This window comes from Psychrobacter luti (assembly GCF_014192115.1).
Lineage (GTDB): Bacteria > Pseudomonadota > Gammaproteobacteria > Pseudomonadales > Moraxellaceae > Psychrobacter > Psychrobacter luti.
The window spans coordinates 1-57671 of the sequence record NZ_JACHXL010000004.1 but is presented as its reverse complement, the minus strand read 5'-3'; the positions used below and the strand labels follow the sequence as shown (position 1 = coordinate 57671).

At 42.1% G+C, this 57671-nt stretch carries 50 protein-coding genes, 2 tRNA genes and 1 pseudogene (1 of these 53 running past the window's edge); 28 read left to right on the top strand and 25 right to left on the bottom strand.

The genetic code is table 11. From position 1 onward, the window contains the following. Positions 1 to 215, top strand: the end of a protein-coding gene (locus FHS24_RS09330; RefSeq protein ID WP_183620884.1) for a DUF2357 domain-containing protein. The gene continues 2185 nt to the left of window position 1, outside the view; the window shows 215 of its 2400 coding nt (coding positions 2186-2400); its start codon lies beyond the left edge, outside the window; its stop codon occupies positions 213 to 215. 237 nt (positions 216 to 452) lie between these two features. On the opposite strand, the gene FHS24_RS12350 is transcribed toward FHS24_RS09330, so the two are convergent. Continuing rightward, a complete protein-coding gene (locus FHS24_RS12350; RefSeq protein WP_233449116.1) occupies positions 453 to 842 on the bottom strand; it encodes an IS630 family transposase in 390 nt (129 codons plus the stop codon). Further along, a complete protein-coding gene (locus tag FHS24_RS12345) occupies positions 785 to 1180 on the bottom strand; it encodes an IS630 transposase-related protein (RefSeq protein ID WP_320158074.1) in 396 nt (131 codons plus the stop codon). The genes FHS24_RS12350 and FHS24_RS12345 overlap by 58 nt, the downstream gene beginning before the upstream one ends. Before the next feature lie 180 nt (positions 1181 to 1360). On the opposite strand from FHS24_RS12345, the gene FHS24_RS09320 reads away from it, so the two are divergent. Then, positions 1361 to 2320, top strand: coding sequence for a hypothetical protein (locus tag FHS24_RS09320; RefSeq protein ID WP_183620883.1), 960 nt, complete (start codon positions 1361 to 1363; stop codon positions 2318 to 2320). 103 nt (positions 2321 to 2423) lie between these two features. Then, positions 2424 to 3638 (top strand): annotated as a pseudogene (locus FHS24_RS09315) (IS256 family transposase). Between the two features lie 228 nt (positions 3639 to 3866). Here FHS24_RS09315 and FHS24_RS09310 read toward each other — a convergent pair. The 10 genes from FHS24_RS09310 to FHS24_RS09270 form a co-directional block, all read right to left on the bottom strand. Continuing rightward, positions 3867 to 4130, bottom strand: coding sequence for a DUF7249 family protein (locus FHS24_RS09310; RefSeq protein ID WP_183620882.1), 264 nt, complete (start codon positions 4128 to 4130; stop codon positions 3867 to 3869). A 233-nt stretch (positions 4131 to 4363) separates the two neighbouring features. Continuing rightward, entirely contained in the window at positions 4364 to 5722 is a 1359-nt protein-coding gene (locus FHS24_RS09305) for a tyrosine-type recombinase/integrase (RefSeq protein WP_183620881.1), read from the bottom strand. 163 nt (positions 5723 to 5885) lie between these two features. After that, a tRNA-Leu gene (locus FHS24_RS09300) sits at positions 5886 to 5972 on the bottom strand. Between the two features lie 123 nt (positions 5973 to 6095). Continuing rightward, positions 6096 to 6169, bottom strand: a tRNA-Cys gene (locus FHS24_RS09295). A gap of 194 nt (positions 6170 to 6363) precedes the next feature. After that, positions 6364 to 6498 carry a putative transporter small subunit gene (locus FHS24_RS12340; protein WP_221185053.1) on the bottom strand — a complete coding sequence of 45 codons (135 nt, stop codon included), beginning with the start codon at positions 6496 to 6498 and terminating at the stop codon, positions 6364 to 6366. Between the two features lie 107 nt (positions 6499 to 6605). Continuing rightward, on the bottom strand, positions 6606 to 8252 hold the full coding sequence (locus tag FHS24_RS09290) for a sodium:solute symporter family protein (RefSeq protein ID WP_201599036.1): 1647 nt from the start codon (positions 8250 to 8252) through the stop codon (positions 6606 to 6608). Positions 8253 to 9127: 875 nt separating this feature from the next. Then, positions 9128 to 10171 (bottom strand): formate dehydrogenase accessory sulfurtransferase FdhD, encoded by a 1044-nt coding sequence (locus FHS24_RS09285; protein WP_183620880.1) that lies wholly within the window; start codon positions 10169 to 10171, stop codon positions 9128 to 9130. A gap of 5 nt (positions 10172 to 10176) precedes the next feature. Beyond that, complete coding sequence (locus tag FHS24_RS09280) at positions 10177 to 12534, bottom strand: FdhF/YdeP family oxidoreductase (protein ID WP_183620879.1); 2358 nt, start codon at positions 12532 to 12534, stop codon at positions 10177 to 10179. A 215-nt stretch (positions 12535 to 12749) separates the two neighbouring features. Continuing rightward, positions 12750 to 13718 (bottom strand): c-type cytochrome, encoded by a 969-nt coding sequence (locus FHS24_RS09275; protein ID WP_233449112.1) that lies wholly within the window; start codon positions 13716 to 13718, stop codon positions 12750 to 12752. Next, positions 13718 to 15094 carry a cytochrome c gene (locus tag FHS24_RS09270; protein WP_183620878.1) on the bottom strand — a complete coding sequence of 459 codons (1377 nt, stop codon included), beginning with the start codon at positions 15092 to 15094 and terminating at the stop codon, positions 13718 to 13720. The genes FHS24_RS09275 and FHS24_RS09270 overlap by 1 nt, the downstream gene beginning before the upstream one ends. 316 nt (positions 15095 to 15410) lie before the next feature. Here FHS24_RS09270 and FHS24_RS09265 point away from each other — a divergent pair, with 316 nt between their 5' ends. Continuing rightward, positions 15411 to 17543, top strand: coding sequence for a sensor histidine kinase (locus tag FHS24_RS09265; protein ID WP_183620877.1), 2133 nt, complete (start codon positions 15411 to 15413; stop codon positions 17541 to 17543). An 89-nt stretch (positions 17544 to 17632) separates the two neighbouring features. After that, the gene (locus FHS24_RS09260) at positions 17633 to 18298 is read left to right on the top strand and encodes a response regulator transcription factor (protein ID WP_183620876.1); all 666 of its coding nucleotides are present in this window, start codon (positions 17633 to 17635) and stop codon (positions 18296 to 18298) included. Positions 18299 to 18387: 89 nt separating this feature from the next. On the opposite strand, the gene FHS24_RS09255 is transcribed toward FHS24_RS09260, so the two are convergent. From FHS24_RS09255 to FHS24_RS09230, 6 genes are all read right to left on the bottom strand, one after another. Next, a complete protein-coding gene (locus FHS24_RS09255) occupies positions 18388 to 19182 on the bottom strand; it encodes an ABC transporter ATP-binding protein (RefSeq protein ID WP_183620875.1) in 795 nt (264 codons plus the stop codon). A 31-nt stretch (positions 19183 to 19213) separates the two neighbouring features. Further along, positions 19214 to 20113: an ABC transporter permease gene (locus FHS24_RS09250; protein WP_183620874.1), complete on the bottom strand. Its 900-nt coding sequence runs from the start codon at positions 20111 to 20113 to the stop codon at positions 19214 to 19216. Positions 20114 to 20466: 353 nt separating this feature from the next. Next, on the bottom strand, positions 20467 to 21495 hold the full coding sequence (locus FHS24_RS09245) for an ABC transporter substrate-binding protein (RefSeq protein ID WP_183620873.1): 1029 nt from the start codon (positions 21493 to 21495) through the stop codon (positions 20467 to 20469). A 121-nt stretch (positions 21496 to 21616) separates the two neighbouring features. Further along, on the bottom strand, positions 21617 to 22666 hold the full coding sequence (locus FHS24_RS09240) for an ABC transporter substrate-binding protein (protein ID WP_183620967.1): 1050 nt from the start codon (positions 22664 to 22666) through the stop codon (positions 21617 to 21619). Between the two features lie 310 nt (positions 22667 to 22976). Continuing rightward, a complete protein-coding gene (gene metG / locus FHS24_RS09235) occupies positions 22977 to 25100 on the bottom strand; it encodes a methionine--tRNA ligase (protein WP_183620872.1) in 2124 nt (707 codons plus the stop codon). 390 nt (positions 25101 to 25490) lie between these two features. Next, a complete protein-coding gene (locus FHS24_RS09230; protein WP_183620871.1) occupies positions 25491 to 26906 on the bottom strand; it encodes a GntP family permease in 1416 nt (471 codons plus the stop codon). Positions 26907 to 27219: 313 nt separating this feature from the next. On the opposite strand from FHS24_RS09230, the gene FHS24_RS09225 reads away from it, so the two are divergent. The 8 genes from FHS24_RS09225 to dcd all read left to right on the top strand — a co-directional run bounded on the left by FHS24_RS09225 (position 27220) and on the right by dcd (position 34929). Next, entirely contained in the window at positions 27220 to 27933 is a 714-nt protein-coding gene (locus FHS24_RS09225) for a CoA transferase subunit A (protein ID WP_183620870.1), read from the top strand. Positions 27934 to 28007: 74 nt separating this feature from the next. Continuing rightward, a complete protein-coding gene (locus FHS24_RS09220; protein ID WP_183620869.1) occupies positions 28008 to 28637 on the top strand; it encodes a CoA transferase subunit B in 630 nt (209 codons plus the stop codon). Positions 28638 to 28706: 69 nt separating this feature from the next. Then, on the top strand, positions 28707 to 29507 hold the full coding sequence (locus FHS24_RS09215) for a 3-hydroxybutyrate dehydrogenase (RefSeq protein WP_183620868.1): 801 nt from the start codon (positions 28707 to 28709) through the stop codon (positions 29505 to 29507). Between the two features lie 172 nt (positions 29508 to 29679). Next, complete coding sequence (mgtE, locus tag FHS24_RS09210) at positions 29680 to 31029, top strand: magnesium transporter (protein ID WP_183620867.1); 1350 nt, start codon at positions 29680 to 29682, stop codon at positions 31027 to 31029. 273 nt (positions 31030 to 31302) lie between these two features. Beyond that, complete coding sequence (gene apbC, locus FHS24_RS09205) at positions 31303 to 32526, top strand: iron-sulfur cluster carrier protein ApbC (RefSeq protein ID WP_183620866.1); 1224 nt, start codon at positions 31303 to 31305, stop codon at positions 32524 to 32526. Between the two features lie 71 nt (positions 32527 to 32597). After that, positions 32598 to 33023 (top strand): hypothetical protein, encoded by a 426-nt coding sequence (locus FHS24_RS09200; RefSeq protein WP_183620865.1) that lies wholly within the window; start codon positions 32598 to 32600, stop codon positions 33021 to 33023. Between the two features lie 23 nt (positions 33024 to 33046). Continuing rightward, entirely contained in the window at positions 33047 to 34177 is a 1131-nt protein-coding gene (locus FHS24_RS09195) for a DUF2804 domain-containing protein (protein ID WP_183620864.1), read from the top strand. Between the two features lie 176 nt (positions 34178 to 34353). After that, complete coding sequence (gene dcd / locus FHS24_RS09190; protein ID WP_149489812.1) at positions 34354 to 34929, top strand: dCTP deaminase; 576 nt, start codon at positions 34354 to 34356, stop codon at positions 34927 to 34929. A gap of 151 nt (positions 34930 to 35080) precedes the next feature. On the opposite strand, the gene FHS24_RS09185 is transcribed toward dcd, so the two are convergent. Beyond that, positions 35081 to 35524, bottom strand: coding sequence for a ClpXP protease specificity-enhancing factor (locus FHS24_RS09185; RefSeq protein ID WP_183620863.1), 444 nt, complete (start codon positions 35522 to 35524; stop codon positions 35081 to 35083). Positions 35525 to 35652: 128 nt separating this feature from the next. Continuing rightward, the gene (locus tag FHS24_RS09180) at positions 35653 to 36267 is read right to left on the bottom strand and encodes a glutathione S-transferase N-terminal domain-containing protein (RefSeq protein ID WP_183620862.1); all 615 of its coding nucleotides are present in this window, start codon (positions 36265 to 36267) and stop codon (positions 35653 to 35655) included. A 303-nt stretch (positions 36268 to 36570) separates the two neighbouring features. Between FHS24_RS09180 and FHS24_RS09175 the strand changes: the two genes are divergently transcribed. From FHS24_RS09175 to FHS24_RS09130, 10 genes are all read left to right on the top strand, one after another. Next, positions 36571 to 37938 carry a tyrosine-type recombinase/integrase gene (locus FHS24_RS09175; RefSeq protein WP_183620861.1) on the top strand — a complete coding sequence of 456 codons (1368 nt, stop codon included), beginning with the start codon at positions 36571 to 36573 and terminating at the stop codon, positions 37936 to 37938. 124 nt (positions 37939 to 38062) lie between these two features. Further along, positions 38063 to 38842 (top strand): hypothetical protein, encoded by a 780-nt coding sequence (locus tag FHS24_RS09170; protein WP_183620860.1) that lies wholly within the window; start codon positions 38063 to 38065, stop codon positions 38840 to 38842. A 106-nt stretch (positions 38843 to 38948) separates the two neighbouring features. After that, entirely contained in the window at positions 38949 to 39197 is a 249-nt protein-coding gene (locus FHS24_RS09165; RefSeq protein ID WP_183620859.1) for a helix-turn-helix domain-containing protein, read from the top strand. After that, positions 39190 to 39435 (top strand): helix-turn-helix domain-containing protein, encoded by a 246-nt coding sequence (locus FHS24_RS09160; RefSeq protein WP_183620858.1) that lies wholly within the window; start codon positions 39190 to 39192, stop codon positions 39433 to 39435. The genes FHS24_RS09165 and FHS24_RS09160 overlap by 8 nt, the downstream gene beginning before the upstream one ends. Next, positions 39432 to 39674: a hypothetical protein gene (locus FHS24_RS09155; protein WP_183620857.1), complete on the top strand. Its 243-nt coding sequence runs from the start codon at positions 39432 to 39434 to the stop codon at positions 39672 to 39674. Before FHS24_RS09160 ends, FHS24_RS09155 begins: the two co-directional genes overlap by 4 nt. Positions 39675 to 39835: 161 nt before the next feature. Continuing rightward, positions 39836 to 41836, top strand: a complete 2001-nt coding sequence (locus FHS24_RS09150) for a DUF3987 domain-containing protein (RefSeq protein ID WP_183620856.1) — start codon at positions 39836 to 39838, stop codon at positions 41834 to 41836. A gap of 535 nt (positions 41837 to 42371) precedes the next feature. Next, positions 42372 to 44168, top strand: a complete 1797-nt coding sequence (locus FHS24_RS09145; protein WP_183620855.1) for an acyltransferase family protein — start codon at positions 42372 to 42374, stop codon at positions 44166 to 44168. A gap of 242 nt (positions 44169 to 44410) precedes the next feature. Further along, on the top strand, positions 44411 to 44899 hold the full coding sequence (locus FHS24_RS09140; protein ID WP_183620854.1) for a hypothetical protein: 489 nt from the start codon (positions 44411 to 44413) through the stop codon (positions 44897 to 44899). 9 nt (positions 44900 to 44908) lie between these two features. Then, complete coding sequence (locus FHS24_RS09135) at positions 44909 to 45160, top strand: hypothetical protein (protein ID WP_183620853.1); 252 nt, start codon at positions 44909 to 44911, stop codon at positions 45158 to 45160. Next, the gene (locus FHS24_RS09130) at positions 45141 to 45356 is read left to right on the top strand and encodes a hypothetical protein (protein WP_183620852.1); all 216 of its coding nucleotides are present in this window, start codon (positions 45141 to 45143) and stop codon (positions 45354 to 45356) included. The genes FHS24_RS09135 and FHS24_RS09130 overlap by 20 nt, the downstream gene beginning before the upstream one ends. A gap of 259 nt (positions 45357 to 45615) precedes the next feature. On the opposite strand, the gene FHS24_RS09125 is transcribed toward FHS24_RS09130, so the two are convergent. From FHS24_RS09125 to FHS24_RS09110, 4 genes are all read right to left on the bottom strand, one after another. Beyond that, complete coding sequence (locus FHS24_RS09125; protein WP_183620851.1) at positions 45616 to 46332, bottom strand: cytochrome c1; 717 nt, start codon at positions 46330 to 46332, stop codon at positions 45616 to 45618. Continuing rightward, on the bottom strand, positions 46332 to 47537 hold the full coding sequence (locus tag FHS24_RS09120; RefSeq protein WP_183620966.1) for a cytochrome b: 1206 nt from the start codon (positions 47535 to 47537) through the stop codon (positions 46332 to 46334). The genes FHS24_RS09125 and FHS24_RS09120 overlap by 1 nt, the downstream gene beginning before the upstream one ends. A gap of 22 nt (positions 47538 to 47559) precedes the next feature. Beyond that, positions 47560 to 48144: a ubiquinol-cytochrome c reductase iron-sulfur subunit gene (gene petA, locus FHS24_RS09115; protein ID WP_183620850.1), complete on the bottom strand. Its 585-nt coding sequence runs from the start codon at positions 48142 to 48144 to the stop codon at positions 47560 to 47562. 539 nt (positions 48145 to 48683) lie between these two features. Next, positions 48684 to 50633: an ATP-binding cassette domain-containing protein gene (locus FHS24_RS09110; protein WP_183620849.1), complete on the bottom strand. Its 1950-nt coding sequence runs from the start codon at positions 50631 to 50633 to the stop codon at positions 48684 to 48686. Positions 50634 to 50822: 189 nt separating this feature from the next. Here FHS24_RS09110 and FHS24_RS09105 point away from each other — a divergent pair, with 189 nt between their 5' ends. From FHS24_RS09105 to FHS24_RS09090, 4 genes are all read left to right on the top strand, one after another. Continuing rightward, positions 50823 to 51104, top strand: coding sequence for a SlyX family protein (locus FHS24_RS09105; protein ID WP_183620848.1), 282 nt, complete (start codon positions 50823 to 50825; stop codon positions 51102 to 51104). Between the two features lie 235 nt (positions 51105 to 51339). Continuing rightward, entirely contained in the window at positions 51340 to 52554 is a 1215-nt protein-coding gene (locus FHS24_RS09100) for an OmpP1/FadL family transporter (protein WP_183620847.1), read from the top strand. Between the two features lie 396 nt (positions 52555 to 52950). Then, entirely contained in the window at positions 52951 to 54465 is a 1515-nt protein-coding gene (locus FHS24_RS09095) for an outer membrane protein transport protein (RefSeq protein ID WP_183620846.1), read from the top strand. Between the two features lie 481 nt (positions 54466 to 54946). After that, positions 54947 to 56350 (top strand): hypothetical protein, encoded by a 1404-nt coding sequence (locus FHS24_RS09090; protein WP_183620965.1) that lies wholly within the window; start codon positions 54947 to 54949, stop codon positions 56348 to 56350. A 413-nt stretch (positions 56351 to 56763) separates the two neighbouring features. On the opposite strand, the gene FHS24_RS09085 is transcribed toward FHS24_RS09090, so the two are convergent. Next, positions 56764 to 57342 (bottom strand): hypothetical protein, encoded by a 579-nt coding sequence (locus FHS24_RS09085; RefSeq protein WP_183620845.1) that lies wholly within the window; start codon positions 57340 to 57342, stop codon positions 56764 to 56766. 16 nt (positions 57343 to 57358) lie between these two features. Between FHS24_RS09085 and FHS24_RS09080 the strand changes: the two genes are divergently transcribed. Beyond that, positions 57359 to 57671 (top strand): hypothetical protein (locus tag FHS24_RS09080; protein WP_183620844.1); only part of this gene is annotated, 313 nt, incomplete at its 3' end.

The window sequence follows — 57671 nt, the reverse complement described above, 5'->3', positions numbered from 1 at the left end:
GGCAGGGACGATTCTTTGTGAGTAATATTGGGCTGCAGTTGGCATTAGAACATAATAATGCAGATCTACTTTTTATTAATGCTTGGGAAAAATATAAAGAGTGGAAAACTCTATCCACACAGAGCTCAAAAGTTAGTATTAAGCGTAAGACTCAAAGTAGTAACGTTGGGAAAGATATCAGCGAATTAGAATTCATACCAGAAAGTAGTGAATAGCCGTTTAAATTACTATTTTTTCTTATAAACAAATTTTTAATTTACTTTTCCGTGATTAAGCCTAAGACCATACTTCGACTTCATATGGTCTTTCTCGATATTGTACATGTAAAGAAATCGGTAATTATCTTAACTATAAGATAATAATTAAATATTGTTATTATATACTCAGTTCAAAATAAAACTGTTATGGCTAGGGTAAATATCATAAAATAATTTAGATAAGTCATTCTCCATCTAGCCTTGACGTAGAAACTTCACCTGAGCCCATTTTTTCTCGATAGGGTTCAAGTCTGGGCTGTACGGTGGCAACCATAAAATACGATGACCATGTCTATTCGGTAGCTTTTGAATACGCTTATTCTTATGAAATCGAGCATTATCCATGACAATTACACATTTGGTCTTGAGGCTTGGGATTAGCTTAAGCTTGCACCAGTGATAGAATATCTCACCATTGATATTCTGTTCAAAGCAATCAAGCGCAAACAGCATCTTGTTATAAAGAGCACCGATGACGTTAGTTCTTTTTTTTGCTTGCCAGTTGTAGCGATCAGTACAAGGTTTGCCTATCGGCGCATAGCCATAAGGACGTATGGTTTCAGCCTCAAAGCCACTTTCGTCCATATACACAATGGGATAGCCTTGCTGAATAAAACGATCAAGCTTATCTCTGATAAGCTGCTCTTTTTATTGGAGATGCTTTTGGATGTTCCAAGGTCTTTTTTTTGACTGATACCAAGGCGTTTTAAGGCATGATAAATACCTGTTTTACTACAGCTTAAACGACGTGCTCGCTCATATTGGTAATCATCAGGATATTCTTTGACATCATTAAGTAGCACGTCATCTGGTATTTTATAGGGCTTGGTTTGCCTGGTTGTTTTGCTATGAACACGTCTCTTCCAGTTTTGTATGGTGGTTGGGCTGAGACTATAAAATTCAGCTGCTTGAACATAGGTCATACCGTCATCTATACTTTTGAGAACTTGTCTACGAAAATCTAGTGAGTAAGTCATGGTCTTTATAATAACAATTAGATTTGATAATTAGTTTATAACACTTTTAAATAGACTCAACTATAAGTCAAAAGCTTTTTAGCTAATAAAACAATATTAAGTATTACCTTTTATGAGTGTTAAGAAATGGCCAGTAGAATATATTACGCAGTTATAAGAAATAGAGATAACTTGAAAGTAGATAACGTCGGAGATGTACTTCGCTTTTGCGGTGACGATATACATTTATTTAACCCCATATTTAAAGAAACACTTTCGATCAAAGAGAATACAGCATACGAGAAAGGTGATGATATTGAATATGATGGTTGGATAGCCACATTTTTTAAAGACAGTCAATACGCACAAACTCTAGAGTTAAAGGTAGTCAATAATAATATAGATAATCATCAACCAAATGAATATAGAAAGCATCTTGCACGAGTTGTAATTGTTACCAATATGGATGAGTCTGAGGAAGGAAAAATAACTTTTGCAGAAGGCAAGAGTTCCTATTGTGAAGATGCTTCACTGTTTATTCGGCGCTCTAAGTCTTTAAAGGCTGACAGTCCAATTGAGGTGTCTAGTGGATGGAGGCATGTTGATGGACAAGGGTTGTTATTAATTAACAATTATACATGCGTTAAACAACCGAGAAGGATAACATTATTGCTAATGCTTGCAATAGCATATTTTAAAGCCTTTCAAAAAATTAATGAAGAACTCGCAGAAGCGCTAAAATCGATAGATGACATCGATAAAATAGAAAAGATATTCTCCGTAGCATCAAAGTTTAATGCCCGCTATTACTTTTTTAACCCAGTTCAGGTATCTAGTTATCATACTTATAAGTGCTGGGAAAATATTCGTGATGCTTTCGATCTTCAATCTAAATATCAGGAGACAAACGAGCAAATCCAACAAGTCCACCAAATCTTAAGCCACATAAACCAAAAAAAGCAAGAAGATGAAAAGTATGAGCATCAAAAAAAGAATGATAAATGGAATAAGAACATAACTATACTAGCTGTGTTCCTATCAATCGTAGGTCTAGTCGAGGCTATTAAAGCTATATATGAATTGCTTGTGAGTTGGAATATCATATAGCTAGGTGAAGCCTCTTTGGTAAACTCTCTTCATCAGAGGAGTTACACGAGCCTTTCCCAAACTTTGTGTAACTGCTTATAATCCACTAACTGGAGAATAAGCAATGACTACTCAATCTGACATCAAGAAACTAGCCGAGCAAATGGCTGGTAGCATAAACAGCTTTGATGACATCAAAGACTTTCAAAAGCAGCTCATGCAATCCTTTATCGACACTGCTCTAGAAGCTGAGATGGAATACCATCTTGGCTACCCTAAGCATGAAAAAGCTGATAAGCCAAACAAGCGCAACGGGCACACTAAAAAGACCGTCCGCAGTGACACAGGGGATCTTGAGATCTCCACTCCAAGAGACCGTGACGGCGCTTTTGAGCCCACCTTAGTGCGTAAGCATCAAACCCGTATCTCAGGGCTTGATGATAAAATCATCTTTTTTTATGTTAAAGGCCAAACGACCACCGAGATTGTCGAGACCATCAAAGAGCTCTATGATGTCGATATCTCAAGTAGCTTGGTTTCAAGAGTCACTGACAATATCTTAGAGGACATCACTGCCTGGCAGAACAGACCGCTGAGCAGTGTTTATCCTATCGTCTATTGAGACTGAATTGTCGTTAAAGTACGCCAAGATAAGCAGATTATCAACAAGGCTATTTATCTGGCGCTAGGCGTAGGACTTAACGGTAAAAAAGAGCTGCTTGGTATGTGGTTATCAGAGAATGAGGGCGCTAAGTTCTGGCTAGGCGTTCTCACTGAATTGCAAAACCGAGGGGTACAAGACATACTCATTGCCTGTGTCGATGGTTTAAAGGGCTCTCCTGATGCCATCAATACCGTTTACCCCAATGCTCAGGTTCAGCTGTGTATCGTGCACATGGTGCGCTATTCAATAAAGTTTGTGCCGTGGACGGATAAAAAGGCAGTAGCGGCTGATTTAAAGGCAATTTATGGTGCTGATACTATAGAGATAGCGGAGCCCAATCTTGAGCACTTTGATGAAGTGTGGGGCGATAAGTATCCGCATGTCATCAAGTCTTGGCGCAATAACTGGGAAGGCTTAACGGTGTTCTTTGGTTACCCTAAAGACATCAGAAAAGTCATATATACCACCAATGCTATTGAGTCATTAAACAGTGTGATTCGTACGGCAGTGAATAAGCGTAAGGTGTTCCCGTCTGATCAGGCAGCGTTTAAGGTAGTCTATCTAGCAACCCAGCAGGCGTCTAAAAAGTGGTCGATGCCGATTCGTAACTGGACGTCTGCCCTTAATCGCTTTATGATTATGTTTGATGATCGTATTAGTAGGCATTTAATCTAAAGAGCAGTTACACAGAATCTGGGATGGTCTCAGTTACGACTATATTGTTAAAATCTATAGAACTATCATGTATCGTGGCATAAAAGGTACTTTCATATACTGCTATGACCAAGATCTAAGAGATTACTTTAGTCAATATATTCTTGTCTACTAGAAATATCTCTAATGAGGATAAACGAACAAATCATCCTATTCAGTTTGCTTATCCCTTAGATATTAATGATGTGATTAAGCGCTAGCTCCTTCAATTAGACTCTTAGCTATATCGTGCCAGTTAACTGAGCCTAACACATGTTGTAAAAGGTCACTATAAGTGCTCGAGTCTAATTCTGGCATCGCTTCCTTATGCTCATCTTCGAGTGCTACAGCGAGTTCATTCACTTCTGAGTCACGTGCTCTTTCCATCCAGTAGTTATAACTGCTTTCGTCGTTCGTAAGCCATAAGTTAACATTCCACGTAGCATAGTTAGTCCAGCCATTGTATTCTTTCATTCTTTATTTGACCCTATTTGTAAATTGAAAATATTGCTCACAAAGGAGCTAGTGTGTTATTCAGTATACTATAATAGCTTTACGATTCTTAATACTTCCGATCTTATAATATCTAGTATCATAAATGCTGAGTAATTCAGTGCAACAAAGTGTAACTCACAGAAATAATGGTAATGTAGCTAAAAATGTATTTTTAGCTAATATTATACCTTTAAAATATTTTAATAATGCTATTAAGATTTAGCCTGTAATAATTCTAAAACCTTATCCTCTCCAAGCTGATCAATCAATGCTTGGAGTTGGGCAGTAGGATTAGCTCGCGTTTGCGCATCTGCTCTAAAATCTGCTGTATCTTTGCCATCCCTTAAAGCGTCTAAATAGTCCGCCCATTTCTGCATCATATCACTACGATCATCAATGTACTCAAATCGTCCATACGCTGTTCCATTAGGATCTTTCGTTGTATGACCTAGTGCCATCTCTACAAGCACGAGAGGATACTTCAACTGCTCTTGCAGTATGGTCTTAGCTGTCGCTCTAAAGCCATGTGCACAATGTATGTCTTTATAGCCTAGATCCTTTAGACGCTTATTAGCAGTAGCGTCAGATATGATCTGATGCTTTTTTGCCGTTTGGCTAAAAAATACGTATTCAGTATGACCGTTAATTTTATGCTGCTCACATAATATGTTCACAGCTTGACGAGGTAGGGGAACCACCATGTCCTTGACCATATTTACCTTGCCTTGACCCTTCAATGGCTTTAACTGCCACCTGCCAGCCCCTAGATCTAGATCTGCCCAGCGCATACGTCTTAAGTCACCATTACGAACAAAGAGCAATGCTAATAGCCTAAGGGAGTTGATAGTGTTTGGATCACCTTCTATTGTTTCAATATCTCTAAGCAATTTGGCTAGGTCTTTAGGCTTAGTAACTGCAGGACGATGACCGTAACTAGATTTAGCTAATTGGCTTTTAATAAGTGCCGCAGGATTGCTACTACAAAACCCGCGAGCACCAGCGTAAACAAATACATCACTGGCGATACCTGCACAGCGTTCCGCTTTGTCCGTCGGCTTACCGTCTTTATTTAAAGACTTGGCTTGGATGTCTAAAAGCACTTCAAGCATTCTAGGTGAGTCAATCTCGCTAATAGGCTCATTACCTATATAAGAGCATATAAGCTCTAAGCGACCTTTCTTACGAATGAGCGTATTACCTTTTTGAGTTTGCTCAAGCGTAGCGAAGTATTCCCAAGCAAAGTGGTTAAAAGAGTTTTTAGTTTTACTAATAAAAAGTTTCTTCGTATCTTCACGGTGTATTTTAGGATCAATGCTTTTGCTTAAAAGATCCTCATACTCACGCCAAACTTCACAGGCACGAGCATACGAGATACTTGGATATATACCGATAGAAATAATGCTTTGTTTGGGATTGGAAGGCGGGTAATAGCGATACATCCATGACTTGGTTTCAGTAGGACGTACCATTAAGAAAAGTTTAGGATGGTTTTTAACAGCAACGAAGTACTTCTTATCTTCAGGCTTATGGCTGCTGATGCTTCGATCTGAACTGATCGCTTTTCTTTCCATATCCTAGATCTCCATAAGTACACTCAAACTCAGTATACTTGACAGTATACTCAAAGTGCATGGATTAGGATAGATTCATAGGACAGTATGGAACGCCAGATACAACAAAGCCCCTGATATCAGGGGCTTTAGCTGTTCTATAAGATAGTATAGGACTATGTAATGGTACCCGGAGCCGGACTTGAACCGGCACGCTATTACTAGCGAGGGATTTTAAATCCCTTGTGTCTACCAATTTCACCACCCGGGCAAAACTTGTATTATCTAAAAGTAAGCTTTCTACTTGTTAGATAGTGGTCGCTATTATAAGCATTTATGTTAATAAAGCAAGCTAAAATTAACCTAATACTTATAAATTTTTAACCTAAATAATTGGAGGCTGAGGTCGGAATCGAACCGGCGTTAACGGAGTTGCAGTCCGCTGCATGACCACTCTGCCACCCAGCCAATCAAGGATGCCTATATTAGCAAAAATAATTTAAATTACAAGTCATTTTTTAGTTAAATGTCACTTATCTGCTCACTTGTCGTTATTTGAGCATAAATTAACGGTTATTCGAAGTATTAATAGACTAAATGAAGCCATCACTAAGCCATTGCTAAATGATAGCTTTGTAAAATACAGCATCTAATACAATATGCTAAACGATATCTTTATTATTATATTGCGCTTTTTTAATGTCGCGATAGGTTGCGGTACAAATTAATACCAGTACACCCAGCGTAATCGCTGGCCAAATGAGGATATATAATCCATAGATAAAGACGTTGTCCATGATATCTCCTTATATTTAGTATTTGTTGATTCTTACTTTACTTTGATGGCTTCTAATAATGGCTAGCCAGTTAATGACCGACCATTATTTGATAAGAATAATTTTACTTAAGATTTTGCTAGTGGTTGTACAGGCGGCTTTCTATCATAGTCGCCAACCCGCTGTTTAATGAGGTCAAAGTCAAAATGCTCGTCACCCATTAGGCTGACAATCACGCATACGATGGTACTTGCGCCGTAAGCGGTCAGTGAGGCGAGTAAGACCATGTACTGGCGTAGGAAGCCAGTGGCGAAGATTAACATCAGCACCAGCGTGATAGCGGCGGCGGCCATGCCGATTTTGCGACCTAGAAAGCCAAAGACCATAAGTCCAATAACCACTGCGGCACCGACACTGGCCAATATCTCAAAAAATAGGGCGGTGAAGCCATTAATTGGTATCAGCTCAAAGCGGGCAACGCAGAACAATAACAGCCCAACGATGACCGCTGAGGTAAAGGCGACATTGGTGACGCGATTCCAGAACACACTGGCAATCACTGGGAAAACAATGGCACCCCATAATGCACCAACGAAGACCAGCATCACCAAAATATCAAGCTTAAAGCTGGCAAAAATTAATCCTGCTGCCGTGGCTACAATCATGGTGCCGCGACCGACAAGCATCATGGTTTTTGGTTTAACGCGCCCTTTAGCAAGGTTTTTACCATAGACATCCGCCATCATAATCGTTGATAGCGCTGATAAGTCTGAGTCAGCGGTTGAGGACAGCGAACCTATCACTAAGATAAAGAATAATGCGATAAAGACCGGATGCAAATAAGTACTGACCATCTGCGGGATTAAGTTATTCATGTTGCCGTCAAGCGGCTCGATACCAATAGTTAATGCCATTAAGCCAATCATACCAAGCCCAATGACGATACCGGCATAACCGACCGTGGCAGTGATAAAAGTGGCTTTGATTTTGGTTTTATCAATGGCAAATAGGCGCTGGGTAATGGTTTGGTTACCAATGGCATAAGCCAATACCGCGACAAAATACGGCGCACCTTGCTGAAAGAAGGCTTCAGATGAAAAGAAGTCCTGCTGCTCAAAGGTTAAATTTGACAGTCCGCTGACCATGACCGCCGGACCGCCCATGGAAAATAATACTGCTGGGATGATGATAACTCCAATGGCCATCAATGCGACCAGTTGGGCAAAGTCGGTAAAGACAGAGGCGCGGAATCCCGAGGTTAACGTATAGCTGAGCACCCCAACGCCTGCGATGATAACGCCCGTCTGAAACGATAATGGTGACAGTACGGAGACCAAGGCACCAGCAGCGGTGAAGTTGACCATCAAGCTAATTAAGCTCCCCATAATATTGGATATGGCTAAAATTAATTGGCTTGATGAGCCGTGGCGGGCGTGGATGAGTTCACCCAAGGTATGACCATTTGGGGCAAGTTCACGAAAGCGCATACCAAAAGGGTAAATGAATAAAATCATCAAGGCGCCCCAAAAACCGTAATGTATCGGTCCTGATACGCCGTATTTATAACCGGAAGTAGCGGCTGCATAAAACGACGCCGCCCAAATCCAAGTGGCGGTCATACTGGCGGCGCCCATCCCAAAGCCAACACCGTGACTGGCGACCATAAATCCTGAAGTCGTCTCTTTATCTTTTTTGATTAATAAAGACAGTAAATACGTGCCACCATAAAATGCCAGCAATAATAAAAGAATGGTTAACGATGAAAATTGGAACAATGACTCAGTTTTCAAATTCATACCTCGCAATTGTTTTAATAGAATAATAGTTCGCTTTAAAGTAAAACTTACAAACTGGCGAAAATATAAAAACGCGCGTTAAGCTTATTTGCCACGCGAATGCAATTTTGCCCGCTCGTACAATTAGTAACGAGCAATACGCAGTAAAATAAATGGCTATAAAAACCAAATGCTAACGTCAGAGGGTGTATTAATTTTTCATTGGTCAAAGGCGATTAAAATATTTAATAAAAAATATTGACTAAAAGCTTGTATGAAAAATAACAGCGGCAACTTTTAATTGGCGTCTGCTAATGGATAAACCATTACACGGTCAAATACGGCATTATCGATAGTAGCGATAAGCTACACGAGGCTTACATGGTAAGCTTCCATAGCAAAATTACGGATAAGCACTAAGCCAAAACTGTATGACTTGTGCTAAATGTAGACAGTTTATATCAGCTGTGATAAGCAATAATTAGAGTAACGTTTTACTCATTTATTGCGTGTGAGCTATCATCCGTTGTCGTGATGATAAGTAAAATATTATTGGGATTGTGGTGCTCATTTACTTATCATTGATAAATAAAACTACAGCTATGTTAAATGTTAGTAACATATTTGTGTGGTAAGGGTAACCTATTATCTCTCTAACCTCAAATTTTCCCTCAAAATTCTGAGTCAGCGATGGTTAAGGTAAACTAATAGATGGCTTTATAAGCTAAGCATAATCAGGGTTAGAGCGGGATGGAGTTAAAAAAGCTTAATCGAATGTATAAGTGAAAAATTGCACAGGAAGGGTAATAGGAGTGCATAGTAACTGAGTGAGACATGGCATGTTTAGTTATAGAGATATAACAGCAGAATCCGCTCTAGATTGGTGTTTTAAGCGTATGGACAGTTGGTGTAGTGTTGTTGGTATAGTAAGTGACTCGGTCATCGCGTAAAAAGCCTGCTAGCCCCAAGCCATAGCGCTCAGCAACCCGTACCGCAGTGCTGGTCGGTGCAGACATGCCGATGAGCCAAGGTATGTGACTACGGATAGATTTTTGCACCAGCTCAATAGACAGCCGCGATGTCATGACCACGCATGTTAGCTCTGTTTTATGGCGTAATTGCCAACCGATAAGTTTATCGAGGGCATTATGGCGTCCAACGTCCTCGAATAAATGTAATTCAGCGCCTTGCATGGTGGCAGCGGCATGTACCGCACCGGTTAATTGATGCGTGTGTTGTGCTGCGTTAATGTTTTGCCGTACTTGTAATAAATAATTCAGAGTAGGGATAGTTGATGCTAGCGGTTTTTTGTCTGATTCTAAGTTTGCCGCTGAATAACTGCTCAAATCGGGAAGGGCTTGCGTCAGTCCTGTGATGCCGCACATTCCGCAGCCTGTACGTCCTGCTAGCTGTCGCTTTTGCGCTTGAATACGCTGATGACAGCGCTGATTTAATACCAGTTCTACTATATACACGTCATAGTCTTGCAGCTGCGCTGAAAACTGCTCAAAAGTAGTAGTGGCAGTAGCCGAATCATCCGTTAAATCATTGGTAAATTTCTGATAACTTGCGATATCGGTCAGTTGGGTCACTTCCCAATCTAATAATTCATGACTATGATGAATAAGCCCTTCACTATATAAAAAACCAATGGCAAGATATTCAAGCTGATAGGGGCTTGCCATCAATATCGCATAATGGATACCATTAATAACAATCGCAACGGCTGCCTCTACTGCTAGCATTGCTGATTTGTCATCAACCTCTATTTCTTGGGCTACATCAGTGGAATTTTCAGTAGATAAATAACGATGTTTTTGTGCTAAATGCAGCCGCGATAGTGGCACTTTTTGCTTTAACTCCTCAGCAACATCTGTTGCCAAAGTATCTACTGTCGCTAAGTTATTTTTATTGACCATTATTTTTAACCATTATTGTAGGACATCAATTGCCCACCTTCATTAACGCGCTGTAAAACAACGGTAATCGACTTATAAGCAGGCGTCCTCGAGTCGGGCGCATGACTGTCCAAGTCAATCAGGTCGTTACATTCAGGATAATAGGTAGCCACCGCGTTGGCGGCGATATCCATCTCAGTAAGTATTAAAGGGCCTAAGGTGCGCCGTTCATCTTGACTGTCTTGCCGCGATACCATGACACTATCGCCTTTTTGCCAACCTAAACGCTTGATTTCATCGGGATGCATAAATAACACATCGCGGCGGTTGGTTTGACGATAGCGGTCTTGATGGCCAAAAATCATGGTATTAAATTGATCATGACTACGGACGCTAGTCAATTGCCATACTCTTTGCTCAGTACTTTTTTCGATATTTTTATCTTTAAAATTGTCGCTCGTGCCATTGCTATGATAGTCCGCGCTAGTTTCTACCATTTGCGCGGCGACATAAGTAATCGGATATTGCGGTACTTCAAATTGGGCTTTGCCACTATCGGTATTCCAAACACGATGACGTGCTGGATGGTATAAATGAAAACCGCGCTCGCTTTCACGGATACGCTCATTAAAGTTCTCAAAGCCGTCAATAGCGCGGGCAATATAATTACGGATGATATCGAAGTCGCTACCCATGGTCTGCCATGGAATCGACGAATCAGGGCCAAGCACATAGGTTGCCATATCGGCCACAATTTGCGCTTCAGATTTTAAATCATCACTAATCGGTTTTAGACGTCCTTGTGTCGGTACGATTTGACACATAGAATCTTCAATCGTCGCAAACTGCTCGCCTTTTGCCGTTATCACGCGTTCAGTGCGTCCTATACAAGGCAGGATAAGATTGTTTGCACCCGGATATAGCATGGTTTCATTAAGTTTTGTAGCGACAAAAACATTAAGCTGGGTAGTGGTTAAGGCGGTTTGAATCGCACTCTTATCGGGGGCAGCAACGGCATAGTTACCGCCCATACTGATAAAGGCTTTAAGTTTACCTTGCATCAATGCTTTAGCTCCAGCAATGACATCAAGCCCATTTTCTTGCGGCATAGGACGCTTAAACACGCGCTCAAGGCTATCCAATAAGCTTTGTTTAGGGCGCTCATGGATACCCATAGTGCGATCGCCTTGCACATTGGAGTGACCACGAACGGGCGAGGCGCCTGCACCATTGATACCAATCATACCCATCAGTAGCAGCAGGTTGGTAATCATGGCGACATTATCTTCGCCCTGTACATGTTGGGTAATGCCCATGCCCCACGTACAGATAGTGGCAGGACTGTCTGCCACGAGCTTGGCAAGGTTGATGATGTCTGCTTGTGTAATACCAGAGCCAAGCTCGATATCTTGCCAAGATTGGGCGACCAGCCATTGTTTTAAATCATCAAATCCTGAGGTATGAGTGGTGATGAAATTACTATCAATCTTATCATTTTCGACCAGCCATTTAGCCAAACCAGTCAATAAAGCGACATCACCACCGATTTGAATTTGAATGACCTCATCGACCATCTCATCGCTTTGTCCTGCGGCCATATGGGTTGGTTTTTGCGGGTTTCTAAACTTGCTTAAACCCTGCTCACGCATCGGATTGATAGAGATAATACGGCAGCCTTTTTTATGAGCGTGTGCTAGCATCTCAAGCATACGCGGATGATTGGTCGCAGGATTTTGCCCAAACAACATAATAAGCTTTGCTTGCTCAAAATCTTCCAAAACTACCGTGGCTTTACCGACGCCTAATTGTTTGCCAAGCATCACTGACGTTGGCTCGTGGCACATATTGGAGCAATCTGGCAAATTATTGGTGCCAAAACAGCGCACAAACAGCTGAAACATAAAAGCTGGCTCGTTGGTCACGCGCCCTGAGGTATAAAATAAGGCTTCATCTGGCGAATCGAGATTTTTTAAGACATCAGCGATGCGCTCATAGGCTGCTTGCCAAGAAATAGCTACGTAACGATCTTGCGCTGCATCATAATATAAGGGTTCTGATAAACGCCCGCTATGCTCAAGCTCGTAGCCTGACCAGCTTTGTAGTTCGGTCACACTATGTCTGGCAAAAAACGCTGCATCTGCACGTTGGTTCATCGTTTCACTGGCAATGACTTTGATACCGTTTTCACAGACATCGATAGCTTTATGGGTCTTATGGTCAGGCCACGCACAGCCTGGACAGTCAAAGCCGCCCTTAGGCTGATTGCTATGTAAGACGCTGACACTACCGCGCATAAACGCCTTATAATCCATTAGCTTACGAGTCGATGAGATCAGCGCTGGCCAACCAGCAGCAGGATGGGTATAAACAGGAATTTTGCGCATGACAGACCTCATAGGCGAATGGCGATAAGTAAGGGCTACTATAATAAAAATGACTATATTAAGTGTTGCTATATTAAGTGCTACTATATAATGGCTGATAAGAAATATTGACTATCATTACCTATAGATAACAAAAAACCTCAAAGCAAATGATGCGTTTGAGGTTTTTTTATTTCATAAATCAGCATGACTGATATGTTGCCAGGCCAGCGCATTTAATAACGGGCATCTTTAGGTTTGTTACCATTTGGCCAGTCATTTACTTTACCAGCAAAGTCGGGACGCGGTTGATGGGTGAAAAATTCAGCGACATCGATCGCGTCTTGATCACTCAGCACGTTACCATGACCCCATAAGCCTTTGGTTTGAATGCCCATTGGCATATTGTATTTGACAAAAGCCGCGGCTTTATAAGTACGCGCCAACCCAGCACCAATGTTAAAGGATTCATCGCCCCATAATGGCGGGAAGACAATATCGCCGCGACTGTCTTTCATGCCTTCGCCGTTATCACCATGACAGGTGGCGCATTGTACTTGGTAGATTTTCTCACCGCGCACAGGATTACCAACCAAAGATTCATCCACTTTACCAGCGTTTTGGATATCGACCTTTTGCTCTTTCGGCGTATTTTGGGATAGCCATTTCATATAGGCCAACATTGCCAGCATTTCAGGAGATTCAGGCTGTAATGGTTTGCCATTCATCGAACGCTGGAAACAGCCATTGATGCGTTTGGTTAAGTCGACTTCTTTACCAGAACGTGGCATTACGCGCGGGTAAAAGTTATAACTGTTGATATAGGGGTCGCCAAGTGGGATTTTACCCTGCGAGATATGACAGCTATTACAGTTCATTTGCGCGCCAACGTGCTCGGGCAATAAACGCTTGGTTTCGTTTAATAAGCGCTTACCATAAAAGATTTCATCAGCATTCGGCTCATCTAAAATAGAGGTATCTTGCGGCAACACATAAGTGCCAATGTCTTCGTTGGCATCATCAGCGGTGACTAAGCCATATTGAGGCGCGTTTTGCTCAACTGGATCGGGTTGTGAGCAGCCACTACTGATAGCAGCGATACTAAGCGCTGAAGCAGTCAGGATAGTGGTGGTGAAATTACCCATTGTTATTTTTTCAGAGATAACGCGAGCAATAGTAGGCAAGTTGAGTGGAGAGTTTTTCATTATTTTGCTCCTTTTGTTTGCGTATCAATACTTAAGTCTGGGGCAATATCGGTACTGGTTTTTGGTTTTTTGGCGAGGAAAGCGCGCATTTTTACCACATCATCAACACCAATTTCAGGCGCTTGGTTGGTCCAGCTATTACGTACATAGTTGACCACTTCTGCCACATCTGTATCACTCAGGTTGATAAATTCAGGCATGGTAAAGGCCATGCGATCGTGCGGAGTTTCGGGCATGCGGCCACCGCTCAAGGTGATTTGTAGTACCGAGTCAGCATTTTTAGCATATACCGCACTATTGCCATCAAGGGCAGGGAAAATACGCGCCACACCTTTACCATCAGCACGGTGACAAACTTGGCAATACTCGGCATACAGAATTGAGCCACGCGAATCATAGTTGCCATCAAGCAGTTTTTGCGTAGTAACTTCTTTTTTCGCAGGCAAGGTTTTTTCTTTGTTTGGTGCAGGAGATAGTATTTTTAGATAAGATGACATGGCGTTGATATCATAGTCTGTCATATATTGCGTGCTGTGCTCGACCACTTCGGCCATCGCACCAAAGGCAGCTGTGGTATCAGTACGACCGGTTTTAAAGAAATCATTTAATTCTGCGACGGTCCACGTAGCCAAACCGCGATGCTCACCGCGGATACTTTTGGCGCGCCAGCCATCGATGACCGCACCGCTCAAATATTCTTCTGAGTCGGCATTATTTAAAGCGATTTCTTGGAAACCGATACCGCGCCCAGTATGACAAGAGCCGCAGTGACCAGGACCTTCAACTAAGTATTGTCCACGAGCCAACACTGCATCATCACTTTCAGCGACAAAATTACGTTTTGGATCAAATATTGCTTGCCAGTAAGCTAGAGGCCAGCGCCAGTTTGTCACCGGTGGTAACTCGCTTTTTAGATTGGCTTGCTTGACAGGTTTGACGTCAGACATAAAAAAGGCGTACATCGCGGCCAAATCTTCATCTGGCATGAGCTGATAAGACGGGTAGGGCATCGCAGGGTAAAGGGCTTTATTATCACGACGCACGCCATGCTTGACGGCATTTTTAAAGTCAGTAAACGTATACTGACCAATACCGGTTTCTTTATCAGGGGTAATATTGGTTGAATAAATGGCACCCAGTGGCGTCAGCATAGGCAGACCGCCTGCATAAGTTTCACCGTCAAGCGTCGTATGGCAGGCAACACAATCAGCGGTACGCGCGACGTATTCCCCTTGTTTAATAAGGGCAGGGTCAGTGATATTAACTTCAATGTCACTGCTAGTCGTGCGCATATTAGGCAGTATTTGCCCAATGATAAACGCTAAAATCAGCCCGACAATGGCTGCCATCATAATGATTAATGGCCACTTTTTCATAAGCCCGCCCTCCATAAAAATAGTCTATAAAAATATTACTGCGCTTACTGTCGCTATCTATGTTGTAAGGCTTATTGGTAATGCCTGATTTTTATATTCGATAGCAATCATTAAGCTCAGCCAATTAAAAGATACAATCTTGCTATGTAGTATAGAATATGGCGTAATATGCTGATATTGTGGAAAACCACATTAATTATATGGTTTTAATAAAGCTTACAAACTTGGACGTCTTAAGTCGCAGATAATGCCTATAAATACCGTTTATTTTTTATCGAAAATTGCGCTTAGAACCATAACTTTGAGGGCGTTGAAAGTGTGGAAAGCGTTGCAAGCGTTGATAGCCTTTATGGCTCTGATGGCATTACATGCTTGCTTGGTTATGTCGATGGCGAACGCCCAGACGTATTATTTAGGCGTGCTGGCGCCGCAAGGCGAAACGGTTGCACAAGAACGCTGGCAACCTTGGCTCAATCAGCTTAACAAGCAGCTACAAGATGACACAGTGGTCTTGGTGCCGCTGGCGTTAGAGAATTGGCAGCAGGGAATTGAGGCGCAGCAGTTTGCCTTGGTGCTTGGACCACAAGTACAGCTGATTAAAATGAATACTACCCATTGGCGCTGGCTTGCGACCTTACAAGCTGAGACTGCGACGCCTGCTGATAAACATGATAACGAAATTAATAAAAAAGGCTTTAAAACCAACGCCACTGATAGGCAGTTTTCCGCAACGGTTAATCTAGCCAATGAATTTAATAAGCTCAGTCAGGGTAGTCCGTTAAAAGAACCTAGCGCCATGGAAGAGGTCGCTAGTGCACTCTGGGTAAAATCAGACAGCGGCATTTATCAGCTGCAAGATTTGCAGCAGCGTAAAATTACTGCCGTCGATAGCGAGGCGTTTGGTGGTTATCTACTGGTCGCGCATTTATTACAGCAAAACGGCGTGCCGTCCAATCGTTACCAGAGTCATTTCGTCGGCTATCCTATTGAGCGCACATTACATGCATTGGCGAGTGGCAGCGTAGACGCAGCAATAGCGCCGCTTTGTTTGATGGAAGAGATGGTGCGGCAAGGTAAAATTAGCGAGAAGCAATACCGTCTTATTCACCCTGTCGCGACGACTTCTAGCTGTCAATCTTCAACGCGGATATATCCAAATTGGACATTGGCAGCGACAGAGCAAGCACCTGCGGTGCTGATTCGACAAATTAACCAAAACTTATTTGGTACAAGTCAGTCAAAGCAAGCGTTGTTAGGAATAGGACAGCACTGGCTACCACCCGAATCGAGTAGCGATGCTGAACGTATCCTTTATGATATGAACCGTCATCCTGCTCAAAAGCAGCTGGGCGCGCATATGGTCGAATGGGTAAAGGCGCATCGATTGTGGATGGCGGTTATTGTTTTAATTATACTGATATCAACAGTAAATTATGCGTGGATGAGTTGGCTGGCATGGCGACGACGGCAAAAAATTACCCTGCAAAATCGATTGATTCGCGATTATGACCAGCAGCTACGTCAATCAGAACGCTTCGCTGTCATCGGTGAGATGAGTGGCTCAATCGCCCATGAAATTAATCAGCCGCTGGCGACTATTCAAAATTATGCCCAAGGATTACTGATTCGCAGTCAACGCGGTCAAGAAAGAAAGGGGTTGGATAACAACTCTTTAAATAGTTTGACTGCGGTAGAAAAGTCCCTGATATATAAACAAGCGACAGAGAGCGCATTGCAGCAAATTGTCAATGAAACCGAACGGGTTGCGGCTGTTATCAGTAATATTCGGCGCTGGGCAGGGCGCTCACAGCCGGATGAAGTGAGGGTGGATATCGCCACTACCTATGAGCAGTGTATATTGCTATTGGGTGAGAAGGCGTCAGCAATGAGTTTTTGGCTAGTAAGTGACTATCCATCGTTGCAGTTGCCAAACCTAGTTCTTGACCAGTTATTGATGAACAGTATGGTAAACGCCGAGCAGCAAGGGGCGACGCAGATAATGTTACGTTGTCAGGCAGAAGATTATAATGGCAAATCATATATAGTATTGCATATGACCGATGATGCAGGCGGTTTTGATGAGGCACAGTTGCTTGACCATAAACAGTTAACTGGTAATAAGCAGCTAGTTGATAATAAATCACAGCAGCGCCTACACAATCGTTACGCCACCAAATCAACTAAAGAGAATGGTTTAGGCTTGGGTCTGATGATATGTCAGCGCTTGTGCAAGTCACTTGGCGGTATGATGCGACTTAGTAATATCGAAGTGCAGCATGAGCTTAATTGCATACAAGCGTTAGGTGGTTATCAGCAACGCTTTAAGCGTAACTTAAATGGTAAAGTGCGCTTAATGAAAACTGAAAGCACTTATCCTCTAGCAAACAAGATTGGTGCGCAAGTGTCTTTTTATCTGCCGCTGCATTTGGCTGATAATGCTGAGAAATAAAGCAATCAAAAGAGAAAGTGAGCATAAGAGAGTTATGAACAACCAAGCGCTTATAAGCTTTGCAAATCAATTTAGTTATAAGGTCGCGTATGAATGCTCAGCATCATTCCAATAAGTACTTAGATTCTCAAAGAGCTAATAATCATTTGGCCGCTCTAAATAGTGAGTTTTTGCTTATTCATATTATTGACGATGAAGAAAGCGTGCGTAATTCCTGTGATTTCTTGATTAGCAGCTTGGGATTGTCGACCCAAGTATGGCCGAGTGCGCTGATGTTTTTGCAGCAAGTCGATATTTATCACCCAGCAGTAGTGGTTAGTGATTTGATGATGCCAGAAATGAGCGGTCAGGCACTGCAAGCACATCTTAATCAACATGACAGTCCGATAGCACTTATTGCATTGACTGGCAAGGGTGAGATTGCTGATGCCGTCAATATGCTCAAACAAGGCGCGGCGGATTATCTCGAAAAACCGATTAATAGCCATCGTATACAAGAAGCGCTTGCGCGCGCTCAAGCATTAACCCACAAGCGTGCTCAGCTTTATGGTATTAAAAAGCTCTATGCGCAGCTGACCGATAAAGAAAAGCAGGTCGCTAATGAATTATTAAAAGGCAATCTGAATAAAAATATCGCTGACCATTTAGACATATCGGTACGCACGGTAGAGGTGCATCGCTCACAAGTGATGAAAAAAATGCAATCACAGCATGTCAGTGAGTTGATTCAAAAGTTAGTGCTGCTCGAAGCTTAACAACCAAAATTATTACAGCATTCATAAAAAAACGCCTGCTATTAAACAGGCGTTTTATTTTTTAAATTCAAAATATATTGCTAAATGATTTAACTTAATATCAAGCTGTCATCTTCGACTTTTTCGCCGCGAGTCTGCTCAAACATATCAAGTAAATCATGCACATTCATGCCTTTACGAATATCGCCTGCGACATCGAGCACTACTTGCCCTTGATGTAGCATCACAGTACGCGTGCCATGTGCTAATGCCTGCTGCATCGAGTGAGTGACCATCATCGTCGTAAGCTGATTGTCCGTGACGATTTTATCCGTCAATTCTAAAACGAAAGCAGCAGTTTTAGGATCAAGGGCAGCCGTATGCTCGTCAAGCAGTAGAATCTTAGACGGCTGCAATGATGCCATCAATAGGCTAACTGCTTGACGTTGGCCACCAGATAACAGACCCATACGGTCGGTTAAACGATTTTCTAAGCCAAGCTTTAATACTGACAGTTTCTCGCGAAATAAGTCACGGTTATTTTGGTTTAGCGCAAAGCTTAAACCACGTTTGCCGCCGCGCTTATAGGCAAGCGCCATGTTTTCTTCAATGGTTAAAGCTTCACAAGTTCCCGCCATCGGGTCTTGAAAGACTCGAGCAACCCAATGAGCGCGTTGGTGCGCGGTTTTTTTGGTGACATCGATGCCATTTAATAAGATTGAACCGCTATCGACGCGCGTGGTGCCACTGACCGCATTTAAAAAGGTCGATTTACCCGCGCCATTGGTACCAATGACAGTCACAAACTCGCCATCAGCGATATTCAGATTGATACCGCGTAGGGCAGGGTTTTCAATGGGCGTTCCAGGATTAAAGGTCAACCGCAAATCTGTAGCTTGCATCATAATAATTATTCCTTATGGTTGCACATTGACATTAAGCCCGAACTTTACGACTTAAAAATTTATTTTTAGCTTTGGGCAATACCAAGGCCAATACCACGAGCAGCGCTGTAATCAAGTTTAAATCCTGCGGACCAAAACCGATACTACGTAGTGTATCGCTCGATAGGGCAACCTGAATAAACAGCTTGTACAATACCGCACCGACAACCACGGCAAAGGTAATCAGCCAAATTCGCTTGGCAGGAATAATAGTCTCACCGATGATGACCGCTGCCAGACCAATGACAATCGTACCGATACCGATCGAGATGTCTGCACCACCTTGCGTCTGTACAAACAGCGCGCCCGCTAGAGCAATCAAACCGTTGGAAATCGCCATACCGATGATGGTCATCCACGAGGTGTTGATACCTTGCGCCTGTGCCATACGTAGATTTGAGCCAGTCGCCCGCATCGAAAGACCGGTTTCAGTACTATAAAACCAGTTTAAAAATAACATGGCCAGTAGTACGACAACACCAATGATTAAGCACCGCATCCAGTAGCCATTGCCATCATGAACTAAGGTACTAAAGACCGTAGTTTCGCCCAACAGCGGCAAGTTTGGCGCACCCATAATCCGCAGATTGACAGAATATAAGGCAACCATCACAAGAATACTGGCAAGCAGCTGCAATATGCCCAGTTTGACGTGTAGCCAAGCAGTGACAATACCGGCAACTGACCCTGCTAGCATACCAAAGGCACAAGCAAGCCAAGGGTTGATACCTGCAATGATAGAAATACCAGCGACTGCGCCACCTAACGGAAAGCTACCGTCAGCGGTCAAATCCGGAAAGTCGAGGGTACGGAATGAGATTAGGACGCCGAGCGCCACTAGGCCATAAATCAGACCACTTTCAAGCGCACCAAAAAAAGCAATTAAAGACATAAGAGATCAGTAAGTCATAACCAAGCGTTTAGCAAATAACATTCTAGTGATTCATAGAATAAGTGAGCGCTATATAGCGGCGCTATTTTATTTATAAATGAATCTATACGTGAATTTTAGCTAAACGACGAAGCGGTGAATTTAACAGATTGGGTTATCTGCAGCTAGGGTAAAACAAAACTTGTCATTATTACGCATAATCATAAGTCCTGCTCATTTAAAGCCTTTAAAAAACAAGCCCAGCCTACTGACTGATAGCTGGGTTTTGTCTGCGCTAAATAAATAGCGGTATCGCCCATAGACGATAGTTGATAAAAAATTACCCTCTATCGGGACGATACCAAAAGTCGCAGTTATTCTACCACTACTTTTGCTTTATCGATAACGGCTTGTGGCAAAGTAATGCCTTCGTCTTTCGCATTTTTTGGACTGACATATAAATCAAGCGATTGCGGGGTATAAACAGGAATAGCACCCGCTTTTTCACCGTTTAAAATACGAGTAACGATTTTACCAGTTTCGCGGCCCAAATCGTAATAGTTTACCCCTAAAGCCGCAACGGCACCGCGCTCAACAGAGCTAGTATCAGAGGCAATTAGTGGAATCTTACTTTCTTTAGCGATTTGGTAAAGTGACTCATAGGCTGAAACGACGTTATTATCGGTTGAGGTATAAATCATATCGACTTTACCTTCAAGACTACGGGCAGCCATTGCGATATCGTTACTACGCTGAGCTGGTGCTTCGTGTACGTTGATACCTAGTGGCGTTAGGTTGTCTTTTAATGCTTTTAAAACGATGGTTGAGTTCACTTCGCCTGGACTATATACATAACCGACGTTTTTTAAGCTTGGGATAATTTGACGCATCAAATCGATTTGTGGTGCATAAGGGAGGGCATCCGAAGCACCAGTGACGTTGGTGCCAGAACCATCAAGTTTAGGCACCAATTTGGCTGCTACAGGGTCAGTCACTGCTGAGAATACCATAGGAATGGTGCTGGTAGAGGCAGCCACAGACTGAGCTGATGGTGTTGCAATGGCAACGATGACGTCTGGTGCATCAGCGACGAATTGCTTGGCAATCTGACCGGCAGTGGCGGTATTACCTTGGGCACTTTGGAAGTTGATGGTTAAATTCTCGCCTTCTTTAAAGCCGGCGTCATTTAATTCATCAATAACGCCTTTACGCACGTCATCGAGTGCTGGATGTTCAACGATGGCAGTAATAGCGACCGTTTTCATGGCAGCTTTGGCATCGCCACCTGTTGCAGCGCCGTCAGTGGTACTGGCATCTTGTGCTGATTGGTTACAGCCGGTCAAGATAGCGGTGCAAACACCGCCCCATAATAAAGCTTTTGCAAAACGATTTTGATACAACATGGGTCTGACTCCTGAGAATAATAATGTGTCCGTACATTATTTAAAAGGTAAATAAAAGGTAGCGCTGACTGCTTGTTAATCACGGTCTTTCTATTCAATACTCACTGCTGTTTGCCAGAGATTACTTACTGGTCTTTTGTGCTTCTTTATCGACATTGATGGCGTTTTTAAGTAAATCTGCCGATAGGCTAGTCCCTTGTTCAGCGGCATGTTTTGGACTGACGTATAACGTTAAAGTGTTCATCACTTGCGGTGCAATATCTTTAGTGGCTTCACCATTTAATACCCGATATACCATTTTGCCTGTGGTACGACCAAAGTCATAGTCATTGACACCAAGCGCTGCAGTCGCACCGCGTCTGACGCTAAATTCATCTGAGGCAATGACTGGGATATCAAGCTCGTTAGCCGCACTGGCCATGGCTTCAAAAGCTGAGACAACGTTGTTATCCAATGAGGTATAAATAACCTCTACTTTACCAGCAAGACTACGAGTTGCCATGGCAACATCGGTAGGGCGATTAGCGGTTACGCCCAATATCTTAAGCCCGCGTGCTGGTGCCGCTTTTTCAAGTTGTTTAAGTACTACGACAGAATTGGCTTCACCTGGGCTATAAACGTAACCAATGGTTTTTACATTTGGGACAATTTTTTGAATATTGTCTAACTGCGGCTCGATGGGCAATTTGCTCGACAAACCGGTCACATTGGTTTGGATAGGCACATCATTTTCGTCAATCAGCTTCGCTGCTAGAGGGTCTGAGATGGCAGTATAAATAACGGGAACGGTTTTAGTCGACGCAACAATTGATTGGGCAGAAGGCGTTGAGATGGCAACGATAGCATCTGGATTGTCACCGGCGAACTGCTTGGCAATCTGCCCAGCGGTTGCGGTATTACCTTGAGCGCTTTGGAAATTAACTTTGAGGTTTTGACCTTCTACATAGCCGTTGTCCGCCAGCTCATCAATAATGCCACGACGCATCTCATCTAAAGAAGGATGCTCGACAATCTGGGTGATGGCCAAGGTTTTGGCGGGCTTATCGTTGGTCGCGCTGTCATCAGCAGTGGCTGCAGGGTCAGTAGCATTATTAGAGCAGGCGGTTAATCCAAGCGCAGCGCTAATAGCAGCGCCGCACAGGCTAAGACGTAAAGTAGTGGCAAAGGTCATTTTATTTTGGCTCATAGGTTGAAAAGTGCAGGTTACCCGAGTCAATGTTATGTGCATGCTGAGATAACGGGCTAACATTAAGGTAATCAATCCATTGATCATTACGTCCATATTATGACAGTAATGTAACTTATGGCAATAAGAAAATAAAACGAGTTTGTCATTAGCTTTATAAAGACTAATTTAAATCAATTTTGGTTAGATAAATAATTTTGTTAATCAGGTCCTTCATACATAGTTATCCATGAATTTTAGGCAACAAAAAAGATGCCACGAAAGCATCTTTTTTATTCTATAAGTACAATATCATTTAAGCCAACAAGTCGCCAATCACGCAGTTGTCCGGTAAAGTCACTACCGTTAACTGTGTTTTTGGATTGCCCGTTGATAACACCATACCTTCTGAGACACCAAATTTCATCTTACGCGGCGCAAGATTGGTGACACAAATTACCTTTTTATCCAATAATTGCTCAGGCTCGTAAAACTTACGGATACCGCTAAAGACATTACGCGGTTTGTCTTCGCCAACATCCAAGGTGAATTGTAAAAGCTTATCCGCACCTTCGACATAATTACAGGCTAAGACGTGCGCCACTTTCATTTCAACTTTGGCAAAGTCTTCAATACCGATATAGTCAGCTTGTTCAGCATTGGTATCAGTATCAGCCTTTTCTGCTGGCTGAGTTTTTGCTGCCGCTGTTTTATCATCTGATTTGCTATCGGTATTAGCAGTAGGGGCATCTGCTTGCGTCAATGAGGCCTTTGAGTCTTCAACCATTGCCGCAACGTCTTTTTCTTCGATACGCTGCATCAAAGGTTTGAATTTATTGATTTTATGACCAAGCAACCACTCATTACGGCTGGCAAAGCTTAAATCGTCAATGTTTAAGAATTCTTTGGCATTGGCAGTTAGCTCAGGTAATACTGGCGCCAAATAGACCATCAATTGACGGAAGATGTTAATGGCGACCGAGCAGACATCTTGAACTTCTTGTTCTGACCCTTCTTGCTTGGCAAGCGACCAAGGTTTTTTCTCATCAATATATTCATTGGCTTTATCGGCGCACTGCATTATTAAGCGCATGGCACGCGAGAACTCACGGTTTTCGTAAGCGGCTGCAATTTCATCACCAGTCTTAGTAATATCTTCTAATAATTCTGACTCTACGCAAACCTCTGACAGCATACCGTCGTATTTCTTCACGATAAAACCCGCACTGCGACTGGCGATATTGACCACTTTACCCACCAAGTCAGAGTTGACTTTTTGCATAAAGTCTTCTAAATCAAGGTTGATATCCTCGACTTTGTCAGACAGCTTGCTGGCGAAGTAATAACGTAAGTATTCAGGATGCAAATGCTCCGCGTAAGTTTCGGCCTTGATAAAGGTGCCGCGTGACTTACTCATTTTTTCGCCATTGACCATTAAGAAACCATGCGCGAAGACACCCGTTGGCGTACGGAATTCACTACCCGCTAGCATCGCTGGCCAAAATAGCGCATGGAAATAGACAATATCTTTACCGATGAAGTGATAAACCTCGGTTTTATGCTCGTTTTCTTGCATCCAATAACGGTCGAAATCAAGCGCTTGGTCGGTACCTTCGCGTTTGTCACACAGGTTTTTAAAGCTCGCCATATAGCCGACCGGCGCATCTAGCCAGACATAAAAGTACTTGTCTGGCTCATCGCTTGGCGTATCTGGAATTTGAAAGCCAAAATAAGGTGCATCACGCGAGATATCCCAACTGGTCAAGCCAGCGTCAAACCATTCTTGTAGTTTATTGGCGACTGACGTTTGCAAGCGATTTTCGCTGCGCGTCCAATCTTTTAAGAATTGCTCAAACTCTGGTAAGTCAAAGAAATAATGCTTAGAAGTTTTAAGTACTGGCGTCGCATTGGATAACGTTGAATGCGGATTTATAAGGTCGGTCGCATCATAGGTGGTACCACACACTTCGCAGTTATCACCGTATTGATCCAGCGCCCCGCATTCAGGGCAAATGCCTTTGACAAAACGATCGGCTAAAAACAGCTGCTTTTCAGGGTCAAAAAGCTGCTTCACGTCCTTTGTGCTGATATGTCCGGCGCTATTAAGACGACGATAAATCAGCTCAGAGAATTCCCGATTCTCTTCTGAATGCGTTGAATGATAATTATCAAAGTTAATCAAAAATTTAGCAAAGTCCGCTTCATGTGAGGCTTTTACCGAGGCGATTTGCTCTTCTGGAGTCACGCCATTGGCTTCAGCTTTGAGCATGATGGCGGTGCCATGAGCGTCATCTGCGCAGACATAAGTAACCTCATGACCTTGTGCTTTCATCGCACGTACCCAAATGTCGGTCTGAATATATTCTACAAGATGCCCCAAATGGATATGGCCATTGGCGTAGGGCAGCGCACTGGTTACTAGAATCTCACGCACTTTCATCACCTATATTTTTATATAAACGGGTTGGTTATCAAACGTCTTAAGCGCTTTATGACGAGCAGGCGCGATATGATTAATATTAAACTATCAATGCTAAAAACGTCTAAAAACTTATAAAAAAGAGAAAAATTAAAAAAGTGTGCCTATGATACCGTAATTCGGCCAATTTTGTGACATTCCTCAGTAATTAATACGTTAACCAACATAGTCATTGGCTATATTATGCCGACAAATTGCTATTCATTTGTTAAGTATCAAAAATCTATTTTATCTAAAGAGGATTGTCATAAAGTGGCGATAAAAAACCCACTAAGCAATTTGCCAAGTGGGTTTTATAAAAAGAGATATTTCTTTGCGAATTAAAGTCTATTTTCAACGGCCGACTCTCTTTTAAAATGAGCCAAACATGGTTCCTAAAATAATAACTGCGACCACAGCAATTAATGGAATAATCATCGTTACCATGGCGACGTTTAGATACGACTGTTTGTGAGTTAAACCACAAATCGCAAGCAAGGTAATGACCGCCCCACTGTGAGGTAGGGTATCTAAACCGCCTGCTGCCATCACAGCAACACGGTGCATCAGCTCTGGGTCAATACCAGCGGCGACTGCCATTCTTAAATAGTCCTCACCCAACGTTGATAACGCGATACTCAAACCACCAGACGATGAGCCCGTAATACCAGCCAGCGTGGTCATCGCTACTGCTTCTGAAATCAAAGGATTATCAGGATTTAGGTTTAAGATGCTATCACGAATAATAAGGAAGCCTGCCAACGAGGCGATAACCGCGCCGTAACCAACTTCTGATGCCGTATTGAAAATCGGCAACATCGAATCATAAGTACCGCGGTTAATGGTTTTCTGCAGATTGTTCCAATGACCAATACGCAGCAAGATTAGCACGGTACAAGCAACGACCAATGAGATAATAATGGACCACAGCCCGAGTGAGCCTGCGATATTTAAATCCGGAAATTGAGTTTGTAAGGCGCTAAAGTCTATTGATGGGAAAATAGCATAAGTTAATAAAGCGTTTAAGGCGATGACCAGCACTAGGGGAATCATAGCAACGGTAAAGGAAGTATGATGTGTGCTGACCAAATTGGTTTCTACTGCGCCTCCACCAACGCCGCCGACATCCTCTTCATCATGCTGACCGTAGCCTTCACCTACTGCATTGGCTTTTTTAGCACGAGATTGCAACCATAACCAACCACAGATAAACATAATGGTACCGCCGATGAGACCCAAGATAGGCGCAGCAAAGACGTTGGTATTATAGTAGGGAATCGGAATGGCATTCTGAATGGCGGGCGTGCCAGGCAATGCTGTCATGGTAAAGGTAAAAGAACCTAAGGCAATCGCTGCCGGAATCAAGCGCTTGGGAATATCAGCAGCTTTAAACAAGTCTTTAGCGATTGGATAGATGGCAAAAGCCACGACAAATAACGACACGCCGCCATAGGTTAAGATGGCACAAACTAAGATAACCGCTAAAATGGCTTTACTGGCACCAAGCTTTTCGACCACGGTATTGGCAATCGCTGTCGCGGCGCCAGAGTCCGCCATCAAACGCCCAAATAGCGCACCCAGTAAGAAAATAGGGAAGAACTTCAGTAAGAATCCGCTTAGCGCCCCCATAAATACATCGGTATAGGCGGGGATACTGCTTAAAAAGTCACCTGAAAGTAATACGGCTAATATCGCCATAATCGGTGCTAAAATCAGCACAGAATAACCGCGATAAGCAAAAAACATCAATAGTAATAAAGTGATGACAATAGCAAATGTACTCATCATGATCCGCCCTCCTTGGCAAAGTTCAAGCATCGAGTATGCAGCGCATAGTGGCATGGGTCAATAAAATTAATCAAAATATGTAGTATTCGATATTTTATTAAACATAAATCTAGACTGCTGCCCTAGCGAATGAGTCCGTATTAAATGACGGTGCTAGCACGTAAGTTCTTACGGTTATTCTCTTCTCGCGGACACAATAATATGGTAAGTTAGTATAAGCGCTATACCTGATATATCGATAGAAACTGTATTATTATAATTTCAATTGATAACGAATATGAACAACAAAAATTCGACTTGCAAGGAGATAAGCATGAGTCGCTCAAAAGTATATAGCAGTGCCGAAGAGGCGTTAAAAGGTATCGTTAGTGATGGACAAACACTCGCTATCGGCGGTTTTGGTCTGTGCGGTATCCCTGAAGCGCTCATCGAAGCCTTACGTGATAGTGGGGTCAAGGATTTAACCTGTATCAGTAATAACGCAGGCGTCGATGAGTTTGGTTTAGGGTTGCTACTACAAACTCGCCAAATCAAAAAAATGATTTCGTCTTATGTCGGTGAAAATAAAGAATTTGAGCGTCAATACTTGGCGGGTGAGTTAGAAGTTGAGCTGACGCCGCAAGGGACATTAGCGGAAAAGCTCCGGTCGGGTGGCGCAGGTATTCCGGCGTTTTATACGGCGACTGGCGTCGGCACACAAGTGGCTGAGGGTAAAGAGACGCGTGATTTTGATGGACGCACTTATGTACTTGAGCACTCATTACGTGCTGATGTGGCATTAATCAAAGCGCAGAAAGCAGACAAATCGGGTAACTTAATATTTAATAAGACTGCGCGTAACTTCAATCCAGATTGCGCCATGGCAGGCAAGATTACCATTGTCGAAGTTGAAGAAATTGTAGAAACTGGCACCTTCGATCCGGATGAAGTGCATCTGCCGGGTATCTTTGTGCAGCGTATCGTCTTAAACAGCAATCCTGAAAAGCGTATTGAGAAGACGACCACTAAAGCCGTTGAAGGTGCTTAGATATAGGTTTTTTGAACCCTATAGACTCTTAAATAGATGATAATAAAGCAGTGTAAAAAAATAAGGAAATTACCATGGCATGGACAAGAGAACAGATGGCACAGCGTGCCGCACAAGAGCTACAAGACGGTTATTATGTAAACTTGGGTATTGGTCTACCAACCCTAGTCGCCAACTATATTCCTGAAGATGTGGATGTTTGGTTGCAATCAGAAAATGGTTTATTAGGTATTGGCGAGTTTCCAACCGCAGATAATGTCGATGCTGATTTGATTAATGCTGGCAAGCAAACCGTAACAGCAGAGCCGGGCGCCAGTTACTTTAGTAGCTCAGAGTCATTTGCGATGATTCGTGGCGGCCATGTCAATCTTGCAATACTAGGCGCGATGGAAGTATCAGAAAAAGGGGATTTGGCCAACTGGATGATTCCCAAAAAAATGGTCAAAGGCATGGGCGGCGCGATGGATTTGGTCGCAGGCGTACAGCGTGTGATTGTGCTGATGGAGCAAGTTAATAAACATGGTGAACCAAAAATCCTTGCCAACTGCGAGCTGCCATTAACTGGTAAAGGGGTCGTTGATCGTATTATCACCGAACTTGCGGTGTTAGACGTCACTGACAATGGACTAAAATTGGTTGAGTTGGCAGATGGCGTTAGCTTTGCTGAGCTACAAGAAAAGACGCCAGTGAACATTGCTCAATAAACCTGTTTAATAAATAAGCATTTGTAATATAGGCATCCAAAGAACCTATTTAATAATGGACTATAAAATATGGCGACCACATTACAACAAGATTTGACCGGCAAGGTAGCATTGGTCACAGGCGCTGCCAGCGGTATCGGACGTGATATCGCTGAGACTTATGCCAAGGCAGGTGCCGCAGTTGGTATTGCCGATATTAATCTTGCAGCTGCGCAGCAAACGGTCGACGCTATCGAAGCTACTGGTGGATGCGCACTGGCAATTGCCATGGATGTGACTTCAGAGGATGCCGTAAACGCTGGCGTGCAGCAGTTAGTGGATACCTTTGGTGGTATTGATATTCTTGTCTCTAATGCTGGCATTCAGATTATTGACCCGATTCATAAAATGGCGTTTGATGACTGGAAAAAAATGCTTGCTATCCATTTAGATGGGGCGTTTTTAACCACCAAAGCTGCTGTACAACACATGTATAAAGGCGATAAAGGCGGTACCGTCATCTATATGGGCTCGGTACATTCGCATGAAGCGTCACTTTACAAAGCGCCTTATGTGACCGCCAAACACGGACTACTTGGACTGTGCCGTGTGCTGGCAAAAGAAGGGGCTGAGCATAATGTACGCGCGCATGTGATTTGCCCAGGGTTTGTCAAAACGCCGTTGGTCGAAAAACAAATCCCGCAACAAGCGGCTGAAAAAGGCATCAGTGAAGAATCTGTGGTGAATGACATTATGCTGGTTAATACTGTCGACAAAGAATTTACCACCGTTGATGACATTGCCCAATTGGCGTTATTTTTAGCAGCCTTCCCAAGCAATGTATTTACCGGTCAGTCTATTGTTGCCAGTCATGGTTGGTTTATGAATTAACGGCGCGGTCAATGGAAAGGTTAGCAGGCTGTTTGATTGGTTTAAAAATCATTAGCTTGCTAATAAAACACCAATCCATTAGGATTTGATTTTATGTTAATTTGAGCCAATTATATTGGCTCTTTTTTATGAGCGCCTGTTGCATAATGTTGCGCTGCACGGAGTAAAAAGAATGAATAATGAAGACTTAGCGGTGACCCTTGCTGCAAAACTAAGCCGTGCTATCGAGCAGCAGCAGTTTGAGCAAGCAATTAATGAAGTGCAAGCATTACGCCCGATTGATATCGCTGATGTGTTGGCGCTTATTGAACCCAAATTCGCTTGGCAAATACTTGAGGTTTTGCCCAATCGCTCGACGATATTTGCGTATTTAGACGCTGATATTCAGGTTGCGATGGCTCTTGAGTTTCCGCGCGCAAGCCTAGCAAAGATAGTCGGGGAGATGCCATCTGATGAGCGCACTGACTTATATAAGCATCTAAATCAGGAGCAGCGAGATGCGCTGCTACCCGCACTTGCACAGGCAAAACGTGAAGATATTCGCAGGCTGTCTGCCTATGAAGAGCGCACGGCTGGTGCGTTGATGACATCTGACTATGCCACTTTAGCTGCGCAGATGACTGTTGCAGAGGCATTGGATGCGTTACGATTGGAAGCCCCTGATGCTGAGACTATTTATCATGCTTATGTGATTGATGGTGCGCGTAAGCTGCTAGGCGTGGTGTCATTAAGGGTGCTGATTTTAGCGTCGCCTGAGCAGCTGATTAATGACATCATGGTGCGCTCAGTCATATCTTGTGATGTAAATGACGATCAAGAAGATGTTGCCAAAGCGGTTGCTCGCTATGACTTAATTGCTTTGCCAATTACTGATGCCAGCGGTGCGTTAGTTGGTATCGTCACTCACGATGATGCCATGGACGTTGCTAGCGATGAGGCCACCGATGATTTCCATAAGTCGGGTGGTGTTTCGACTATGGTCGGTAAGTTAAAAGATGTTAGCATTCGTATGTTATACCGCAAGCGCGTATTTTGGCTGGTGTTTTTAGTCTTTGGTAATCTACTTTCAGGGCTTAGTATCTCAAACTTTGAAGATGTTATTGCCGCCAATTTGGTATTGGTGTTTTTCTTACCGCTACTGGTTGATAGTGGTGGTAACGCCGGCTCTCAGTCTGCAACCTTGATGGTACGTGCGCTAGCCACTGGCGATGTGGTCATGCGCGACTGGTTTTCATTGCTCGGTCGCGAAGCCTTGGTTGCGCTCATGCTTGGGGCGACGATGGCGGTAGCTATCGCGCTTATCGGCTATGTGCGCGGTGATGCCGTAGTCTCACTTGTGCTGGCGCTGAGTATGATGTCGGTGGTCATGATTGGCTGTGTGATAGGTATGAGCTTGCCTTTTGTGCTCAATAAACTTGGTTTTGACCCTGCTACTGCCAGTGCGCCTTTGATTACCTCGGTATGTGATGCTTCAGGTGTGCTGATTTATCTGTTTATTGCTTCAAAATTCTTAGCTATTTAATTTCTTCACGCCCTAATAAGGGTAATAAAGAAATAACAACAATTGGCATCAGTCATCAATAATAATTATTAAAAATAAATGGCAGGATAGATGGGTTTTACAAAGCATCATCCTATTGGCGTTGTGGTTTTTTTATCCTTGTAATTGAGCTACACTGTCACGATAAAAGGTTTGGCTAGAAAGCTCATAGGCAGTGTGATTTGGCCTGTTTGTAATAGTATGAATTGAGTTTTTTACCATGCCCACCCACTTGTATAGGCAGTAACGGTAGCTATGTTTAACTTTATGAAGAAAAATAAACCGACCACAAAAACTGAAACTCCGCAGCAGCAGGCAGAACGTGACAGTGCCGTTGACAAGGTTCTGCTCGGCTATGAAGTAGGTACGATTAGCATTGCCACCATGGTAATGGGGCTCGAGCGTAATGGTGAAGAACTTACTTTAGACTTGCGCCTGCCAGAAGATAGTAGCCCTGAGACCATTCAGCAAGAACTGGGTCAGTTGCTGCACCCGCATGGCATCAAAACCATTCATATGAATGTTCGGTTGTCGGCACCAGCTAAGGGTGCAGGATCAACCTTACCAAAGCAAATGCCAAAGACCACGGATGCCATGGCAAATCAATCTAAGCCTACTACAGCACAGTCCAATACCGATAGCGAACCACCGATTTCTAAAGCTGCGCCAACGCAAGCATCACTGGCAGCGCATCCGCGTATTCGTCATATCATTGTCGTGGCATCAGGTAAAGGCGGTGTTGGTAAATCAACGACGACAGTCAATATAGCCTTGGCATTACAAAAATTGGGCAACCGTGTTGGCGTCCTCGATGCTGACATTTATGGTCCTAGTATGCCAACGATGCTTGGCGTCGCTGATGTCAAGCCGCAACTGGAAAACGAGCAGTTTGTGCCTGTCGATGCGCATGGTATGGCGATGCTATCGATTGGTAGTTTGCTTGATGGTGATAATACCCCTGTTGCTTGGCGCGGGCCAAAGGCCACTGGTGCGTTGATGCAGCTGTATAACCAAACCAACTGGCCACAACTAGATTACTTAGTCATTGATATGCCACCAGGTACGGGCGATATCCAATTGACGCTCGCACAGCGTATTCCTGTCACAGGTGCGGTCATTGTTACGACGCCGCAGCATATTGCCTTACTTGATGCGCAAAAAGGTATTGAGATGTTTAATAAAACCAATATTCCGGTGCTTGGTGTGGTTGAGAATATGGCGCTGCATACCTGTAGCAACTGTCATCATACCGAAGCTATCTTTGGTACGGGTGGGGGCGAGTTTATCGCTGAGCAATATCAGGTACCGCTGTTAGGGCAATTGCCACTTGCTAGCGGTATCCGTGCACAAGTAGATAAAGGTGAGCCGAGCGTGTTGGTTGATGATGAGTTTGCGCCGTATTATCTGAGCATTGCTAAGAATATCGAAGCCAATATTAATAAATTTGCCAAGCCAGTCAATGATAAGCGTATTTTTTAATGGCTTTTAGCGATAGCAAAATAGCCTAAGTATATAAAACTGAATGGCTTTGACTTTTAAAAGGGAATATTGTGAGCTTATCGATTTATCAACGTTATTTAGACAATGTTCCCAAGCAGTATAAGTTTTTAAAATTATTCCGCCCGCCGATATACGTGATTGAGCTCTCAAACAATCAAGTGCTTGCCGTTTGCCACTACAAAGATGGCAGCAGCAAACGCCATCAGGTTAATGCGGATTTTAGCAATCGTCGACTGGTGATTGCTGATTTTTTGCCAGCTGTACATGCCATAGATGATTTATTGCTTAGGTTTCCCAAGCATGTATTTGCGTTGAATGGCTTTGCAGTAGTGAATGTGACAGAAGAGCTTACAGACGGTTTGACCAGTATAGAAGTTAAGGTTATTAGAGAAGCCGTTTGGGTAGCTTCAAGACAGGCAAAAAGAAAAATCATAAGTATCACAGTTAGCTACCAAGGACAGGTAGCCTCACAATAAATTTTGGCTAGGATGCCTCAATCATGAATCAAAATCGCAACGAACAAATTCAGCAGTATTCACCTGCGGGTGAAAGACCAGTTAGCCTTGACCAGCTTATTCAAAACGGTCAGCCTGTTTTTGGTGTTTTTGCGCAAGTAAAAAACATTAACTACTTGGACTACCATAGCTATCTTATCTCGCAAAAGGCGCTGCCAAACTGGCGCAAAGATTTAAAAGCCAATCAATTCTGCTTTATTCAAATTATTCAGCCGCCTTATCGAGTTTGTCTAGCACTAGCAACGATTAAGCTAGCAACCAGTGCGTTTGTTTATCTTTATAATAATGAAACGGATGAGTTAGAAGTCTGCGAAGCCTTGCAGCCTTTGACTCGCCAAACGCGTTTAACAGGCGATTGCTATCAAGGGCAAATGGCATTTACCCACTCCAAACTAACCGTTACTTTAGATTTTACGCCTTCGCAGATTAACGTTGTTTTAGATAGTCAAAACCTTGCGCTCAATGCAACCTTAGCAAGGCAGTCACAGCCATTAGCTATCTGTACACCAACGGGCAGGCGAGGCTGGACATTCACCCAAAAAGAACCATTAACCGCTGTATCTGGGCATTTACGCATTAAAGAAAATTCAAAATTTAACGCTGATGCTGCTCGTATTCCTAATTCTCCCGATGCTAAAGCTAAGCAAATAGACTTTAATGATACCACTATTGCCAATCTAGATTGGACGCTCGGCTACATGCGTCATAAGACCAATTGGTTTTGGACCTGTATTAATAGCTATTTGCCAGATGGTCGACATTTTACCTTGAACTTATCAATGGGCGTGAATGAAACGGGAGCCAGTGAAAACGCTTGTTGGCTTGATGGACAAATAGTTTATTTACCGCCCGTGATGTTTGTACGCAAAGATTTGAATATACCCGCGCAAAATACTTGGCGTGTCTATCATCAAAATTTAGGCTGGAGCAATATCGATATTGATTTAACTTTTACGCCGATTACTGTCTATAAAAAGACCGATAATTTTGGCGTGCTTGCCAGTATCTTTGAGCAGTGGATTGGATTGTATAGCGGGGAGATACATTTGGGAGATGAGGTGATTAAGATTGATAAGGTAATGGGATTGGCAGAAGACCATTTTGCTAAATGGTAGTGTAGTGAGCGTAGTTTAGGTAGCAGCAGCAAGACACGTACTAGATATTGAATAGCATGCTTTATTTTTAAGTCGTTGCTGCTCTATAAATTCAGCCGCCAATTCCGTATAATCGTCGCTATCCAAATACGGTATCATAACCACTATTAAATATTTGCTTTTGCTAAGGAAGAACAATGTCTATCAAATCTGACCGCTGGATTCGTAAAATGGCCGAAGAACATGGCATGATTGAACCATATGAGCCAGGTCAAGTGCGCTTTAATGATGCAGGCGAGCGTTTGGTCAGTTATGGCACCTCAAGCTATGGTTATGATGTGCGCTGTGCCCCTGAGTTTAAAGTCTTTACCAACGTGCATTCGGTAGTTGTTGATCCTAAAAACTTCGATGAGAAAAGCTTTATCGATATCGTTGGGGACGAATGTATTATTCCACCAAACTCGTTTGCATTGGCGCGTACCATGGAGTATTTTCGTATTCCACGTGATGTATTGACGATTTGTCTTGGTAAATCAACCTATGCACGCTGCGGTATCATTGTTAACGTGACACCACTTGAGCCTGAGTGGGAAGGGCATGTTACTTTAGAATTTAGTAATACCACCAATTTGCCAGCGCGTATTTATGCAGGCGAAGGCGTGGCACAAATGCTATTTTTCCAAAGTGATGCTGATGACGTCTGCGAAACCAGTTATAAAGACCGTGGCGGTAAATACCAAGGTCAACGCGGTGTGACACTGCCAAGAACTTAAGCGTCTAGAATTTAAGCGCCTAGAACTTAAGTGTTTTTAAGGTTGTCATCCTTTTAGACTCACAATAAAAAAGCCAGTCATATTAAATATGCTGGCTTTTTTATTGTTCTATATTTTGGCTATTTCAAAATCGATGATTCTTTAAAATCAGTTACTTTAAAACTTTTAAACCGGCTTTATTATCACGTTTGGGCTTAGGTGCTGCAACGTTGGTTTTAGAGCTGCTACTTGCAACAGCGTCCTCTTCAGGTTCATAATTGTCATATTCATTAGGGTCAAAAAACATCCCTTGTGAATTTTCTTTAGCATAGATGCCCATTACCGCCGTTAGTGGTACCCAAATCTCTTGGGATACCCCGCTAAAGCGTGCACTAAAGTTAATGTAGTCATTTCCCATACTCATGTTACCGGTTGCACGACTGGCGATATTAAGCACGATACGCCCATCTTGTACATGTTCTCTTGGAATTTGTACGTTATCGGCAGTGGCGTCCACCATCAGGTACGGTGTGAGCGCATTGTCTTCTATCCATTGATATATCGCGCGTACCATATAAGGACGGGTTGGGGTAATAGAGGTGGTTTCTTCGCTCATCTTTGGCTTCCTATGCTGAGGATATGAAATAATAATTAAAAAAGGATTGACGGTAGAGTGTTCATTATAAAAAAGTCATTCATGCTTAATTATTGGTTATTTTAAGGTAGCACTTTGCTATTGTCTAATTAGCGCACACTTTTTTGAAAACTTTCACGCTCGAAGACCCGTTTTTGATAATCAAATAGGGGACGACTGATAGCCCGCGGTAGCTCAATGCCCATTTCTTCCAATCGCCATAGTAAAGGCGCTAATAGCACATCGCACCAACCAAATTCATCTGCCATAAAGTAAGGCTTATGCGCAAATAGTGGTGATATAGTGATTAGTGAATCGCTCAGCTGTTTTTTTGCCATGGCAGCTTGGGCTTTATTAAAACTGTCTGGATGCATAAGTAGACGCTTACCGAGTACCAGCCAATCGCGTTGAATACGCCATGCTAATTGGCGGAATTGTGCCCGCTCTTGCGGCGTTTCAGGCAATAGCTTATTGGCATGGTAACGCTCTTCAAGATACTCAAAGATCACGTTAATCTCATATAGTGTAATTTCCCGCTGCTGCAAGACAGGCAGGGTGTGATAGGGGTTGAGCTCTGTCAAATCTTCAGGACGCTCAGAGTGCAAACGTGATAAATAATAGGCAAGCTTTTTTTCTTCAAGTAATAGACGCACCACATGACTGTCGTAGCCGTCATCAGCGTATAAAATCAGCTGACTACTTGGAATGTCATTCGCATCAATCATGAAAGCCTAATATATTAGTAAAGCCTGTTATCGTAAACAATGTGGCTCTGTTTATCAAGGTAGTGTACGTAAACATTAGGGGTGAGCCTTTTTCCAAATGACATTTTAGTGTTTTATAATCTGTCAAAATAATAAAAAAGGCACTACCGAAGTAATGCTTTTTATATAATACATGGTTTAACTTCTTAAAACACTAGGCGATAAAAACAACCCTTAAACCCTTTGTTTTATTGATGTATAGCGATTTTAGATATATGATGTACTACAACGTACAATATTATCTTACAACATAAAGCGTTATAAATGGCTACCAAGGTGGCTACCAAATTAAGGGGTAAGAAAATGGTTAGAAAGGAGATTAGCACCGACACCCAGATCAAGCGAGCTATTAGGGAAGTCGTGCAAGCTGACAAAGCAGTTAGTTATCCGATAGCAGGTTATAAAGGCTTAGAAGTGCGTATAAGACCGCATAAAGAAGGTGCAGACGCTACTAGCGATTTTAGACACCGTTATACTCACCCCATTACAGGCAAACGCCCATACATGACCCTAGGACAATACCCAGCATTAAGCCTTGCTGATGCCCGTCAATATCATAATGACAATATGCAGCTACTAGCTAAAGGTACTGATCCGATAGAGCATAGAGAAGGTAAAAAGCAAAAAGAACTTACCGAACGCCAAAACACCTTAAACCACTTCATCAACGAATGGCGCGATATTCAAGCCAGCAAAAACCTAAAAAAACGTACTATCAAAAATCTTGAAGAGCTAGTAAGACCGATTGAAAAACAGTTAGGGCATATGAAGGTAACCGACATAACACCCAGTCTAGTTATCAAATTTATTAACAGCATTCAAAAAACCAATACTTATAAAGGATTGAGGGTAAGAACATTACTCAAGAGTATCTTGCAGATTGCTAAAGCTCATATGGTAATTGAGTACAACCCAGCAAGCGACCTACAAGGAACGCTTAAAAGACATACGTCTAAGCACCGCCCAGCATTGAGTAATGATGTAACTGCCTTCGCCAAACTGCTAAACGAAATTGAGCAGCTAGACGATGCAAGCCAGCTATATAACAAGCGTATCTTACAGCTATTATCTTTAACATTTACTCGAGTAGGCGATCTATGCGCTATGCGATGGACTGATATTCATTGGCTCAAAAAGCAATGGCAGTTTAAGCCACAAAAATCAGGTAATAGGGGCGATATGGTAACAAGTCTAGTAATACCACTAGCACCGCAAGCCCTCGCTATACTAAAGCAAATGCAAAGCCTAACAGGTGATAGCGATTATGTATTTCATAACGCTAGGCGCAAAAAAGAGCCTTACCATCATCCGCAAGCGATCAACAAAGTATTAAATAGTGATTTAATGAATAACGGACAAGGCTATAAGGATATACATAGCCCCCATGGCTTTAGAAGTACAGCAAAAACTATGCTTATGGAGCGGCTAGGTTATGATGAACTGATAACTGAGCTTGCACTAGGTCACCGCATGCTTAACGCTTATGGCACTGCATACAATCGAATGACAGGATTAGAGCAGCGAGCAAAAATGATGAATGACTGGGCAAACTACCTAGATGACATAAAAGCTGGCAAGTTTGATAATGTTATTCATGCAGACTTTAAACAACAAGCACAAAAGCAGAGCTAAGACGCTACTGCAATGATCATGCAAGGCTAGGACTAATTACCCGAACGCCAGACATTTCATGCCTTAGGCTGGCATGCCTTGCACCTTTTTTAACTAAGGTATGAATAACAAGCAAGGCATGGCTATGGCAATTTTACCTAAAGACTATTTATCTATTAATGATGTAGCTGATTACTTTAACCACTTAGGTTATGAATACGACTTATCTATTAGCAGGGATAGATATAGGCTCAACAAGGATATTTACGACCTTATAATGCAGAATAAAATATCCGCAGTTTTTTATTTTTTTGATGGTTCTAATTTTAACGCTGCTTACTACTACGTCAAACATGATGACGCTTATAAGCTTTTAATTCAAAATGATGCTTATATAGACGTAATATTTTATGACAGAGTTTATCGCTATGATAATGGTATGAAGCCAGATTTAAGTAAAGACGGTAAATATATTATCAATAAAAGTCATTACATAAACTTTGAAGATATTTATATTGCTAAAGTTGAGTTGGATAAATTACTTAAGATAGATACAACGCAAGATGCTGAAAAGTCACAGCAGCTCATAGATCAACTTGAAAACGAACTTGCACAAGTCAAAGCGCAGTTAGATGACCAGCAACAAGCCCCACAGCGAACCAGAGCGCAAACAGATGAAACCAACACCGATAAAAAGTTAATCGCAATGCTGGCAATTCTACTGGCTAAACAGTCTAATACTTTTCGTATAGGTGACCGCCCTAATGCTACCCAAATAAATGAACAGGTACTTAACTTAACTATGCAAATAGTTGATGAACTAGGCATGAATGAAAATGACACGCTAGGACTTAAAGCCAACACTGATAAAATCAGCAAGGCAGTACAAGCCTATGCTGATATGTTCAAGCTATCAAAAGATTAAAAGCCTCTCGTTTTAATTTTAATTAATTCAAATTAATTTCTTACAACACCCCACGCCCCACAATAAGCCTTAACAACTTTCATCAACTGAATAGGAGTTAAGGCATATGCCTAACACTACCCACGCAACACCTACCAATAAGCTAAACCTAGCTTATCTATTGGCGAACCCAAAAGAGCTTTATCAAGTCAAGCAAATAGCCGATATATTCCACAAGCACCCCGAAACTATTAGACGATGGATTAAAACCGATAAGATCACACCACCATTATCTATCAATGGCGTTTACTACTTTAAAGGTAGCGATATTGTGGAGTATCTAAACGCTACTAATGAAGGGCTTAACCATGGATAAGCTAAAACGTAGTCAAAACCAAATAATCAAAGATCATCTTTTGACAGGTGAACCAATCACACGCTGGCAAGCTATCGAACTTTATAGAATAGCCACGTTACCCACTCGCATTAATCAGTTAGAAAATACAGGCTTAACCATACATCGCAAACGAATAGATAAAGACGGCAAGCATTGGCATGTCTATTGGCTTGATAAAACCACTTTATCCAAAATAAATAATGAGGCAACCAAATGAACGATAATACTCTCCGACTCCTAGAAAATACTCAAAGCGAGCTGACAGTTGCATCAAGCAACCTTAAAGTTTTGTTAAGAGCGTTAAGAGCTATAGAAACTGCCGACCCGAAATCCCAAGCTATTAAAATCGCTCTCGATATTGCTCTAACTAGTAATGTTGAAATAATTTCTGAATGTGCTTACAAAGTGACCATCTCGGTAGAAGAAGATGAAGTGGGAGATGATTATTATGAGTAAATACAATGATACTAAAGTCAGCTTGCTTAAATAGGGGGTAAAGAGTGATTACAGACAAAATAAAGCCCCAAGCTGATGACAAGGGGCTTAACACTTTACTAGGCTCAACAAAGCAAACTAGCACTGACATTATAGCAAATGATGAGATAACAAACAGCCTAATGGCACTAGGACAAGGCGATAAGCTAAGACAGTTTGATGATAATTTTACTATCCATAATGGTGATAGGAGAAGCAATATTATCAACACTGCTGGCAAGGTAGCTATGATACTCAGTGACCATTTACACCAGCCAGCAAACTTAGCTATCTATACGCCTAATAGTGATGAACCTATAGAGGTAACAGACCCAAGCCAGCCCAGTGCTTTTGTTATTGGTAGTCTTAGTTTAGATAGTGACTGGTATGCAGTGAATAACCTAGCTGATGGTACAGTCCTATATAGAGAGCTGGTAAGCCAAGGTCTAAACATTACTATCTTAGTAAGTATTAACCCTTACCACTTTAATAACATGGTTAAGCATTTTGCTGAGGTTAAGCAAGTTATCGTTATGACCACTATAGAGCGAAAAGATGAGATCACAAAGCCACTGCTAGGGGTAAACGTCAAAGCGATAATAACGACTTTTGACTTGATGCTATCGTTTGATAATCACCAGACGCTAGATGATGTTTTGAGCGAGCCTGAAACGATCATAAAAGACTTGTTAGCTGAGGCATGGGGGCAGCTAGGCGATATTGCAGACCAAGCCAGCAAAGCGACCCTTTACCCATTAGAGGCATGGGGCAACGAAGGGCAAGTGCTAAGAGAGGCTTTAACGGCTATTATCTATCATGCACAAGTACCGCCAGCAATGGCAGGGCAATGCATGTTAGGGGCTTTAAGTACTATTATTCAGCAATACATTAACGCCCCTTATGCTTTAGGTGATAAGTTTATGCCAGCCTCGCTATTTTTACTCACTGAGGCAGAAAGCGGAGGCGGTAAAAGTAGAACGGTAGATTTTACTCATAAAGAGCTATTCACTTATCAAAATGAAAAAAGGAAAGAGTACAGGTTATTGCTAGATGAGTGGCTTGCACAAAAAGCCAGCATGCCAAAAAAAGACTTAGAGCTATGGTTACTTGAAAACCCCAAGCCTAAGCAATCTATACTTTTAGTGAAGTCTGGCACTATTCAAGGTTTTTTGGACAATATGCTGATCGGTAACACCACCGATATAGCATGGTCAACGGCTGAGGCAGCGTTATTCCTAAGCGGTCATAGCTTAACCAGTGACACCGCTAAAAGTAACATTAGCCAAATATGTGACATATGGAGCAGTGGCTCGTTTGATAGGCTGCTATCCCCTCGCTATGACACCATAGAGCAAAACAGCATGAATGGGGTTAGGTTCATTTTAGACTTACAAGGGCAGCCACCAGTCATCGCACCAGCGTTAAATGATGAGGCTATGAATGGTCAAGGCTTACTACCTCGTTTTTTGTTCGCCTTTCCTGACAATATGAACGGTCAAATAGTTTATAACACTGATGAGAGGTTAGACGCTAAACCAGAGCAAGACCCAAGATTGCAGGCTTACTGGCAACGATGCCGAACGCTGCTAGACCCTATAGCTGATAGTGTAAATAGAGATAACGAGGGCAATATTATCCGCTTTAATATGCCCTTTAAGGATAGGCAGGCAAGGCAAGCACTAGCCAACTATCAAACTGAGAAAGAAAGCCAGTTATGTAAAGGCGGTAAGTTAGAGAAATACGCCAGTTATGCCAGACGCTTGCACGAGAACACCAGCCGTATCGCCTCAATACTCGCTTACTTTAATGGCAGACGCTTTATATCAGCTGATGACATACATAGAGCCTCACTATTGACTGACTACTCTATAAGCGAGCGTATGCGATACACTGACAAGCCCCAAGCTGGTGATAATGACGCTCAAAAGCTAATCAGCTGGCTGGTGAACTACTGTAATAGGCAATCCGTTAAAGAGCTAGCTTATTCAACAGCACAAAGCAAAGTTACCCCTAAGCACTTACGGCAAAAGTATAATTTTGAATTGATAGCTGAGGTATTAGAAAGCGAGGGTTATATTAAGGTAATAACCAATGGCAGGGCTAGAACAATACAAGTAAGACCTGAGTTATTAGAGGCTAGATAAGGGAAAGCGAGGAAAACAGGAAAACGACAGCTAGAACGCTTACCATGCATACACTAGCCAGCTTTCCTAAATATTAACCTACTAGGCAAGTGGGGAAAGTGAACGGCTATAGATCTGCTAACTTTCCTTACTTGCCTTTTTGCATTTATAAGGGAAAACACTGTAAGCCATATATACCAAGGCTTTAATAACTTACTTTCTTACTTTCCTACTTTCCCCATTTTCCTACTTAGAGCATTATTTATATTCTGTACTAAGCATTGCAATATCAGGGCGTTATTGAAAAATAGCGTCATTTTTCATACAAAGCTATCTCTCTTAAAATCTTATAAATCATGATAGTCGTCATAGCTAAATTTTGTTACTCACACCTAAAACTTCCATACTATTGTTTTATAAGCTACATCAATGTAATATATTGCGCTTTTGTAACCATGTTGTGTCCTATGAATAGTTCATAAAGTCATGCACTTCGCTATATCATTAACTTCTAATTGTGCTGTGAATATTCATTCTAAAAATATTAAGGTCTTTTATGAACTATCGCTCAGATATACAAGTAATAAGAGGACTAGCGGTAATACTTGTAGTCTTATTTCATCTAGGCTTTAACTCAATAAAAAGTGGGTTTTTAGGTGTAGATATTTTTTTTGTTATCAGCGGGTTTTTAATGGCCGTTCTATATGACAAGAATGATATACCTAAATTTTATTTGAGAAGGGCCAAGCGTCTACTACCAGCTTATTACGCCACCATCTTTGTTACTCTTATATTTGCTTACCTATTTACTACTCCAAATGAAACAGCACAAGTAAACACCCAAGCTAAGTATGCTGTCGCCTTTGCTTCTAACCTAGGTTTTTGGGCTCAAAACTCTTATTTCAGTACTACTGACTTTAATCCTCTTCTGCACTTATGGTCTTTAGGTGTAGAGATGCAGTTCTATCTGATCGTACCTTTACTTTATTGGGTATTTAGTAAGAATAAGTTTATGTTCTTACTCATACTGGTTGGAAGCTTAATCTCATGTTTTGTGGTGGTTGGTGTATCACCTAAGACATCATTTTTCATGCTTCCTTTTAGGCTATGGGAGTTTTTAATAGGGTATGGAGCTGCTTATTATTTTACAAATCAGGGTAATGTGAAACTTACTAATTATAGGTGGCTAGGTCTAATTGGGCTGATTGTGGTATGTATAATTCCATTATTTTCTGTAAATGGAGAAGCACTTAGCGCAATCGACGGACATCCTGGACTATTCGCCTTACTTGTTACCCTTGCTACCGCATCGGTTTTAGTATTTGGAATACCTTCTTTTATTGAAAAGTCAGTTATCTCTAGGGTTTTAGAGCGTATTGGGAAGTATTCATATTCTATTTATTTAGCTCACTTTCCTATTATAGTGATCTACTTATCGAAACCATTTTCTGGAACAAATTTAACCATTCCCACTCTTATGGATGGTGTAATTATAGTAGTTCTAATGGTTTTAACTTCAGCAGCACTATATTATTTTTTCGAACATAAGAAGCTTAAAATTAGTGTTACTAAACTCATTGTAGGTTCCTCAGTAAGTTTGGTTTTACTAGCTATGATATTACCAATCATTCAGAATAAGTTCTATTCACAAGAAGAGCTGCTTATCTTTGGCGCTTTTTCAGACAGAAGTACCTATCGTTGTGGAAAGCTAATAAGAGTTTTAGAGCCGCGGGCTATATCTTGTGACTTAACTCCTGAAACCGACAACCCTGAGCAAAAAGTGATGCTTGTTGGTAATAGTCATAGTGACTCCATCAAAACAAGTTTTGTTAAGGTGTCGGAAGCACACCAATCTAAATTATTTTTTATGGTTTCTAATACACCATTAATGAAAGGTGATATTGGTGCTAAGGGAGTGGTTGATGAAGCTATAAGCAAAGGAATTGATAAGTTAGTACTTCACTTCAGTCCATCTGCAATAAGTAATGAAACTATTGACGAGGTGATTTTACATTCTAAACAGGCTGGAATTAAACTATACTTTATTGAACCTGTACCTGTATGGCAGGAGCATATACCAATCTCTATGTACAATGCCATAAATGGGGGAAATAACCCAACTGAAAAACAGACTAAATTGGACTATCTAAAAAAGAACTCTTCTCAAATTAATTTTGTTAGAAATGCCGAACAGAACAGTATTACTTCATTACCTGTAGTAGATTATTTCTGCAAACCAAATTGCTTATATGCTTCCAGTGAAGGCAAGCCTTTCTATTTCGATTCAGGTCACTTAACCATTACTGGTAGTGAGCAGCTTAAAGAAATATTTGATACAATATTATTAGATTAAGAATGTTAATACTATAATGATGGTTGTTTATAATCAAAGAATAGGGCGCTATTAAAAAATAGCGTCTTTTTTATTGTCTATCATTTAGTTTCGTCAGTTTTGGAAGTGCAGTATTAAAGTTTATAGCAAAAATCAAAGATTTATGCATGTGTTAATTAGCTAGAATTATAGATAAAAATTAATCCATGATACAATTATGGTTATAAACTGCTTAATGATTTAGATAACAATTAGAGATCATCATGCCAGCCATTGCCACTACTCGCAGCCTTAGCGACTATTCAAAGATTAATATCTCAGCATGCCGTCAACAGTTAAAACAAGCTGATAAGCCTTTTTTAGATTTTAGTTATCAATATCGTGGCAAGGCTTATAACTACTCTATCCAAGTATCAAAAACCCCCTGCAACTATGGCGGTCATCGTCATTGGTTTTTATGCCCGTCATGCTCAAAGCGTACAAGCGTATTATATTTTGCTGCTACTTACGTATGCAGACATTGTATTGGTGCTAATTATCAATCACAGCTACAGCAACCTATTGACCGCCTATTCAGTCGCTTACATACCATTAGACAGCGTTTAGGCTGGCAAGCAGGGATAGCATACGGCATAGGTGAACGACCCAAAAGAATGCATAAGAGCACGTACAATAGGCTAGTAAGTGAGCATGAGCAGCTAACAGCTAAGGTATGGCAAGCGACACTTGATAAATTACATTGCACCCATTGAGGCTAAGAGATGCGACTACCTGGCATTAACGACTTGATCCAAGATTTACAGCTCGCAAAGCAGATAGCGATTGAGGATAGAAACCCAAACGCCTTAATCATGGCAACCGTTAGCCAAGCTAAGTTACTAGGGCTAGATAAGCCGATCATCAAAGACGTAAATGCCGATGCTGTGCAGTCAATTAGTGACCTAATGAATGAGTTAGCAAACGATGACCAGTTACTACCAAAAAGGATAAGCCATGCACAAGATGAGTATTGACGAGTTAGTGACTGAGCTTGATGAAGCTAGATTGACGGCTAAAGCCAATGGGCAAGCGTCTGCTATGGTCACCGCTACGATGAGCAAAGCTAAGTTATTGGGATTAGATAAAGGCGTTAATGATGGTGATGAGGTGAAACCAGTATCAATCATGATAAACATGGTTGATGCTCGCAATCCTGAAAGGGTGTGCTAGTAAAGTCAATGAGCTAAACTTTTAATTACGCTCCAGTAAAAATATGCATATGGCAGCGGTCACCGCTTGCCAAGTCCTAAACAATTAGACCACCCTATGGCTACCAGTAACCAAAAATTAAAGCTACTGGCTACCAAAACGGCTACCAAACACTGATAATATATTATTATTAATAAGTAAATCAACTAGTTAAGACAATAAAAAAGCACTACCGAAGTAGTGCCTTTTTTATTATTGAGTCTTAGTATTTAATACTTCATTATTTTACGTCTTTCCAGAACTCTTTGTTCAATAAGTAAACTGGAATCAGTAATACTAATAAGAATAAAATCACAAAGAAGCCAATCACTTGACGATCATGACGAACAGGCTCAGCCATCCACGCCATAAAGTTAACCAAGTCACCAACCTCAGATTCAAACTCATCGGCACTCAGCTCTTCTTGCATATTATGCAAGACGTGAGGCATCGCAGCGTTGGCAAGCACTAAGTTATTAGCGCCCCAAGGACGGCTTGGATCTTCATAGAATGACAACAGGTACGTATATACCCAATCATCACCGCGCAGACGTGTCTCAAGAGACAAATCGGGAGGAGCAGCGCCGAACCATGATGCTTGGACTTCAGGGTCAATTTCAGCATTGATATGGTCACCGATTTGATCGGTGGTGACCATCAAATACTTCTCGACCAGTTCAGGTGGTATCTCTAAATCTTTAGCAATGCGCGAGTGGCGAACGTACTGTGCGGAGTGACAACCGGCACAGTAGTTCATAAAGATTTTCGCACCGTTTTGTAGCGAGCCTTTATTGGTAAAATCAATAGGGGCTGTGCTACAAGCTAAGTGTTCAACCACACCGTCAGCATTGGTGAAAGTACCGCATCCACCGCCGCCTGCTGCCAGTGCACTACCAGCAGTCAAGGTTAATGCCGCGCCTAAGCCTAGACCAGCTAGGGATTTAATTAGCGTGCTCATTAGTGACCTCCGGTAACGCGTTCTGGTGGCTGTTTACACTTCTCAATGGCAGTGTAAAACGGCATCAATAAGAAGAACAAGAAATATAGAACTGTGAATATACGTGACAAGATAGTCGCAGTCGGGGTTGCAGGTGTTGCACCCAAGTAGCCTAGTACCACAAAGCTAATCGCAAAGATAGTAAGCGCAATCTTAGATAAGATGCCTTTATAACGTATCGAGCGTACTGGAGATCTATCGAGCCATGGAATTAAGAACAGTACGGCAATCGCACCACCCATTGCAATAACACCACCAAGCTTATCAGGAACCGCACGTAAGATGGCATAGAAAGGTGTGTAGTACCATACTGGCGCAATATGCGCAGGCGTTTTTAGCGAGTTCGCTGTCTCAAAGTTTGGTGGCTCAAGGAAGAAGCCGCCGCCTTCTGGGAAGAAGAACACTACTGCAAAGAACAAGATAAAGAAGACAACAATACCAACCATATCATGCACAGTGTAGTACGGATGGAATTCAATACCGTCTAATGGTACGCCATTTTTATCTTTTAGCTTCTTAATGTCGATGCCATCCGGGTTGTTTGAACCAACATGATGCAGAGCCACTAAATGCATAAAGACTAAGCCAACAAGTACAAGTGGAATAGCGACCACATGCAAGGCAAAGAAGCGGTTTAGGGTGATACCTGAGATAATATAATCACCACGTACCCATTCAGCAAGACCATCACCAATCACAGGCAGTGCAGCAGGTAAGTTTAAGATAACCTGTGCGCCCCAGAATGACATGTTGCCCCAAGGAAGTAGATAACCGAAGAAACCTTCTGCCATCAATGCTAGGTAAATACCCATACCGATGAGCCAAATAAGCTCACGTGGTTTTTGGTATGAACCATATAGCAAGGCGCGGAACATATGCAAATATACTACGACAAAGAACGCAGACGCGCCAGTCGAATGCATATAACGGATGAGCCAGCCACCTTTAACATCACGCATAATGTATTCAACAGAGGCAAATGCCCCTTCGGCACTTGGGTTGTACATCATCGTTAGCCAAATACCAGTCACCAATTGGTTGACTAGTACGACCATAGATAGCACGCCAAAGAAATACCAAAAGTTAAAGTTCTTTGGTGCATAGTACTTTGACATATGATATTCATAGGTTTCAGTCGCAGGAAAGCGCGCGTCCACCCAATGCATTAACTTTTTACCCATGCTCATATTAAGCCTCCCCAATCGTCAAGATGGTACCATCCACGTTGTACTCTGGGACGGGTAAGTTAAGCGGTGCAGGAACACCACTATAAACACGACCCGCTAAATCGTATTTAGAGCCATGACATGGGCAGAAAAATCCACCGTACCAATCATTACCACCTAAATCGGCGGCGCCAACATCAGGACGGTAGTTTGGTGCACAGCCTAAATGCGTACAGACGCCTTCTACCACCAATACTTCTGGCGTAATAGAGCGTTCAGGATTTTTACAGTATTCAGGTTGCAAAGATGCATCAGAATCGGGGTCAGATAATAGTGGCTTTACTGATTCAAGCGTGGTCAGCATCTCTTCAGTGCGCTTGACCACAAAGATAGGTTTACCACGATATTTGACGACAATCATTTGTCCTGCTTCGATAGAACCAATATCTTGGGTCACTGCCGCACCAGCAGCCTCAGCTTTAGCGCTTGGGGTCCAAGAGCGGACAAAAGGTGTTGCCACAGCAGCTACCCCAGCTGCACCAATTACGGCAGTCGAGGCAATAAGAACTCTACGGCGTTGTACGTTAACGCCTTCGGCATGGCTCATTAAAACTTCCTCCAGGTGAATGAAATGGGATTATCCCACACTGGGTTTGTGGCTTAGAAAAATTACAATTATCAAGCCACGTTAGCTGTGCCTAATTTTGCTAATTGTTGCTATTCTAAGCTATTTCGGTCATAAAATAAATTATTGTGTTAAAAATAAAGCAACCTTGATAGGGCACACTACAACGTTAAACAAGGTAGGTAGTCTAAAAGACCTTACTTATCAATGTTTAACAGATGCTGGTATGCAACAAGGCTTATAGGAATAATGACCTTATAATTAATAAGGATATTCAGCAATAGCGAATGATACTTGAAATTCAGACAATGTTCACTAACTTTCAGCACATCACTACTGTGTAAGTAGCCGTTGGCCATTTATTACCACTCTACTTACTAAAATGAAATACTTATAAATCGGCCTACCTTTAATAGTGCATTTTAAATAAGATAGCTATTAAAGGCATAACCATTAAAAGTAAGGCCGTCATGATTCACACTAAGCCTGTAGTACTGTATTTTTCATGCTAACTAGAAATGCTAGCTCTCAAGATTATGCCAGCGCTCAAGCTTAATCATCATCTCATCTTCGATGACCAATAAGCGCTCACTAGCAGCAGTAGCGGCTTCAATATCTTTTGTAAACCACGAACCGTCAGCCAGCTTTTCTTCTAGCTGAGTTTGCTCAGCTTCTAGCGCGGCGATTTCTTTTGGTAAATTATCAAGTTCGCGCTGCTCATTATAGTTGAGCTTTTTAACAGCTGCATTAGGCTTTGCAGCGACCGCAGCTTTATTGCTAGATTTGTTATTGGCAGCATTATCGTTAGAAGATTTAGCACTCTTAGCCTTAGCCGCTTCTTCACGGTTTTTTTGTACCAAATATTCTTGATAACCACCGACATACTCTTTGACGATACCTTTGCCTTCTTCATCTTGGTCAAATACCCAAGTAGAAGTGACGACGTTGTCCATGAATGAGCGGTCATGGCTAATCAGCAGGATAGTGCCGTTAAAGCTACTAACAGACTCTTCTAATAGCTCAAGGGTGGCCATATCCAAATCGTTGGTTGGCTCATCAAGTACTAGAATGTTGGCAGGCTTTAATAGTTGCTTGGCAAGTAGCACACGGTTACGCTCACCACCTGATAAGGCTTTGACAGGCGTACGTGCACGTTCTGGTGCAAATAAGAAATCTTGCAAATAGCTCATGATATGCGTCTTGCGACCGCCGACTTCGACGAAGTCTGAACCTTCTGAGACGTTTTGCGCGACACTGGCCTCAAGGTCTAGCTGATCACGCAGCTGATCAAAAAAGGCAATTTTCAGATTAGTGCCAAGCTCAACCGTACCTGTCTTGGTGACTTCATCGTCAGACATATCGAGTAAGGCTTTAATCAGCGTGGTTTTGCCAGCGCCATTGGGGCCAACGATACCAATCTTATCGCCGCGCATAATCATGGTGCTAAAGTTATCGACTAAGACGTTGCCATCATATTCCAGATGCAAGTTTTTAACTTTACAGACCAGCTTGCCGCTTTTCTCGCCTTCGCCCATAGTGATATTGACGTTACCGACTTGCTCACGGCGACCGCTACGCTCTTCGCGTAAGGCTTTTAGCTCACGGACGCGCCCTTCGTTACGGGTACGACGAGCTTTGATACCTTGGCGAATCCAAACTTCTTCTTGTGCCAGTTTTTTATCAAAGTTAGCATTGTTTTTTTCTTCAGCGAGTAGCTGTTGCTCTTTTAATTCTTGATAACGGGCATAACCTTTAGCGCCTTGGGTGACGTCATAGCTCGTTAATTGACCACGATCAAGCTCAACGATACGGGTGGCGAGCTTATTCACAAATGCTCTATCATGGGTCACGAACAACAAGGTCAAACCTTGCCAATCTAATAAGAAACGCTCTAACCATTCGATACTTTCAACGTCTAAATGGTTGGTTGGCTCATCAAGTAATAGCACATCAGGCTTAGTGACCAGTGCACGGGCAAGTAGTACGCGGCGTTTACGACCACCGGATAATGAAGATAAGTCGTCTTCTGGATCCAGTCCCATAGTGGTAATCAAACGGGTTGCATCGCGTTCTAAATCCCAACCATGTACGGCATCAATATCATGCTGCAGGGTTGCCATATGCTCGCAAGCGTCCATATCGCCATTGGCGCACATATCGACTTGCTTATTATAGTTTATAAGCAAATCAGCGGTGCGGCGGCTACCGCCCATCACGATGTCTAAGATACGTCCGCTGGTTTCAGGGACGTCCTGTTCTAGCATCGCAACACGCATGCTGCTATTGGTGATAATCTCACCGCTGTCAGGCTGCAATGAGCCGTTAATCAGTTTAAATAAGGTGGATTTACCTTCGCCATTACGGCCAATTAAACACACACGCTCGCCAGCATTAATCGCAAAATCAATGCCATCAAGAACAGGAGCGACGCCAAAGGCTAAGTGAATGTCTTTTAAATGTATCAATGCCATAGAATATCTTAAGCTTATATAATAGTGAGGTAGGGGTTGTTGCAAAATTGCCAGCAGTATAACATGCTGCCACCTAACTGTAGTATGCGTATATGCATTTATAAGCACTATTTTATAACAGTTATTTTAAACGGTCATGTGCAAGATTTGACAAAGGCCACGACCATATCATCTGGTATTGAGAATAATATGACTGAACTGAATTCGATAGATAACAATCCCTCTAATAGTCAAGCTGAGCAGTCAGATAGCAAAGCGGATTTACAAGCACAGGTCATTGAATTACAGATGAACTTGTCTCATCTTGAGGTTACTATAGAACGGCTTGATGAGGTTATTACGCGTCAAGACAGAGATATACAAACCTTGCAGCGTCAGGTGCAGTTTATCTATAAACAAGTTCAAAGCCAAGATGGGGAGGGCGGTGTAGCGCCATTTGATGTTATAGCAGATAGACCGCCACACTATTAATAAGTAGAAAAACATTTCTTATTAATAGGCAGTATGACGTGCTGTTTATCATAAGGATATATGTGAGTTTTTGCATAAATATACCGTCTAGTGACTATCCGGTCATATTAGAGGAATAATGTTTTTTTAGGTTGTCTTAATGTAAAAAAAACATTAGTATCCTTTCCCTTAGATACTGTCTACCTAACTAAGTTCGGTGTAGCGGTAAAACAATGTGGATGTTTGGAGATACACAATGGGCGTAAATTTCAATCTAAAGACTCTTACGGTAGCTTTGGCTGCTCTGTCTGCAGCTAGTATCGCTAGCGCGGCAGGTCTTGATCGTTCGGGTCAAGATATCACGGCATTTTTGCAAGATGGCACCTATGCTGAAACCGTTTATACCTATATCGATGCTGATGTGAGTGGTAAAGACTCTTCAGATAATAAAATTGATGATATCGCAGAGTCGTATGATTTTTTCCGTTATGGCGTAAAAGCAGATATCAATGAGACCTTTAGTATCGGTATCTTATATGATGAGCCGTTTGGTGCTGCCGCTGATTATAGCGGTAAGAATGATTTTATAGATGCAAAGGGTGAAGGCACCAATGTAGAAGTACGTACTGAAAGTATTACTGGTATTCTTGGTGCAAAACTTGGTGAAAACAAAAATTTCCAAGTATATGGTGGTCCAGTAGCCCAACGTGTACAAGCAGATGTGAAATTACGTGGAACTGCTTATAGTGTTGCTAATGGTTATACTACAAATATCAGTACTGATCAGGACTATGGCTGGATTGCAGGTGTAGCTTACAGTAAGCCCGAAATTGCTTTAAAAGCTGCATTGACCTATCGTTCAGAAATTGAACATGATACAAAAGCTGCAGAAATCTATCCTTTTGTCGCTAATTTACCACCTGCGGCAGGCCTTTCCACTAATAGAAGCGGCAACATTGAAATTAATACACCTAAGTCTTTAAATTTTGACTTTCAAACGGGTATTAATCCGACTACGTTAGCTACGGCTAAAGTGCGCTGGGTGCCTTGGAGTGATTTCGCGATTACGCCATCGTTATATAATGATGTTAGTAAAGTCTTAGCCACATTACCTGCTGGAGCGGGTATACCTGCTGAGGGTCTAGATTTAGTTAGTTATGATAAAGACCAGTGGCAGATTGAGTTGGGTCTTGCTAAGCGTTTAGCGCCAAAGTTTGCAGTTAGCGGTACCGTTGGTTGGGATAGTGGTGCTGGTAACCCTGTCACCTCACTTGGTCCAATTGAAGGTTATTACAGTGTCGGTCTAGGTGGTAAATATGACATCACTGAGAACTGGGCAGTATCAGCTGGTGGTAAATACCTATGGTTCGGTGATGCTGAAGGGCAAATACCAAGTAAAACAGTTGTTAGTAACTTTGAAGACAATGATGGCTTTGCCTTTGGTATCAAGCTATCTTATCAAGCTAAGTAAAACTAGAAATTGTTAATATTGATATAAGTTATATTTTGTAGATAAAAAGACGACCTTAAATGGGTCGTTTTTTTTATGTTTATAATAAAGAAAATAAAATAATAAATACCTTTTAACTGAAGAGTAAAAACTTATATTTTCCGATTTAAGTTCGCTAGTATAATTAATTAAAAATTAATGATTCTATTTTAGTAAACTATTGTTTATTAAAGGAATTTAGTTTTTTGTACCGTTCAGTCATTAACAAGAAATAATGCATTTTAATTGTTGTTTTAGTGTCAGAAAGTCATTACTATTCATTTCAGGACGTCGTTTACATAATCTTATATTTCGCGTAACAATGCTAAATGTTAATTATTACAACGATTAAACAATGAGGATGTTTGGAGATATACAATGCGCGCTACTTTTCATTTAAAAACTCTTGCTGTAGCGATTGCTACTCTTTCTGTAGCCAGTATGACCAATGCTGCAGGTCTTGATCGTTCAGGTCAGGATATCACTGCATTCTTACAAGATGGCACATACGCTGAAGCCGTTTATACCTATATCGATGCTGATGTTAGCGGATTTGATAACAGACGTGTTGCTAGTGACGATGCAGGTTATATTCAAGGTAACAGTACAGGTGATATCGCTGAGTCTTATGATTTCTTCCGCTATGGTGTAAAAGCAGATGTTAACGATACTTTTAGTGTCGGTATCTTATATGATGAGCCATTTGGTGCTGCTGCTGCTTATACTGGAGACAATAATTTTACCGGTGCTCCTACTGCAGCAATAGATGGTCTTATTGCACAACAGTTAGACGGAAAAGTTCCAGGACAAACAATTACTAGCGCTGCAGGACTTGATACGTACGTTAAAGGGGTCCAGCAACAATTAGCAGCAGGCAGAGAACAAGTTAGACAAGGTGAAGCAGCGATTGCGGCGAATCCAGCTCTTGAACCCGTTTTGCGTCCTCAAATTGATGCTGGTAAAGCGCAAATTGCTGCCGGCGAAGCACAAGTAGCTCCTTTGGTAGGGCTCAATGGTTACGCTGCTGGTCAACTTTCTAACACTGAGGGTACTAACGTTGAAGTGCGCTCTGAAAGTATTACCGCTATCATGGGAATGAAGCTTGGTGCCGATAAAAACATCCAGATTTATGGTGGCCCAGTTGCTCAGCGCGTTCAAGCTGATGTAAGATTGCGTGGCAGTGCATATGGACCTGCCACAGGTTATACTTCACATATTAGCCCAGATCAAGATTATGGTTATATATTAGGCGCTTCATATAGTAAACCCGAAATTGCTTTAAAAGCAGCACTGACCTATCGTTCAGAGATTGACCATAAAATGGATATTACTGAAACATATCCACTAGCGGGTCTGTTAGCGGGTAATCCAGCGGCGGCCACTCAAACTAATGCAATGGAAATTACAACGCCAAAATCAGTAAACTTTGATTTCCAGACGGGTGTTAATCCAACAACATTAGCTACAGCAAAAGTACGCTGGGTACCATGGGGTGATTTTAATATTACACCACCGTTATATAATGCAGTTAGTAAGAATAACCCTGCATACGGTCCTGATGGCTTAGCACTGGTTGAGTATGGCGATGATCAGTGGCAGGTAGAACTTGGTCTTGCTAAACGTTTAGCGCCAGCTTTAGCAGTCAGTGGTACAGTTGGTTGGGATAGTGGTGCAGGTAATCCAACGACATCATTGGGTCCAATTGATGGCTATTATAGCGTTGGTCTAGGTGCTAAATACAACGTTACCCCTGAATGGGCGGTATCAGCAGGTGGTAAATACCTATGGTTCGGTGATGCCAAAGGTCAGCTACCTACTCAGCAAATTGTTGGTGATTTCCAAGACAATGATGGATTTATTGCTGGCGTGAAATTATCTTATCAAGGAAAGTAATTAAGTTTTCTATTGCTAAGTAGTAAGACTAATGTTCGTAAAAGCAAAGTAGCCGTACAGGTTACTTTGCTTTTTTTGTACTTATATATTTAGAAAGTGCCTTAAAAGAGCTTTTCGATTAACATGCCTAATACATGGTATTCTTTATTAATATCCAGTATTATCATGAGCTTAATTTGAATCGATTAATATTTTTTCTTAGTAAATAATTTATAGGCTCTCATATATTGCCTTAAAGTTTGAAAATGGAGTTGCTATAAGACTCAACTTTAATTATGATACTTAAGTCGGTTACGTTATCTTACATAGCTGTAATGTCTGATGTTTAGGAAATGTGAAGATCGAGTCATCGATTCTTACTTCTAAAGATTTAGTTCAAAGTCGTTTGGCAAAGGATTGCATAGCATCAGCTGAAGTTACTGATATAAGACATATTAGAACCAAGCTATTTGCCAGTTATTATATTCATGGAGGATATCAAGTGTCTCAAAAATTCCCTATCTCTAAACTCACCCTTGCTCTTATTACTCTATCGGCTGCGTCATTGACACAGGCCGCTGGTCTTGATCGTTCTGGTCAAGAAATTAAAGGGTTTTTTAATCCCGGCACCTATGCAGAAGTTGATTTCGCTTATATTAGTACAGACATCACCGGTCATGACAATGGTTATAAAGATCCTCAGAACGCAGGAGCCTCTATTGGACTTTCGAAGAATGAGTCAGACTATGTAAAAGGTAATGCTATTAATAATATCACTGACGATCCTTATACTTTCATGCGTTATGGAGTAAAAACAGACGTCAACGAAAATATCAGTGTTGGTCTATTTTATGATGAGCCTTGGGGTGCTGAAGTAAGACATTCAGGCAACAATAGTTTTGTTGCAAATGAAGATCAGTTAGTAGCTGTTCCCAACCCAGGTAAAAAAGAAGATGAATCTCAATCAGATTTTATACCTTTACCTATGGAAGTAGTAAATCCTTCAGTTGGTACTGATGGCTATGATAATGCGACTAATGTGACTGTACATACTGAATCATGGACAGGTTTGGTTGGTTATAAATCTAATGGTTTCCAAGTATATGGTGGTCCAGTTTTGCAAAAAGCAAAAGCTGACGTACATCTACGAGGCAACGCTTATACCGCACTTACAGGCTATGATGCAAACGTTAACAATGATACAGCTTGGGGTTGGGCAGCCGGTCTTGCCTATAGTAAACCGGAAATAGCATTAAATGCTGCGCTGACTTACCGTTCAAAAATCAAACATAAAGCGGATATTGCTGAAACTTTGCCTTTGCTAGGTACTGGTCTCAAGGATATTGCTTTAGGCAATATGGGTCTGACACCAGAACAAATAGCTGCGATAGGTCCAAATGCTATTACTGAAACATCTATTAGTACTCCTGAATCAGTTAACCTAAATATTCAGACCGGATTAAGTGAGAAGTATCAGTTATTGGGTACGCTTGATGTGCGCTGGGTACCATGGAGCGATTTTTCGATTGTTCCGCCTTTATATAATGCATTTTCTAAAGTCGCCGAACCTAACGGACTACCGTTACTAGATTATAGCGAAGATCAATGGAAGGTTGATGTTGGCTTAGCTAAACGCTTCAATGAAAAGCTTGCAGGTTCAGTAGTAGTGGGTTGGGACTCTGGTGCCGGCGATCCAGCTAGCTCTCTAGGACCTGTAAAAGGCTATTATAGTATTGGAGGGGGTGTCAAATATAATGTAACCCCAGAGTGGGCGGTGTCAGTTGGTGGTAAATATCTCAAATTTGGTGATGCGACAGCGCAACTTCCAAATGGATATACTGTAGGTAAGTTCGAAGATAATGATGGCTATATTGCCGGTGTGAAACTTTCTTATCAAAGCCAGTAACTTGTCATTTAATAATGACATCTTAAATACAATATTTTTAAAGCTTCTCTAATAGATTTGTTAGAGAAGCTTAATCTAGAATATCTGTGATAATGGGTTAATTTAATGTTCATGTAAAATTTAGCATCTTTCAAGTGAACGTTTAGGTCTATTTCAATGAACAAACGTGTTTTTTATTAATTGACTTTGTAAACTAAATTTGATTATCTATAGTTCTTATCTAAACATTAGTATGACCAGTAGTAGATAAAGGAATATCAATCAATCATCCATGGAGGAAGAAGAATGTCACCTAACCGTCATTCAATCACGGCCGTATCAACAGCTAAAAAATTTAAAACCCCGCTTAAAGTTAGTGCTGTACTGCTTACAACAATGATACTCGCAGCTTGTAACACTACAGATGATCCTTCTTATAATTTAAAAGATGTCTTTCCTATAGTCAAGCCTGAGCCTAAGCCGCCAACGCCAACGCCAACGCCAACGCCAACGCCAACGCCAACGCCAACGCCAACGCCAACGCCTACGCCTACGCCTACGCCAACGCCAACGCCTACGCCTACGCCTACGCCAACGCCAACGCCAACGCCGACGCCAACGCCAACGCCAACGCCAACGCCGACGCCGACACCGACACCGACGCCAACGCCAACGCCAACGCCAACGCCAACGCCAACGCCGACACCAACGCCGACACCAACGCCGACACCAACGCCGACACCAACGCCGACACCAACGCCAACGCCAACGCCGACACCGACGCCAACGCCAACGCCGACACCAACGCCGACGCCAACGCCAACGCCAACGCCAACGCCAACACCAACGCCAACACCAACGCCGACACCAACGCCGACACCAACGCCGACACCAACGCCGACACCAACGCCGACACCAACGCCGACACCAACGCCGACGCCAACGCCGACGCCAACGCCGACGCCAACGCCAACGCCAACGCCAACGCCAACGCTACCAGTTAATGAGGTCAATCCTGTAGATAGTGAAATGACAGGTGTGCAAAGTTTTACTCTATCTAATGCTGACGCGATTGGTTTCAGATCATTCTGGGACGATAAGGATAATAAAGCGAGTGATGACAGAAAAGATGAATTTACTAACACCAGGAACGGCAATAACTTTACCGCTTTTGATACTTTAACCGCTCGTGCTGATTTAACTAAACCTGATACTGTGAAGGGAAGTGTCACTGCGAAGATATCTACCCCTAGTGATGCTATTTACAATAGTAATACTAAAGGATTCAAGGTATACAATGGTTCAGCAAAAGTTGATGTTGCTAAGCCTATTAGTACTAGTT

Excerpts from the sequence above, each read along its gene's own strand:
- FHS24_RS12350 (WP_233449116.1), bottom strand. The coding sequence starts at position 842 with ATGGACGAAAGTGGCTTTGAGGCTGAAACCATACGTCCTTATGGCTAT.
- FHS24_RS12345 (WP_320158074.1), bottom strand. The coding sequence starts at position 1,180 with ATGACCTATGTTCAAGCAGCTGAATTTTATAGTCTCAGCCCAACCACC.
- FHS24_RS09320 (WP_183620883.1), top strand. The coding sequence starts at position 1,361 with ATGGCCAGTAGAATATATTACGCAGTTATAAGAAATAGAGATAACTTG.
- FHS24_RS09310 (WP_183620882.1), bottom strand. The coding sequence starts at position 4,130 with ATGAAAGAATACAATGGCTGGACTAACTATGCTACGTGGAATGTTAAC.
- FHS24_RS09305 (WP_183620881.1), bottom strand. The coding sequence starts at position 5,722 with ATGGAAAGAAAAGCGATCAGTTCAGATCGAAGCATCAGCAGCCATAAG.
- FHS24_RS12340 (WP_221185053.1), bottom strand. The coding sequence starts at position 6,498 with ATGGACAACGTCTTTATCTATGGATTATATATCCTCATTTGGCCAGCG.
- FHS24_RS09285 (WP_183620880.1), bottom strand. The coding sequence starts at position 10,171 with ATGGTCAATAAAAATAACTTAGCGACAGTAGATACTTTGGCAACAGAT.
- FHS24_RS09280 (WP_183620879.1), bottom strand. The coding sequence starts at position 12,534 with ATGCGCAAAATTCCTGTTTATACCCATCCTGCTGCTGGTTGGCCAGCG.
- FHS24_RS09275 (WP_233449112.1), bottom strand. The coding sequence starts at position 13,718 with ATGAAAAACTCTCCACTCAACTTGCCTACTATTGCTCGCGTTATCTCT.
- FHS24_RS09270 (WP_183620878.1), bottom strand. The coding sequence starts at position 15,094 with ATGAAAAAGTGGCCATTAATCATTATGATGGCAGCCATTGTCGGGCTG.
- FHS24_RS09260 (WP_183620876.1), top strand. The coding sequence starts at position 17,633 with ATGAATGCTCAGCATCATTCCAATAAGTACTTAGATTCTCAAAGAGCT.
- FHS24_RS09255 (WP_183620875.1), bottom strand. The coding sequence starts at position 19,182 with ATGATGCAAGCTACAGATTTGCGGTTGACCTTTAATCCTGGAACGCCC.
- FHS24_RS09250 (WP_183620874.1), bottom strand. The coding sequence starts at position 20,113 with ATGTCTTTAATTGCTTTTTTTGGTGCGCTTGAAAGTGGTCTGATTTAT.
- FHS24_RS09245 (WP_183620873.1), bottom strand. The coding sequence starts at position 21,495 with ATGTTGTATCAAAATCGTTTTGCAAAAGCTTTATTATGGGGCGGTGTT.
- FHS24_RS09240 (WP_183620967.1), bottom strand. The coding sequence starts at position 22,666 with ATGACCTTTGCCACTACTTTACGTCTTAGCCTGTGCGGCGCTGCTATT.
- metG (WP_183620872.1), bottom strand. The coding sequence starts at position 25,100 with ATGAAAGTGCGTGAGATTCTAGTAACCAGTGCGCTGCCCTACGCCAAT.
- FHS24_RS09230 (WP_183620871.1), bottom strand. The coding sequence starts at position 26,906 with ATGATGAGTACATTTGCTATTGTCATCACTTTATTACTATTGATGTTT.
- FHS24_RS09225 (WP_183620870.1), top strand. The coding sequence starts at position 27,220 with ATGAGTCGCTCAAAAGTATATAGCAGTGCCGAAGAGGCGTTAAAAGGT.
- FHS24_RS09220 (WP_183620869.1), top strand. The coding sequence starts at position 28,008 with ATGGCATGGACAAGAGAACAGATGGCACAGCGTGCCGCACAAGAGCTA.
- FHS24_RS09215 (WP_183620868.1), top strand. The coding sequence starts at position 28,707 with ATGGCGACCACATTACAACAAGATTTGACCGGCAAGGTAGCATTGGTC.
- mgtE (WP_183620867.1), top strand. The coding sequence starts at position 29,680 with ATGAATAATGAAGACTTAGCGGTGACCCTTGCTGCAAAACTAAGCCGT.
- apbC (WP_183620866.1), top strand. The coding sequence starts at position 31,303 with ATGTTTAACTTTATGAAGAAAAATAAACCGACCACAAAAACTGAAACT.
- FHS24_RS09195 (WP_183620864.1), top strand. The coding sequence starts at position 33,047 with ATGAATCAAAATCGCAACGAACAAATTCAGCAGTATTCACCTGCGGGT.
- dcd (WP_149489812.1), top strand. The coding sequence starts at position 34,354 with ATGTCTATCAAATCTGACCGCTGGATTCGTAAAATGGCCGAAGAACAT.
- FHS24_RS09185 (WP_183620863.1), bottom strand. The coding sequence starts at position 35,524 with ATGAGCGAAGAAACCACCTCTATTACCCCAACCCGTCCTTATATGGTA.
- FHS24_RS09180 (WP_183620862.1), bottom strand. The coding sequence starts at position 36,267 with ATGATTGATGCGAATGACATTCCAAGTAGTCAGCTGATTTTATACGCT.
- FHS24_RS09175 (WP_183620861.1), top strand. The coding sequence starts at position 36,571 with ATGGCTACCAAGGTGGCTACCAAATTAAGGGGTAAGAAAATGGTTAGA.
- FHS24_RS09170 (WP_183620860.1), top strand. The coding sequence starts at position 38,063 with ATGGCAATTTTACCTAAAGACTATTTATCTATTAATGATGTAGCTGAT.
- FHS24_RS09165 (WP_183620859.1), top strand. The coding sequence starts at position 38,949 with ATGCCTAACACTACCCACGCAACACCTACCAATAAGCTAAACCTAGCT.
- FHS24_RS09160 (WP_183620858.1), top strand. The coding sequence starts at position 39,190 with ATGGATAAGCTAAAACGTAGTCAAAACCAAATAATCAAAGATCATCTT.
- FHS24_RS09155 (WP_183620857.1), top strand. The coding sequence starts at position 39,432 with ATGAACGATAATACTCTCCGACTCCTAGAAAATACTCAAAGCGAGCTG.
- FHS24_RS09150 (WP_183620856.1), top strand. The coding sequence starts at position 39,836 with ATGGCACTAGGACAAGGCGATAAGCTAAGACAGTTTGATGATAATTTT.
- FHS24_RS09145 (WP_183620855.1), top strand. The coding sequence starts at position 42,372 with ATGAACTATCGCTCAGATATACAAGTAATAAGAGGACTAGCGGTAATA.
- FHS24_RS09140 (WP_183620854.1), top strand. The coding sequence starts at position 44,411 with ATGCCAGCCATTGCCACTACTCGCAGCCTTAGCGACTATTCAAAGATT.
- FHS24_RS09135 (WP_183620853.1), top strand. The coding sequence starts at position 44,909 with ATGCGACTACCTGGCATTAACGACTTGATCCAAGATTTACAGCTCGCA.
- FHS24_RS09130 (WP_183620852.1), top strand. The coding sequence starts at position 45,141 with ATGCACAAGATGAGTATTGACGAGTTAGTGACTGAGCTTGATGAAGCT.
- FHS24_RS09125 (WP_183620851.1), bottom strand. The coding sequence starts at position 46,332 with ATGAGCACGCTAATTAAATCCCTAGCTGGTCTAGGCTTAGGCGCGGCA.
- FHS24_RS09120 (WP_183620966.1), bottom strand. The coding sequence starts at position 47,537 with ATGCATTGGGTGGACGCGCGCTTTCCTGCGACTGAAACCTATGAATAT.
- petA (WP_183620850.1), bottom strand. The coding sequence starts at position 48,144 with ATGAGCCATGCCGAAGGCGTTAACGTACAACGCCGTAGAGTTCTTATT.
- FHS24_RS09110 (WP_183620849.1), bottom strand. The coding sequence starts at position 50,633 with ATGGCATTGATACATTTAAAAGACATTCACTTAGCCTTTGGCGTCGCT.
- FHS24_RS09105 (WP_183620848.1), top strand. The coding sequence starts at position 50,823 with ATGACTGAACTGAATTCGATAGATAACAATCCCTCTAATAGTCAAGCT.
- FHS24_RS09100 (WP_183620847.1), top strand. The coding sequence starts at position 51,340 with ATGGGCGTAAATTTCAATCTAAAGACTCTTACGGTAGCTTTGGCTGCT.
- FHS24_RS09095 (WP_183620846.1), top strand. The coding sequence starts at position 52,951 with ATGCGCGCTACTTTTCATTTAAAAACTCTTGCTGTAGCGATTGCTACT.